This window comes from Streptomyces sp. NPDC102274 (assembly GCF_044766385.1).
Taxonomy (GTDB): Bacteria; Actinomycetota; Actinomycetes; order Streptomycetales; family Streptomycetaceae; genus Streptomyces.
This window is the reverse complement of sequence record NZ_JBIWLW010000050.1, coordinates 1-40,873: the sequence shown is the minus strand read 5'-3', so window position 1 is coordinate 40,873 and position 40,873 is coordinate 1. Positions and strand designations below refer to the sequence as shown.

The following is a 40,873-nucleotide window of genomic DNA, read 5'->3' as shown; positions in this document are numbered from 1 at the left end:
TGAGTGAACCCCGTGTCATTCAGCAGCCCGGCGTCCTCACCCCACATCACCTCACCCAGCGAACGCCCCAACTCGACATCCAGCACAGCGAGTACGGAATCCAGCGCCTCCACGAACACCGGGAACCGCCCGTACAACTCACGGCCCATCCCCAACCGCTGCGAACCCTGACCCGAGAACAGGAAGGCACGCTTGCCGGCCGTCACCGCGCCCGACACAGTCGCCGTGTCCGGTTCGCCGGCCGCCAGCGCCGTCAGCGCGCGCGCCGTGTCGGCGGGGTCGTCCGCCAGCACCACCGCGCGGTGGTCGAACACCGAACGGCCCGTGGCCAGCGAGAAGCCGACGTCCACCGGACGCGCTCCCGGGCCCGACTCGACGAGGGACAGCAGCCGCCGCGCCTGGTCCGCCAGCGCCCGGGGCGTCCTGCCCGAGAGCACCCACGGCACCACGCCCGGCTCCACGGCCGGGACGTCGGCCCCGGTGAGCACCGTTCCCTCGATGACGGTGGGCGGCTGCTCCAGGATGACGTGCGCGTTCGTCCCGCTGATACCGAATGACGAGACACCCGCCCGTCGGGCGCGACCGGCCTCCGGCCACTCCACCGGCTCCGTCAGCAGCTCCACCGCGCCCGCCGACCAGTCGACATGCGTGGAGGGCTCCGTCACATGGAGCGTCCGCGGCAGCACGCCGTGCCGCATCGCCATCACCATCTTGATCACACCCGCCACACCGGCGGCGGCCTGGGTGTGACCGATGTTGGACTTCACGGAACCGAGCAGCAGCGGGCGCTCGGGGTCGCGGTCGCGGCCGTACGTGGCGAGCAGCGCCTGCGCCTCGATCGGGTCGCCCAACGTCGTCCCCGTACCGTGCGCCTCCACCACATCGACATCGTCGGCCGACAGTCCGCCGCCGGCGAGCGCCTGACGGATCACGCGCTGCTGCGACGGGCCGTTCGGCGCCGTCAGACCATTCGACGCACCGTCCTGGTTGATCGCGCTGCCACGCAGCAGGGCGAGGACCTGGTGGCCATTGCGGCGGGCGTCGGAGAGCCGCTCGAGCACCAGCATGCCGACGCCCTCCGACCAGGCGACGCCGTCGGCCGACTCGGAGAACGCCTTGGACCGGCCGTCGGGGGCCAGACCGCGCGCCCGGGAGAATTCGACGAAGGTGCTCGGGGTGGACATGACGGTCACACCGCCGGCCAGCGCCAGCGAGCATTCACCGCTGCGCAGGGCCTGCGCGGCGAGATGCATGCCGACCAGGGAGGAGGAGCACGCGGTGTCCACGGTTACCGCCGGGCCTTCGAGCCCCAGCGTGTACGAGACACGGCCGGAGGCCACGCTCGGCGCGCTGCCGTTGCCGCGGAAGGCCTCGTACTCCTCGCCCGTGAGCAGCGGTCCGTAGTCGTTGTACATGACACCGGCGAAGACACCGGTCTGGCTGTCGCGCAGCGAGACGGGGTCGATACCGGCCCGTTCGACGGCTTCCCAGGAGAGTTCGAGCAGCAGGCGCTGCTGGGAGTCGGTGGCCATGGCCTCGCGCGGTGACATCCCGAAGAAGTCCGGGTCGAACTCGCCCGCCGTGTGCAGGAATCCGCCCTCGCGGACATGGGTCCTGCCGGGGTGGTCGGGGTCCGGGTCGTAGAGACCGTCGAGGTCCCAGCCGCGGTTGGTGGGGAAGCCGGAGATGGCGTCGCCGTCCTCCGTGACGAGCCGCCAGAGGTCTTCCGGCGAGGTCACCCCGCCCGGGTAGCGGCAGGCCATGCCGACGATCGCGATGGGGTCGTCGGTGACGGGCGGCAGGACGGCCACGGGCGCGGCCGGTGCTTCGGCCTCGGTGCCGAGCAGTTCGTCGCGCATGTGGTCGGCGAGGGCGCTCGGGGTGGGGTAGTCGAAGACCATGGTCGCGGGCAGCCGCAGGCCGGTCACGGTGTTGAGGCCGTTGCGCAGCTCGACCGCCGTCAGCGAGTCGAAGCCGAGGTCCTGGAACTGGCGGGTCGCCTCGACCTCCGCGGCGTCGGCGTGGCCGAGCACCTGCGCGACCTGGCCGCGTACGAGGTCGAGGAGGATCTCGTGGCGTTCGGCGCCGTTCAGTCCGCTGAGCCGCTGGGCGAGACCGCCCGCCGTCTCCGAGACCTGTGCGGCGGCGCGACGGCCGGGGGTGCGGATGAGGCCGCGCAGCAGGGGCGGGATCTCGCCCTGGGTACGGAGGACGGGCAGGTCGAGGCGTACGGGCGCGACGGCCGGCACGTCGGTGGCGAGGGCGGCGTCGAAGAGCGCCACGCCCTGGTCGACGGAGAGCGGGGGCATGCCGGAGCGCGCGATGCGCTCCACGTCGATGTCGGTGAGTGTCCTGGTCATGCCGACGCTCTGGGTCCAGGGGCCCCAGGCGAGGGCGAGGCCGGGCAGTCCGCTGCCGCGCCGGTGCGTGGCGAGCGCGTCCAGGAAGGCGTTTCCGGCCGCGTAGTTGGCCTGGCCGGGGCTGCCGAGGGTGGCGGCGACGGAGGAGAAGAGTACGAACGCGGCCAGGTCGAGTCCCCTGGTCAGTTCGTGGAGGTTCCAGGCCGCGTCGGCCTTGGGGCGCAGCACGCTGTCGAGCCGCGCCGGGGTCAGCGAGCCGATCACGCCGTCGTCGACGACTCCGGCGGTGTGGACGACGGCGGTGAGCGGGTGTGCGGCGGGGACGGTCGCCAGCAGTTCCGCGAGGGCGGTCCGGTCGGTGACGTCGCAGGGGGCGACGGTCACCTGGGCGCCCTGGGCGGTGAGTTCGGCCTTGAGCGTCTCCGCGCCGTCGGCGGCGAGGCCGCGGCGGCTGACGAGCAGCAGGTGCCGTACACCGCGCTCGGCGACCAGGTGCCGGGCGAGGACGCCGCCGAGTCCGCCCGTACCGCCGGTGATGAGGACGGTGCCCTCGCTGTCCCAGGCGGCCCGCTCCTCGCGGACGGGGACGCGGGTCAGACGGGCGGCGAGCAGTTCTCCGCCGCGTACCGCGAGGTCGGGCTCGTCGGCGGCGTACGCGAGGGCGGAGAGGAGGATGGCCGGCACGGCCTCCGGGGGGAGGGGGACCGTGCCGGTGTCCGGGGCGTGCGACGGAAGTCCCAGGTCCAGGAGGCCGAAGCGTCCCGGGTTCTCGGTCCTGGCCGTCCGTACGAGGCCGTGGACCGAGGCGGCGGCGAGGTCGTCGCCCGTCAGCGCGCCGTGGGTGACGAACACCAGGCGCGCGTCGGCGAACCGGTCCTCGTCCAGCCACTGCTGTACGTCTCCGAGGACGCGGGCGCCGAGGCCGTGGGTCGCCGCCACGACGCCGTCGCCCTCGCGGTCGCCCTCACCCGCGCCGTCGCCCTCGCCGTCGGGTGCGCCGGAGGCGGCGATCAGGACCACGCCGGGAACCTGTCCGTCCGAGGCCGCGAGCGCGGTCAGGTCGGGGTGGACCGTCACCGGGGCGCCCGCCGTACGCAGCGCGCCGGCCATCCCGAGCGGGTCGGCGCCGATCACCGCCGCCGCGTCGGGTCCGGCCGGGGCCGGGGCCTTCACCGCGGTCCACTCCACGCGGAACAGCGAGTCCCGGTGCACCGCACCGGTGTTGTCGAGGTTCTCGGTGGGGACCGTGCGGGAGACGAGGGAGTCCACGGAGAGGACCGGGCCGCCCGCCGCGTCGTAGACCGCGATGGAGACGGTGTCGTCGCCCGCCGGGGACAGCCGGGCGCGTACCGCCGTGGCGCCGGAGGCGATGAGTGACACGCCCTCCCAGGCGAACGGCAGGCCGCCCCGGCTGATGGCGCCGAGGTCGGTGAAGGCCGCCGCGTGCTGGGCGGCGTCGAGCAGCGCCGGGTGGAGGCCGAAGGCGCTCGCGTCGGTGCCCGCGCCCTCCGGGAGGGTGACATCGGCGTACACCTCGTCGCCGAGCCGCCAGGCGGCGCGCAGGCCCTGGAAGACGGGGCCGTAGTCGAAGCCGAGTCCGGCGAGCCGTTCGTAGCAGCCGTCGAGGTCGACGGGTTCGGCGCCGACGGGCGGCCATACGGTGGCGTCGAAGCCGGGGTCGGGGGCGCCCGTGCCGGGGGCGACGACACCGGTGGCGTGCCGCGACCAGGGGAGGTCGAAGCCGTCCTCGACGCGCGAGTAGATGCCCAGCGGGCGGCGTCCCGCGGCGTCGGCCGCTCCGACGCGCACCTGGAGCTGTACGGCGCCATGCTCGGGCAGTGCGAGCGGCGCGGCGAGGGCCAGTTCCTCGACCCGGCCGCAGTCGACCTCGTCACCGGCGCGGATGGCCAGTTCGACGAAGGCCGTTCCGGGCAGCAGGGCGCGGCCGCGCACGCCGTGGTCGGCGAGCCAGGGGTGGGACCGCGTGGACAGCCGGCTGGTGAACAGCGCGCCCTCGCCGTCGGCCAGTTCGACGGCCGCGCCGAGCAGCGGGTGTTCGGCGGAGTCGAGTCCGGCGGCACGCATGTCGCCGCCCTTGCCGAGGGTGACGGCGGGCCAGAAGCGGCGGCGCTGGAACGGGTAGGTGGGCAGGTCGACGCGGCGGGCGCCGGAACCTTCGTAGAGGCCGGCCCAGCGCACGGTGGCGCCCCGGACGTGCACCCGCGCGAGGGCGGTGACCGCGGCCAGTTCCTCCGGGCGGTCCTTGCGCAGCAGCGGCACCACCGCCGCCCGCTCCGTCAGGGAGTCCTGCGCCATGGCGGAGAGCACGCCGTCGGGGCCCAGTTCGAGCAGGGTGGTGACGCCGCGTCCGGTGAGGGTGCGGACGCCGTCGGCGAACCGTACGGCTTCGCGTACGTGCCGTACCCAGTAGGCGGCGGAGCACAGCTCCGCGACCTCGGCGATCCGGCCGGTCACGTTCGACACGACGGGGATCGTGGGTTCCTCGTACGTCAGGCTCTCCGCGACGGTACGGAATTCCGTCAGCATCGGTTCCATGAGCGGCGAGTGGAAGGCGTGCGAGACGCGCAGGCGGCTGGTCTTGCGGCCTTGCGCCTCGAAGTGGGCGGCGACGGCCTGTACAGCGCTCTCGTCCCCGGCGACGACCACGGACGTGGGGCCGTTGACGGCGGCGATCGACACCCGCTCGGTGAGTCCGGTGAGCAGCGGGGCGACCTCGTCCTCGGTGGCCCGTACGGCGACCATGACGCCGCCGGCGGGCAGGGCCGCCATCAGCGAGGCGCGGGCGGCGACGAGACGGCAGGCGTCCTCCAGCGAGAACACGCCCGCCACATGGGCGGCCGCTATTTCACCGATGGAGTGGCCGCCGACGAAGTCGGGGGTGACGCCGAGCGAGGCGACGAGGCGGTAGAGCGCGACCTCGACGGCGAAGAGCGCGGGCTGTGTCCAGCGGGTCTCGTTGAGCGGGTCGGGGTCGGTTCCCCAGACGATGTCGCGCAGCGGACGGTCGAGATGGGCGTCGAGTGCGTCGGCGGCGTCGTCGAAGGCTTCGGCGAACACCGGGAATCCGGCGTGGAGTTCGCGTCCCATGCCGAGGCGCTGGGAGCCCTGGCCGGAGAAGAGTACGGCGAGCAGGCCCTCGTCGGCGACGCCCTCGGCGAGCACGGCGGGGGGTTCGGCGGTGCCGGTGGGGTCGGCGAGCAGCACGGACCGGTACTCGAAGACCGAGCGCCCCGTGGCGAGGGAGTGGCCGATGTCGGCGGGCCGGGTCCCGGGGTTGCGCTCGATGAAGGAGAGCAGCCGGGCGCGCTGTTCGGCCAGGGCGGCGGCGGACCGGCCCGAGAGGGCCCAGGGGATGATGCCGGGCAGCGCGGAGTCCTCGGCGGGGGCGCTCTCGGTGGCCGGTGGGGCCTGTTCGAGGATCACATGCGCGTTGGTGCCGCTGACGCCGAAGGAGGAAACGGCGGCGCGCCGGGCGCGGCCCGTCTCGGGCCAGGCGACGGGCCGGTCGAGCAGTTCGATGGAGCCGGTCGTCCAGTCCACGTCCTGGGAGGGCTCGCCCACGTGCAGGCTGCGCGGCATCAGTCCGTGCCGCATCGCCATGATCATCTTGATGACACCGGCGGCGCCGGAGGCCGCCTGGGTGTGCCCGATGTTCGACTTGACCGATCCCAGCCGCAGCGGTTGTTCGCGGTCCTGGCCGTAGGTGGCCAGCAGGGCCTGCGCCTCGATCGGGTCGCCGAGTGTCGTCCCCGTACCGTGCGCCTCGACGATGTCCACCTCGGCGGGTGCCAGCCGGGCGTTCTCCAGGGCGGCGCGGATAACGCGCCGCTGCGAGGGGCCGTGGGGCGCGGACAGGCCGTTGGACGCGCCGTCCTGGTTGATCGCGCTGCCGCGCAGGACGGCCAGGACCGGGTGCCCGGCCCGCTGGGCGTCCGAGAGACGCTCCAGTACGAGGACGGCGGCGCCCTCGCCCCAGCCGGTGCCGTCGGCGTCCTGGGAGAACGACTTGCAGCGGCCGTCGGCGGCCATGCCGCTCTGGGCGGTGAAGGAGACGAAGGGGCCGGGCGTCGCCATGACGGAGGCACCGCCCGCCAGGGCCATGGAGCACTCGCCGTTGCGCAGGGACTGCGCGGCCCAGTGCAGCGCCACCAGTGAGGAGGAGCAGGCGGTGTCGACGGTGACGGCGGGGCCCTCGGCGCCGAGTGTGTAGGAGAGCCGGCCGGAGATGACGCTCGCGGCGTGCCCGGTGGTCGAGTACAGCTCCGCGTCCTCGTCGGACGCCTTGATGACCGTGGCGTAGTCCTGCCCGGCCGTGCCGACGAACACGCCCGCCCGGCTGCCGCGCAGCGTGACCGGGTCGATCCCGGCGCGCTCCAGGGCCTCCCAGGCGACTTCCAGCAGCAGCCGCTGCTGGGGGTCCATGGCGACGGCCTCACGCGGGGAGATCCCGAAGAACCCGGGGTCGAAATCCGCCATGTCGTAGAGGAAACCGCCCTCTTGGGCGAGGCTGCGGCCGGGGCCGTCCCCGGCGAGGCGCTCCAGGTCCCAGCCCCGGTCGGCGGGGAAGCCGGCCATGACGTCACGGCCTTCCGTGACCAGCTCCCACAGGTCCTCGGGGGAGGTGACCCCGCCGGGGTAGCGGCAGCCGATCCCGACGACGGCGATGGGCTCCTCGGCAGCCGCCACCAGGCGCTGGTTCTGCTGACGGAGCCGCTCGATCTCCTTCAGGGAGGACCGCAGCGCCTCGACATACTTGTTGGTGGACGTGCTCATCGGACTCTCCAGATCTCTTTCAGTTCGCAGGTGCCGCGCGACCGGCGACGTCCGCCCGGCGCGATGGGGCGGACGTCGCCGCGAGGGGGCTACATCTCGGTGGCGAGCCGCAGCAGGCTCTCGGCGTCCATGTCGTCGAGCGAGTCCTCGCCGTCGGCGCCCGGGGCGGTCGCCTCGACGGCGTCGGCGGTGGCGAGTTCGAGCACCATGTCCAGAAGCCCCGCTTTACGGAGCCGGCTGATGGGAACGGAGGCGAGGGCGTCGCGGATCTCCGCGTCGGGATCGTCGGCGCGGTTCCCGTCGGCCCGCCCGGGGGCGGTTCCGAAGAGCAGCGAGCCGATGTGCTGCGCGAGGGCGGCCGGGGTCGGGTGGTCGAAGACCAGGGCCGCGGGCAGCGGCAGGCCCAGGGCCGTCCGCAGCCGGTTGCGCAGTTCGACCGCGGTCACGGAGTCGAAGCCGACGTCGCGGAAGGCGCGGGTGGCGGGGATGGCGTCGGCCGCGTCATGGCCGAGGGTCGTGGACGCCTCCGCGCGTACCGCTTCGAGCAGCGCGCGGCCGCGTTCGGCCGTGGGCAGGGAGTCGAGCCGCCGCCTGAGCGGCGGGACGGCCGGTCCGCTGTCGCCGGCGGGCGGTTCGTCGCAGGCCAGCGCCCTGCCGGCCGCCGGGATCCCGGAGAGCAGTGGGCTGGGCCGGGTCGCGGTGAAGCTGGGCGTGAACCGCTCCCAGTCCATCAGCGTCACGGTGAGCGCCGTGTCGTCGTCCTCCAGCATCCGTTGGAGCGCGGCGATGGCCAGCGTCGGTTCCATGGGCATGACGCCCTGGCGGCGCAGCCGCTCGTGGACCTCGTCGACCGTGGCCATGCCGACCTCGGCCCAGGTGCCCCAGGCGACGGACGCGGCGGTCAGGCCCTCGGCCCTGCGGTGCTCGGCGAGGGCGTCGAGGAACGCGTTGGCCGCCGCGTAGCCGGGCTGGCCGCCGCTGCCCCAGGTCGCCGCCCCGGACGAGAACAGGACGAAGGCGTCCAGGTCGAGGCCGCGGGTGAGTTCGTGCAGATGCAGGGCGGCGGTCAGCTTGGACCGCATCAGCGCGTCCAGCTGTTCCAGCGTCAGCGACTCCACGCTGGCGTCGCCGTCCGCCACGCCCGCCGCGTGGAACACGGAGGCGAGGGGGAACTCGTCGGGGATCGCGGCCAGTACGCCGGCCAGCGCGTCGCGGTCGGCGGCGTCGCAGGCGGCGATGGTGACGCGGGCGCCCAGGTCCTCCAGTTCGGCGCGGAGCGCTGCCGCGCCGGGCGCGTCCTCGCCGCGACGGCTGGTCAGCACCACATGCCCGGCGCCGCGTTCGATCATCCAGCGGGCGACCCGGCCACCGATGCCGCCGGTGCCGCCGGTGATCAGTGCCGTACCCCGGCCCCGCCAGCGGCGCTCGGGGTTGTCGGCGGTGGGCGCCGCGTGCGTCATGCGGCGGCCGTAGACCCCCGACGGGCGGATCGCGATCTGGTCCTCTCCGTCCGGGCCGGCCAGGACGGCCGTCAGCCGGGCCGCGGCCCGCGCGTCCGGCGTCTCGGCGAGGTCGACGAGACCTCCCCAGCGGTCCGGGTGCTCCAGCGCGACCACCCGGCCGAGGCCCCACAGGGCGCCCTGCACGGGCCGGGTGAGCCGGTCGTCCCGGCCCACCGATACGGCGCCCCGGGTGGCGCACCACAGCGGTGCGCCGAGTCCCGCGTCGCCCAGTGCCTGGACGAGGGTGAGCGTCAGAGCCAGCCCGGCGGGTACGGAGACATGGTCCTGAAGGCGCTCCTCGACGGGCGCGAGCAGGGACAGTACGCCGGTGAACTCCGCGCCGTCGGCGGTCAGTTCCGCGATCCGCTTGGCCCAGACCGCGCGGTCCGCGCCGTCGGTGCCGCTGCCGGCCCCGCCCTCCGCCTCGAACCGGACCGTGTCCGGGCCGAGCGCGGCCAGCGTGGCGGAGATCCAGGCGTCGTCGGCGTGGCCGGCCGGGACCACCGCGAGCCAGCGGCCGGTGGGGGCGGTGGCACCCGGCTCGTTCAGCCGGGTCCAGTCGACGCGGTAGCGCCAGGCGTCGACGGCGGAGCGCTCACGTGACTTGGCCCGCCACGCCGACAGCGTGGGCAGTACGGCGCCGAGCGAGGAGCGGGCGCCGTTGGCGCCGACGCCGAGTTCGTCGGCGAGCGACTCCAGGTCCTCGCTCTCGACGAGATCCCAGAACGCCGCGGCCGCGTCCGTGCCCCCGCCACCGGTGCCCCCGATGCCGGTCCCGGCCACGGGCCGGGGCTCCGGCCAGTACCGGCGGCGCTGGAAGGCGTACGTGGGCAGGTCGACCGGGACGGCGCCGCCGCCTGCGGGGAACGCCGCGCGCCAGTCCACCGCCGTGCCGTGCGTGTGCGCCTCGGCCAGGGAGGCCAGGAAGCGCCTGAGGTCGCCCTCGTCCCGGCGCAGGGTGCCGAGCACCACCGCGGAGTCGGCGACGGCCTCCGCCACTGTCTCCTGGGTCTCCTGGATGGGGGCGGCCAGCACCGGGTGCGGGCTCATCTCGATGAAGACGCGGTGCCCGTCGGCCAGCAGCGCCCGGGTCGCCTCCTCCATCCGTACGGTCCTGCGCAGGTTCGTGTACCAGTACGCGCCGTCGAACGCGGCTTCCGTCAGCCGGGCGCCGGTCACCGTCGAGTAGAACGGCACACGCGGGGCCTCGGAACGGACCGGTGCGAGCACCCGGGAGAGTTCGTCGCGTACGGCCTCGACGTGCGCGCCGTGCGACGCGTAGTCCACCGACACCTTGCGGGCGCGCACGCCCCCCTGTTCGCAGGCGGCGAGCAGTTCGTCCAGCGCCCCGGCGTCGCCGGAGACGATGACCGAGGAGGGGCCGTTGACGGCCGCGACCGAGAGCTGTTCGCCCCACGGTTCCAGCAGCGCGGTCACCCGCTCGACGGGCGCGGCCACCGACATCATGCCGCCGAGGCCGGAGAGCCGGGGCAGCGCCCGGCTGCGCAGGGCCACGACGGCGGCGGCGTCCTCCAGGGTCAGCGCGCCCGCCACATGGGCGGCGGCGATCTCACCCTGCGAGTGGCCGACGACCGCCGAGGGCTCCACTCCGTACGAACGCCACAGCGCGGTGAGCGCCACCATCATCGAGAACAGCGCCGGCTGGACGACATCCACGCGTTCGAGCAGCGCGGGGTCTCCCTCGCCGGCCAGGACGTCGTGCAGTGACCAGTCGGTGTACGGGGCGAGCGCGTCGGCGCAGGCGTCCACGGTCTCCCGGAACACCTCGGAGTGCGCGAGCAGTTCACGGCCCATGCCCCACCACTGGGAGCCCTGGCCGGGGAAGACGAACACGGGCCCGGTCGAGCCTTCGCCGACGGTGCCGTGGACGACGCCCGCCGCGCTCCGCCCGGTGGCCACGGCTTCGAGGGAGCGCAGGAAGTCGCTCCGGGTCCTGCCGAGCAGCACCGCGCGGTGGCTGAACGCGGAGCGGGTGGTCGCCAGCGACCAGCCCACCCGGGTGGGCGAGAGGCCGGGGTCGGCGTCGGCGAGGGTGAGCAGCCGGGCCGCCTGGTCTCGCAGCGCCGCCTCGGACTTGGCCGAGACCAGCCATGGCACGACACGCTCGTCCTCGGCTTCGCCGGACGCGGAAGCCTCGCCGGACGCGGAAGCCTCGCTGAACGCGGCCTCGTCAGCCGCCGCGGCTTCGGCCTCTGACGCCTGTTCCAGGATCAGATGGGCGTTGGTGCCGCTGATTCCGAAGGACGACACGCCCGCGCGCCGCGGCCGGTCGGCGTCCGGCCATACGGTCTGCCCGGTCAGCAGCTCCACCGCCCCGGAGGACCAGTCGACGTGCGACGACGGGATCTCGGCGTGCAGCGTCCCGGGGAGGACGCCCCCGCGCATCGCCATCACCATCTTGATGACGCCCGCGACTCCGGCGGCGGCCTGCGTGTGACCGATGTTCGACTTGAGCGAGCCGAGCCACAGCGGACGCTCCGGGTCACGGTCCCGGCCGTACGTGGCCAGCAGCGCCTGCGCCTCGATCGGGTCACCGAGCCTCGTCCCCGTACCGTGCGCCTCCACCACGTCGACGTCGGCGCCGGTCAGTCCGGCGTTGGCGAGGGCCTGGCGGATGACCCGCTGCTGGGAAGGGCCGTTGGGGGCGGTGAGCCCGTTGGACGCGCCGTCCTGGTTGATCGCCGAGCCGCGTACGACCGCGAGGACACGGTGGCCGTTGCGCCGGGCGTCCGACAGCCGCTCCAGCAGGACGACACCGACACCCTCCGCCAGGGTCATCCCGTCGGCGGCCTCGGAGAACGGCTTGCAGCGGCCGTCGAGCGCGAGCGCCCGCTGCCTGCTGAAGCCCACGAAGGCGTGCGGGGTGGCCATGACGGCCGCGCCGCCGGCCAGCGCGAGGGAGCTCTCGCCGCTGCGCAGCGACTGGCAGGCCAGATGCATCGCGACCAGCGAGGACGAGCAGGCGGTGTCGACGGTGACGGCCGGGCCCTCGAACCCGTACAGATAGGACACCCGGCCCGACAGCACACTGGCCGCCGTGCCGGTGACCATGTGTACCTCGGAGCCCTCGGTGCCGTTCTGCACGCTGGTCGAGTAGTCCTGGTAGCTGGCGCCGATGAAGGTGCCTGCGGCGCTGCCCCGCAGTGAGTCCAGGTCGATCCCGGCGCGCTCGAAGGCTTCCCAGGAGGTCTCCAGCAGCAGGCGCTGCTGCGGGTCCATCGACACGGCCTCACGCGGCGAGATACCGAAGAAGCCGGGGTCGAACTCAGCGGCCTCGTGCAGGAACCCGCCCTGGGTGGAGTAGGTCCTGCCCTGCCGGTCGGGGTCGGGGTCGTAGAGTCCCCGGGCGTCCCAGCCTCGGTCGGCGGGGAACTCGGAGATCACGTCCGCGCCGTCCAGGGCGAGCCGGATCAGTTCCTCGGGCGAGCCCGCCCCGCCGGGGTAGCGGCAGCTCATGCCGATGATGGCGATCGGGTCGGAGTCCTCGTCGGGGGCGGCTCCGGCCCCGGCGGGCGCGGTGCGTGCCGCCACGGCCGTTTCCCGGCCGCCGCCCAGGGCGGTGGACTTCAGGAAGCCCGCCAGCGCGACGGCGTTCGGGTAGTCGAAGACCATGGTCGACGGCAGGGTCAGCCCGGTGGCCGCGACGATGCGGTTGCGCAGATCCACGGCGGTGACCGAGTCGAAGCCGATGTCGCGGAAGGCGCGCCGCTCGGGGAACGACTCGGCGGAGGCGTGGCCGAGGACGGCGGCGGCTTCCGTACGGACCAGGGTGAGCAGCAGCCGCTCCTGTTCGGGGCCCGACAGATCGTGCAGCCGCGCCGCGAGATCGCTCGTCTCCGGCCGTCCGCCGGTCTGTTCGGCGGTGCGGGTGAGCTGACGGGCGACCTCGGGCACCTCGTCGAAGAGGCGGGTGGGACGGCCCGCGGTGAAGACCGGGTAGTACGTGTCCCAGTCGATGTCCGTGAGCCCGATGACGGTCTCGTCGTCGTCCAGGACCGTGCCCAGCCCGCTCAGCGCCGGCCGCGGGTCGAGGTATTCGAGACCGCTGCGGCGGATGTGGTGCGGGTCGGCCAGCTCGCGCTCGATGTCGTCGGGCCACTTGCCCCAGTGCACCGAGGTGGTCCGCAGGCCACGGGCGCGGCGGCTGACGGCGAGAGCGGAGAGATAGGCGTTACCCGCGACATAGGCCGCGTGGTGGCCGCTCCCCCACATACCGGCGGTGGACGAGTAGAGGATGAAGTCGTCGAGTTCCTCGTCGTCGAGCAGTTCGTCCAGGTGCTGGGCACCGGTGACCTTGGCGTGCACGACGTCGGAGAAGGACTCCATCGTGGTCTCGGCCAGGGTGTACAGCTCGATGACGGCGGCGGTGTGGATAACCGTGCGTACGGTACGGCCCGCGGCCTTGAGGTCCGCGAGAAGCGCGGCGACGGCGTCGCGGTCGGTCACATCGCAGGCGACGGCGTCGGCTTCGGTGCCCGACGCGGCCAGTTCCGCGACCAGTTCGGCCGCGCCCGGGGCGTCGACGCCCCGGCGGCTGGCGAGCACCACATGGTCCGCGCCCCGGTCCGCGAGCCAGCGGGCCAGGTCGGGGGCGAGGGTGCCCGAGCCGCCGGTGACCAGGGTCGTACCGCGCGGTGTCCAGGTTCGGGACGTGCCCTGTCCGCCCGCTCCGGCGCGGACGATACGGCGGGTGAAGACCCCGGAGGGGCGGACGGCGAGCTGGTCCTCGTCGCCCAGCGCGCCCGCGAGGGCGCAGACCACGCGGGCGGCCGTGCGCTGGTCCAGCGTCGGCGGCAGATCGATCACGCCGCCCCATCGACGGGGGTGTTCCAGCGCGGCGGTCCAGCCGACGCCGGCGACCTGGGCCTGTACCGGGTGGGTGAGCGCGTCGGAGCGGCCGGTGGAGACCGCGCCGCGGGTGAGGAACCAGAGGGGGGCGTTCACCCCGGCGTCGCCGAGGGCCTGGACGAGCGAGACGGTCAGCGCGAGGCCGAGGGTGAGTCCCGGGTAGCGCTCGCCGCGCTCCTCCGCGGCGGCGAGCGTCGAGACGATCCCGGTGAACTCACCGATTCCGGCCAGCCGTTCGGCGAGGACCGCACGGTCCACGTACGACTCGTCCAGGACCAGCCTGGTCACCTCGGCGCCCGCGCCCTCCAGCAGGCCGGCGGTCTCGCTGTCGTCGGTGCCCGCGGCGGAGACGACGAGCCAGCCGCCGGTCAGCGACCGCTGCGGGACGGTGGTCACCGGCGACCAGGTCACCCGGTAGCGCCAGGAGTCGACGGTGGAGCGGTCGTTGCGGGACCTGCGCCAGGAGGAGAGCGCCGGCAGTACGGCGGCCACGGAATTCTCGTCCGTACGCAGCGCCGTGGTCAGCGCGGAGAGGTCTTCCCGCTCCACGGCCGCCCAGAACTCCGCGTCCAGTGGATCGATGGCGTCGACCCGGTCGAGCACGGCGGGGATGTTCCAGAAGCGCTCGTGCTGGAAGGCGTAGGTGGGCAGATCGATCCGGCGGACGTCCGTACCGGCGAAGAGTCCGGCCCAGTCGACCTCGACTCCGCGTACGAAGACCTCGGCGGCGGAGAGCAGGAAACGCGAGAGGTCGCCCCGGTCGCGCCGCAGCGTGCCGGTGGCGACGGCCGGTTCGCCGTACGCCTCGGTCATGTCCTGTACCGACATGGTCAGTACGGGGTGCGAGCTGACCTCGATGAACACACGGTGTTCGTCGGCCAGCAGAGCGCCGACCGCTTCCGCGAAGCGCACTCTCTGCCGCAGATTGCGGAACCAGTACCCCGCGTCCATCTGCTCGGTGTCCAGCCAGTCACCGGTCATCGTCGAGAAGAACGGGACGTCGGAGGCGCGCGGGCGGAGCGGCGCCAGGACGTCGAGGAGTTCGTCACGCAGGTCCTCGACCTGCGCGGAGTGCGAGGCGTAGTCCACCGCGACCCGCCGGACCCGTACGTCCTCGGCCGTCAGCGCGGCCGACAGCTCGTCCAGCGCGCCGGGCTCACCCGAGACGACGACCGAGCGCGGCCCGTTGACGGCGGCCACCGAAACGCGCCCCGACCAGGCCTCCAGCCGGCTCTCCACCTCGTCGGCGGGCAGCGGGACGGACATCATCCCGCCGTGGCCGGCCAGCGTGCGGCCGATCGCCTGGCTGCGCAGCGCGACCACCCGCGCGCCGTCCTCCAGCGAGAGCGCTCCGGCGACGACGGCCGCCGCGATCTCGCCCTGCGAGTGGCCCACGACCGCCGAGGGCTCCACGCCGTGGGAGCGCCAGAGGGCGGCGAGGGAGACCATCACGGCGAAGGACGCGGGCTGCACCACATCGACCCGCTCCAGCGACGGGGCGTCCGGCGCCCCGCGCAGCACACCCTCCAGCGACCAGTCCACGAACTCGCCCAGCGCGAGCGCGCATTCGCCGATACGCTGAGCGAAGACCGGTGACTCAGCGAGCAGTTGGGCGCCCATCCCGGCCCACTGCGAGCCTTGTCCGGGGAAGACGAACACCGTCTTGCCCTCGACATCGGCCACGCCCGAGACGAGATCCGTCCAGGACTGGCCGGTGCCGAGCGCCCCTGCCCCGCCGAGGAGTTCGTCACGGTTCGCGCCGATCACGACCGCGCGGTTCTCGAAGACCGAGCGTGACGTGAGGAGGGAGTGGCCCACGTCGGCGGGGAGCGCCGACGTGTCGGTCTCCAGCCGGGCCACGAGCGCGCTCGCCTGGTCACGTACCGCCGCCTCACCGCGGCCGGACACGACCCAGGGCACGGCGGGGCCCGCGAAGGGCGCCGGAACGTCCTCTCCGTCTTCCGCCCCGGCCGGGACCGGGGCCTGCTCCAGCAGGGCGTGGGCGTTGGTGCCGCTGATACCGAACGACGACACCGCGCACCGGCGCGGCCGTCCCGTCTCCGGCCACTCCACGGCGTCCGTCAGCAGCCGTACCGCGCCGGAGGACCAGTCGACATGCGACGAGGGGGTCCCGGCGTGCAGTGTTCTGGGCAGCACGCCCTCGCGCAGTGCCATCACCATCTTGATGACGCCCGCGACTCCGGCGGCGGCCTGCGTGTGACCGATGTTCGACTTGAGCGAGCCGAGCCACAGCGGACGCTCCGGGTCACGGTCCCGGCCGTACGTGGCCAGCAGCGCCTGCGCCTCGATCGGGTCACCGAGCCTCGTCCCCGTACCGTGCGCCTCCACCGCGTCCACGTCGGACGGGGACAGCCCGGCCGTCGCCAGGACCTGACGGACCACCCGTTCCTGGGAAGGGCCGTTGGGGGCGGTGAGCCCGTTGGACGCGCCGTCCTGGTTGACCGCGGAGCCGCGCAGCACGGCGAGGACCTGGTGCCCGTTGCGCCGCGCGTCGGAGAGGCGTTCCGCGATCAGCACGCCGACGCCCTCGCCCCAGCCCGTACCGTCCGCGTCGTCGGAGAATGCCTTGCAGCGTCCGTCGGGGGCCAGCCCGCCCTGCTTGCTGAACTCCACGAAGACGGAGGGCTCGGTGAGTACGGTGACGCCGCCGATGACGGCGAGCGAGGACTCGCCGTTGCGCAGCGACTGCGCCGCCACATGCAGGGCGACGAGCGAGGACGAGCAGGCGGTGTCGACCGTGATGGCGGGGCCTTCGAGCCCCAGGGTGTAGGCGAGCCGTCCGGACAGCACGCTGGCCGCGGTGCCGGTCAGCGCGTGTCCCTGGAGCTCACCGGCCGCGGCGGCCGAGGGCGCTCCCCAGTGGTAGGCGCCCACGAACACCCCGGCCCGGCTGCCGCGCAGCGCGGTCGGGGCGATGCCGGCCCGCTCCAGGGCCTCCCAGGTGACCTCAAGAAGCAGCCGCTGCTGGGGATCCATGGCGATCGCCTCGCGCGGGGAAATACCGAAGAAGCCCGCGTCGAATTCGGCCGCCTCGTAGAGAAAGCCGCCCTCGTGGGTGGCGCTGTTTCCTTCGCCCGTCCCGGTGAGCCGGTCGAGATCCCAGCCGCGGTCCACGGGAAATCCCGATATGGCGTCGCCGCCGGACTCGACGAGTTCCCACAGGGCTTCCGGTGAACGTACGCCTCCGGGCAGCCGGCAGCCCATTCCGACCAGGGCGATGGGCTCATTGTTCTTGAGCTCCAGTTCGCCGATGCGCTGGCGCGCGCGGCGGAGGTCGGAAGTGACCCTCCTCAAGTAGTCGACGACTTTGTCCTGCTGATCTTCTGGCACCGGTCCGTCCTCATCATCGGGTCGCGAACGAAAGCAACAATTCTCTATGTGGTTTCGAACTCTTCATCGATGATGTCGAGCAGTCTGTCGACCGACACCGTCTCGATGTCCTCGCCGGAAGTGCGCAGTGCGGAGGGCGTGGATTGCCGAAGGGTGGAGATGATTTTCTCCAGGCGGTCAGCGATCACCTGGCGTTCAAAACCGTCCGACGACACCGAGCGGATGACGGCCTCGAACCTGGAGAGTTCGTCGTCCGCCGATCCCGTCGCCGGGGCGGCGGGATCGGTGAGGAGCGCCGCGAGATGATCGGCGATCCGTACGGGCGTCGGGAAGTTGAAGACGAGCGTGCTGGGCAGCGCCCGGCCGGTGAGTACGCCGAGCCGGTCGCGGAGTTCGACACCCGCGAGCGAATCGAAGCCCATTTCCTTGAAGGCGTGCTGGGCGCCGATGGCGTCCGCGCTGCCGTGGCCGAGCACCGCGGCGGCCTCGGTCCGTACAAGATCGAGCAGATACCGTGCCCGCTTGGCCTCGGGCATCTCTTCCAACTGCTTGACCAGGGTGGGGACGTCTCCGTCCCGTACGCCCGGCTTGGCCGCCGGCGGCCGGGTGGTGCGGGTGCCGGCGGGCGCCGTACGGGTTCCGTTCCGGGGCGTCGCGGGGGCGGGCAGCAACTCCTGTGCGGACAGCGGCCGTACGCGCAGCGTCTCGACCGTGAGCACCGGCGTCCCGGAGAAGTCGGCGGCCGTCAGCTCCATCACGCGGCCTTCGCCGCTCTCACCGCCGTCGCCGCCGTCCCGGTCGTTGCCGTCGTTGCCGCGCGGGGCGAGCCGTACGCGCAGCGCGGAGGCCCCGAAGGCGTGCAGGGAGACACCTCGCCAGCGGTCGGGAAGACCGCCCTCGTCCGTCATGGCGGCGTGCCGCGCCGCGTCCAGCAGGGCGGGGTGGAGTCCGTACGCCTCCGCGTCGGCCACCTCGGCGGGCAGGGCGATCTCGGCGAAGGTCTCGGCGCCGCGCCGCCACAGCGCCCGCAGGCCCTGGAAGACCGGGCCGTAGTCGAAGCCGTGGTCGGCGAGGCGTTCGTAGTGGTCCGCCAGATCCACCGGCTCGGCGCCCTTCGGCGGCCAGACGCCGGTGCCGAAGCCGAGGTCCGCGACAGTGCGCGGCTCGCCCGGGACCGGGGTCAGGACACCGGTCGCGTGCCGCGTCCACGGTTCGTGGACGGCGCCCTCGGGCCTGGAGTGGACGGTGACGGTGCGCCAGCCGATGCCGTCCGGCGCGCTGAGGCGTACTTGCAGCCGTACGGAGCCGTGCTCGGGCAGGACGAGCGGTTCGGTGAGGATCAGTTCCTCTATCCGGTCGCCGCCCGTCTCGTCGCCGGCCCGGATCGCCAGCTCCAGCAGGGCTGTTCCCGGCAGCGTGATCCGTCCGGCGATCGCGTGCTGGGCCAGCCAGGGGTGGGTGCGGGTGGAGAGCCGCCCGGTGAACACCAGGCCCTCGCCGCCCGCGAGTTCCAGGGTGCCGCCGAGCAGCGGGTGTCCGGTGGCGCCCGCGCCCTGGTTGCCCGCACCGGCCGACGGCGGGGCCGGCCAGAAGCGCTCGTGCTGGAAGGCGTAGGTGGGCAGATCGACCCGCCGGGCGGTCGTGTCCGCGAAGAAGGCACGCCAGTCGACCGGGACCCCGGTGGTGTGCAGCCGGCCCAGCGTGGCGACAAGGGCTGCTTCCTCCGTGCGGTCCTTGCGCAGCGCGGGTACGACGGTCATGCGCCGGGCGGCCTCGCCGAGGCTCTCCTTGGCCATCGCGGAGAGCACGCTTCCGGGTCCCAGTTCCAGCAGGACGTCCACCTGCTCGTCGCGCAGGGCCAGGACGCCGTCGGCGAAGCGCACGGCCCGGCGTACATGCCGTACCCAGTAGTCGGGGGTGCACAGCCGCGCGTCGGCGAGTTCGCCGGTGAGGTTGGAGACGACCGGTACGGCCGGCTCGTGGAAGGTGAGCGTTTCCACGACGCGCCGGAAGTCGGTGAGCATCGGCTCCATCAGCGGCGAGTGGAAGGCGTGCGACACCGAGAGCCGGTTCGTCTTGCGGCCCTGGCCGGTGAAGTGCGCGGCGATCTCCAGGACGGCGCTCTCGTCGCCCGCGACGACAACGGACGCGGGTCCGTTGACGGCGGCGATGGAGACCCCGTCCGCGCGGCCCGCGAGGAGCGGAAGGATCTCGTCCTCGGCGGCCTGTACGGCGATCATCGCGCCGCCCGTGGGCAGTGCCTGCATCAGGGCGGCGCGCGCGGCGACCAGCCGGCAGGCGTCGGCGAGCGAGAAGACGCCCGCGACATGGGCAGCCGTGATCTCGCCGATCGAGTGGCCGCCGACCACTGCGGGGCGCACGCCCAGGGATTCCATTAGCCGGAACAGCGCCGTCTCGATGGCGAACAGCGCGGGCTGGGTCCAGCCGGTGAGGTTCAGCGTCTCCGAGTCGTCGCCCCACATGACGGTACGCAGCGGCCGGTCGAGATGTCCGTCCAGCTCGGTCAGTACCTCGTCGAGGGCGCGGGCGAAGACCGGGAAGCGCGCGTACAGTTCGCGCCCCATGCCCAGGCGCTGGCTGCCCTGGCCGGGGAAGAGGATCGCGGTGGTGCCGTCGCCCGCCTCGCCCCGGGCGGCTTCGGTGACGCCCTGGCCGTCCGCGAGCAGTACGGCCCGGTGCCGCAGCGCGGCCCGGCCGGTAGCGAGGGAGTACCCGATGTCGGCCGGTGCGAGACCGGGGGCGCCCGCCACGAAGTCCGTGAGCCGGGCCAGCTGGTCGTTCAGCGCCGCTTCGGTCCTGGCCGAGACGAGCCACGGCAGCACGGCGGGCGTGGTGTCCGGTACGGGAGCGGGCGGGGCCGGTTCGTCCGCGTCCGGGGCCTGTTCGACGATCAGATGCGCGTTGGTGCCGCTGATCCCGAAGGACGACACACCCGCGCGCCGGGGCCGGCCGTCCGCGTTCCACGGCACCGGCTCGGTCAGCAGCTCGACGGCGCCGCCCGACCAGTCCACATGGGAGGTCCGCTTGTTCACATGCAGGGTGCGCGGCATCAGTCCGTGCCGCATGGCCATCACCGTCTTGATGAAGCCCGCGACCCCGGCCGCCGCCTGGGCGTGCCCGATGTTCGACTTGAGGGAGCCGAGCCGCAGCGGGCGCCCGGGGAGACGGTCGCGGCCGTAGGTGGCGAGCAGCGCCCGCGCCTCGATCGGGTCGCCCAGCTTCGTACCGGTGCCGTGTGCCTCGACCAGATCGATGTCGGCTCCGGAGAGGCCCGCGTCGGCGAGCGCCTGGCGGATGACGTTCTCCTGCGCCCGGCCGCTCGGGGAGGTCAGGCCGTTGGAGGCGCCGTCCTGGTTGGTGGCGCTGCCGCGGATGACGGCGAGTACGGGGTGCCCGTGGGCACGGGCGTCGGAGAGGCGTTCCAGTACGACGATGCCGACGCCCTCGGCCCAGGCGGTGCCGTCCGCGTCGTCGGAGAACGCCTTGCAGCGGCCGTCGCGGGCCAGCCCGCCCTGCCGGGAGTAGCCGACGAACCCCACGGGGGTGGACATCACGGTGACGCCGCCGGCCAGCGCCAGCGAGCACTCCCCCGCGCGCAGGGAGCGCGCCGCCCAGTGCAGGGCGACCAGCGAGGAGGAGGAAGCGGTGTCGACGGTGACCGCCGGTCCTTCGAGACCGAGGGTGTAGGCGAGCCGTCCGGACGCGACGCTGGGGGAGAGTCCGGTCATGGCGTGGCCCGCCAGGTCTTCCCCGGACCGCTGGGTGACGGTGGCGTAGTCCTGGCCGTTGGTGCCGACGAACACGCCGGTGCGGCTGCCGTTCAGCGCGTGCGGGTCGATCCCGGCCCGTTCGACGGCCTCCCAGGAGGTTTCGAGCACCAGCCGCTGCTGCGGGTCCGTGGACACCGCCTCGCGGGGTGACATGCCGAAGAATGCGGCGTCGAAGTCGGCTGCGTCGTGCAGGAATCCGCCGTGGCGGGTCACACTGCGGCCCGGTCCTTCGCCGGCCAGCGCGTCCAGGTCCCAGCCGCGGTCCGCGGGGAAGCCGGAGATCGCGTCTCGGCCGGTCCGGACCAGCTCCCACAGCTCCTCGGGGGAGCGCACTCCTCCCGGACAGCGGCATGCCATCCCGACGACCACTACCGGGTCTTCGTCGGCTCCGATCGTCATGACGTTGCACACCCCTAGGAAAGTCGGGCCTCGGACACCTCTCCGTGCCGGATCGTATGGGCGCCGAGGCTGTACTTTTCCCTAAGGAATTCGGCCGCCCGCGACGGAAGACTAGGGATTCTCCGGAGCGTGGTGTGAGACCAAGTAACTGTTCCGCTTCATCGCGCGGCGCGGCCACCCGGCGACCGGCCGTGTGGGTTCCTGTGGCACCGAACGCTCCGGCTGCCACTTCCGAAGGGTGTTGTCCATGGGCTCGATTCGGCGGCCGATCCTGTTCGTCAGCTATGCCGAAAGCGGTCTTCTCAACCCGCTGCTCGTACTGGCCGAGGAATTGTCCCGCCGCGGGGTGGAGGATCTGTGGTTCGCGACCGACGAAAAGGGGCGCTCCGATATCGCGGCGGCCAAAGCGGGAACGCCCGTGGAGTTCGCGTCACTGGGTGATGTGGTGTCGCAGATGTCGGCCGTCACCTGGGACGACGAGACCTATCGGGAGGTGACCCAGCGTTCACGGTTCAAGGCGCATCGCGCGGTCATCAAGCATTCCTTCGCCCCGGAGTCACGGGTGGAGAAGTACAAGCGTCTCGAAGCCATTGTCGACGAGGTGAAGCCGGCGCTGATGGTCATCGAGTCGATGTGTCAGTTCGGGTACGAGCTGGCCATCACGAAGAAGATCCCCTTCGTGCTGGGCGTGCCGTTCGTGCCGAGCAATGTGCTCACCTCGCATGTGCCGTTCGCCACGTCGTACACCCCGGGCGGCTTCCCGGTGCCGCACTCGGGGCTGCCGCTGGACATGACGTTCGCGCAGCGGGTGGAGAACCAGCTGTTCCGGCTGCGGACTCTGGGGATGTTCATGACGTCCTCGGTGCGCAAGGTGGTCGAGGAGGACAACCGGATCCGCGCGGAGCTGGGGATCGCGGCCGAGGCGCGCCAGATGATGGCCAGGATCGACCATGCCGAGATGGTGCTCTGCTACTCGGTGCCCGAGCTGGACTATCCGTTCCCGATGCCGGAGAAGATGCGGCTGGTCGGCGCGATGGTGCCGCCGCTGCCGCAGGCTCCGGACGACGACGGGCTCTCCGAGTGGCTGGACGCCCAGGAGTCCGTGGTCTACATGGGGTTCGGCACGATCACCCGGCTCACCGGGGAACAGGTCGGCGCGCTGGTGGACGTGACGCGGCGGCTGGCGGGCAAGCACGCGGTCCTGTGGAAACTCCCCAAGGAACAGCAGGAGTTGCTGCCCTCCCGGGACGAACTGCCGGACAATCTGCGGATCGAGAACTGGGTTCCGTCCCAGCTCGATGTGCTGGCCCATCCGAACGTCAAGGTCTTCTTCACCCACGCCGGCGGCAACGGCTACCACGAGGGGCTGTACTTCGGTAAGCCGCTGGTGGTGCGTCCGCTCTGGGTCGACTGCGACGACCAGGCCATCCGCGGCCAGGACTTCGGGGTCAGTCTGACCCTCGACCGTCCGGAGACCGTCGATCCGGACGATGTGTTCGACAAGCTCACCCGGGTGCTCGACGACAGCGCGTTCCGTGAGCGCGCCGAGCACTTCGCGGAGCTGCTGCGCGCCGCGGGCGGACGTGCCGCCGCCGCGGATCTGCTCCTGGGCCTTCCGGCCCTCTCCGACCCGGCTCCCGCCACCGACTGATCGAGGCCTTCCATGTCCTACACCCATCCTGTGTCCAAGCCCTGGCTCGGCGGGCGTGAGCTCGAATATGTGACGGACGCCGTCAGCGACGGCTGGATCTCCTCGCAGGGGCCGTACGTCCGCAAGTTCGAGAGCGAGTTCGCCGACTACAACGGGATCGCGCACGGTGTCGCCTGCTCGTCCGGTACGACGGCGCTCACGCTGGCCCTGCGCGCCCTCGGTGTCGGCCCCGGCGACGAGGTGATCGTCCCCGAGTTCACGATGATCGCGACGGCGTGGGCGGTGACCTACACCGGTGCCACGCCCGTCTTCGTGGACTGCGGGGACGATCTCAACATCGATGTCTCGCTCATCGAGGAGAAGATCACCCCCCGCACCAAGGTGATCATGCCGGTGCACATCTACGGCCGCCGCTGCGACATGGCCACGATCATGGATCTGGCCCATGAGTACAACCTGCGGGTGGTGGAGGACTCCGCCGAGGCGCACGGCGTGCGGCCGGTCGCCGACATCGCCTGCTTCTCGCTCTTCGCCAACAAGATCATCACCGCCGGTGAGGGCGGCATCTGTCTCACCGACGACCAGCACCTCGCCGATCAGATGGCGCATCTGCGGGCGATGGCCTTCACCAAGGACCACAGCTTCCTGCACAAGAAGCTGGCCTACAACTTCCGTATGACCAGCATGCAGGCGGCCGTCGCGCTGGCGCAGACCGAGCAGCTCGACACGATCCTGGAGACCCGCCGGGAGATCGAGCGCCGGTACGACGAGGGCCTGAGCGGGATCGACGGGATCACGCTGATGCCGCCGCGCGATGTGCTGTGGATGTACGACCTGCGTGCCGAACGCCGGGAGGAGCTGCGGGACTTCCTGGCCGACGAGGGCATCGAGACACGGCTCTTCTTCAAGCCGATGAGCCGGCAGCCCGGCTACCTCCACCCCGACTGGCCCTCGCTGAACGCCAGCCGTTTCAGCGAGGACGGCTTCTACCTCCCGACCCACACCGGGCTGACCGGGGAGGACCAGGAGTTCATCACGGGAAAGATCCGCAAGTTCTATGGAGCCTGAGGGCTGTCGGCGATACGCAGGGGAATTGAGAAGATGACAACTACCGACAGGTGCCCGGTCGCCTTTCCGCTGCGGCGGCCCGGCCAGTCCTTTCCGCCACCGGAGTACCGGGACTTCCGTGAGCAGGACGGGCTGGTGCTCACGACCCTGCCCTCCGGGGTCCCCGTGTGGCTGGTGACGCGGCACGACGACGTACGTACGGTCCTCACCGATCCGCGGATCAGCTCCAACCCCTCGCACCCCGGCTTCCCTCGCGCGGCGAAGACCGGCGGTGTCCCGTCCCAGGACGAGGTGCCCGGCTGGTTCGTGGCGCTGGACCCGCCGGAGCACGGACGGTTCCGCAAGACGCTGATTCCCGAGTTCACCGTCCGCAAGGTCAGGGAGATGCGGCCGGCCATCCAGCAGATCGTCGACGAGCGCGTGGACGCGATGCTCGCGGCGGGGAACACCGCCGATCTGATCGCGGACTTCGCGCTGTCCGTGCCGTCCCTGGTGATCTCCAGTCTGCTCGGGGTGCCCAACGCCGACCGGGACTTCTTCGAGACCAAGACCCGGGTGCTGGTGACGCTCACCTCCACGGACGAGCAGCGGCAGGCGGCGTCCATGGCGCTGCTGCGCTATCTCAACCGGCTGATCACCATCAAGCAGAAGCGGCCCGGCGACGATCTGATCAGTCAGCTGCTGGCCGAGGGGACGCTGAGCAAGCAGGAACTGTCCGGCGTCTCGATGCTGCTGCTGATCGCCGGGCACGAGACGACGGCGAACAATATCGGGCTCGGGGTCGTCACACTGCTGTCCAATCCGCAGTGGATCGGCGACGAGCGGGCGGTGGAGGAGCTGCTGCGCTACTACTCGGTCGCCGACCTGGTCGCCTTCCGGGTGGCCGTCGAGGACGTGGAGATCGGCGGACAGCTCATCAGGGCGGGCGAGGGCATCATCCCGCTGGTCGCCGCGGCCAACCACGACGGGACCGTCTTCGACCGCCCCGACGAGTTCGACCCGAGCAGGTCCGCGCGCTCGCATGTGGCGTTCGGGTACGGAGTGCACCAGTGCCTCGGCCAGAACCTGGTCCGGGTCGAGATGGACATCGCCTACCGGACGCTGTTCGAACGGATCCCGACGCTGGAACTGGCCGTACCGGTCGAGGAGTTGCCGCTCAAGTACGACGGAGTGCTGTACGGGCTGCACGCCCTGCCCGTTCGCTGGTAGACCGGGCAGGGCAGGCGGAGTAAGAGGCCGCCCCACCTATGCGCGCGGCCTCCAAGACGCACGACCGCAGGTAACCGACGGAGGAATGATGGTTCACATCAGCGTGGACACCGAACGCTGTGTGGGAGCGGGGCAGTGCGTGCTGTCGGCTCCCGATGTCTTCGACCAGGACGACTCCGGGATCGTGATGGTCCTGGCGGAGCCGGAGGACGACCCGGGACAGGAGGCCGCGCGGCAGGCGGGGCTGATCTGCCCGTCCCAGGCGATCACCGTGAAGGAGAACTGAGCGGGCCGCTTCACGCTCACAACGGGCTCCGCCCCCAACGGCCGTGGGGGCGGAGCCCGTTGTGATGTCCCCGCCGGGACCGGATCCCCGCTACCAGGTGACCGGCAGTTCCGTGAGGCCGGCCGAGAGCTGGCCGCCCAGCACCTGAAGCTCCTCGACCGGGAGGGCCAGACGCAGTCCGGGCAGGCGCGTGAACAGCAGGGTGTACGCCGTCTTCAGCTGCATCCGGGCGAGTGGGGCGCCGATGCAGTGCCACATCCCGTGACCGAATGTCAGATGGGGGTTGGGCGAGCGGGTGATGTCGAACAGCTCGGGGTCGTCGAAGACCTGGGTGTCGAAGTTGGAGAGGGTGAAGTCGAGCAGGACCAGAGCACCGAACCGGATGGTGACCCCGCCGATCTCGACATCCTCGGTGGCGTACCGCGGCAGCACCGACCCGCCCGCTTTCGCCGAGCGCAGGATCTCCTCCACGGCTCCCGACATCAGCTTCGGGTCCCCCAGCGCCGCGTCGCGCTGCTCGGGGTAGAGGGAGAACAGCACGACACCGAGGTCGATATGGCTGGCGACGGCCTCCAGACCGGCGAAGAGCACTCCCGCCGCTATCGGCCCGATGCGCTCGTCCGAGGGCTCGTTCACGCACAGCCGGGAGATCACGTCGTCGCCCGGCTCGGCCCTCTTGCGGCCCGCCAGCTCCACCAGATAACCGAAGAGGTCCTGCTGTCCGCCCTGGACGGTGTTCGGGTCGTCCAGACCGCCCATCCGGGACAGCAGGGTGACGAGCAGGCCACGGTCCTCGGCGGGCACACCGATGAGTTCACCGAGCACGGTCAGCGAGAACGGCAGCGAGAACCCGCCGTGCAGATCGGCGGGCGGCCCCTGGGCGACGAAGCTCTCCAGCAGGCCCTCCGCGATGGCCTCGACCTTCGGCATCAGATTGAGCACACGCCGGGCCGAGAAGTTCGGGGTGAGCATCGCGCGGGTCTCGGAGTGCAGCTTCCGCGCCAGCTCCGCGTCGTCGCTGACGAGCATGTCCAGGAACGGGTTCTGGACATAGCGCGGGGCGTTCGCCGGGTCGGGGTGCGCGCGGGCCAGCCGCTCGTCGCGGAGCAGTTCCTTGAGTTCGGCGTGGCGGGTCACCAGCCATCCCTCGTCGCCGGCGGGGGTGCGCACCTTGCAGACGGGGCTCCTGGTCTGGAGTTCACGCAGCAACGGGCTCAGTCGCAGCACGGTGGGCGGCACGCCCCTGAGCGACGGCAGCTCGTGGGATGTGGTCATGGGGGGGCTCTCCTCTGGACGGTGGGACGGTGGTGCGCGGGTGCCGGTGTTCGCCGGGGCCCGCCGCCTGTGGGGCGGGGCCGGGCGGGGCGGCCCCGTACGACCACCGCTCCGCCCGGCCCCGCCCGGGGGTCATGCCTCGCCGGCGGGCAGGCCGCCGAGCCACTCCTCGATCGTCCGCGCCGTCAGCGCGGAGTGCTCCTTGGCGAGGGACAGATGGTTGGCCTGGATCTCACGGATGTCGTCGGCGGGGACGCCCCCGGTGTCGAACAGGAAGCCGTCCAGCGACTCCACACACCGCACGAGCATCGTCGGCGCGGTGGTGGGCACCGTCTCGATGTCGGTCATCGCCATGAACCAGTGCGCCATCGCGGAGAGCCTGGCGCTGTTCAGCGTCACCGACGGCGAGTCGATGTCGGCCAGGTAGTACCGGGTGGTCCTGTCGAGATCCTTGCCCTCACCCGGCTGGTACCGGATGCTCGCGGTGTCCAGCAGGATCACCGCTTCGGGGCGGATGCCCCAGGTCTCCTCCAGTACGCCCGCGGCCAGATAGGCGAGCGAGCCGCCCGTCGAGTGGCCCACCAGGACGAAGGGTTCGCCGTCGCTGGCGTGCAGGGCGCTCTCCGCCACGATACGGGCGGCTGCCTCGCTCGTGGCCGGCAGCAGCTCACCGGGGGCGAACCCCATGAGCGGGAGCGCGGAGACATGCCGCCTGCCGCGGAAGTGCGCCGCGATACGCGCGTACTGGTGGACGCCGCCGGTGGCACCCGGGGCGCTGACGAAGACCAGCCGGGGGCTGCTCGGACCGTCCGCCAGGACGACGGGCGCCGACAACTCCTCCAGGTCGGCGGGGGTCTCGAAGGTCGGCCGGGTATTGGCGACCGCCTTCAGCATGCGCATGCCCTCGACCATCTTTCCGGCCCGCACCGCCGCGTAGAACAGGCCCTCCAGCGTCTCGTCCGGGTTCTGGTCGCCGCGCGCGCCGGTGGGAGCGGTGGTGGTGGTGGTGCCCGGAGTGCCGGAGGAGAGCTGCCCGGCCAGTTCCCCATGGAGCCACCGGGCGAGCTTCACGGGTGTCGCGTTGTCGAAGACCACCGAGCTCGGCAGCCGCAGCCCGAGCGCCTCCGCGAGCTGGTTGCGCAGCCCGACGGAGACCAGCGAGTCGAACCCCAGCTCCAGGAAGCCGCGTTCGGGGTCGACACCGCTCGGGTCGGGGTGGCCGAGGAGCGCGGCGGAGTAGCCCACCACCAGCTCGGTGAGCAGGCTCTCCCGCTCGGCCGCGCCCAGGTGCCGCAGCCGCTCGCGCAGGGTGACCGGCGAGCGGTCGGCCGCGGCGGCGGAGCGGCGGGTACGGGGTACCAGCTCCCGCCACAGCGCGGGCAGGGCCTGCTGCTCCTGGAGTCCGGCGACATTGATCCGGGTCGGGACCACCGTGGCCCGGTCCCGTACGAGCGCGGCGTCAAAAAGCGCGAGACCCTGGTCGATGGCCAGCGGCGGCATGCCGCCCCGGGCCATCCGCTCCAGGTCGGCGGCGCTGACATGGCTGGTCATACCGCCGCCCCGGCCCCAGGGACCCCAGGCGAGGGAGACCGCGGGCAGATCCTGGCCCCTGCGGTGCTGGGCGAGGGCGTCCAGGAAGGCGTTGGCGGCGGCGTAGTTGCCCTGGCCGGGACCGCCCAGCACCCCGGAGACCGAGGAGTAGAGCACGAAGGCGGCCAGATCGAGACCGCGGGTCGCCTCGTGCAGATACCAGGCGGCGTCCGCCTTCGGCCGCAGTACGCGCTCCAGCAGCTCCGGCGTCAGCGAGCCGGTCAGCGCGTCGCCCAGCACACCGGCGGTGTGGACGACGGCGGTGAGCGGACGGTCCTCGGGCACACCGGCGATCAGCGAGGTCACCGACTCCCGGTCGGCCAGGTCGCAGGAGACCACGCAGACCACGGCGCCCCGCTCGGCCAGGGCGGCGAGCAGTTCCGGCACGCCCGGGGCGTCCTGGCCGCTCCTGCTGGCCAGCAGGAGATGCCGTACGCCGTGCTCGGCGACCAGATGGCGCGCCAGCTCCTTGCCGAGACCGCCGGTTCCGCCGGTGATCAGTACGGTGCCCTCGGGGTCCCAGGGGCGCGCCGCGCCGCCGGCCGTGGGGGTCTCGTCGTTCTCGGGCAGCCGGGTGAGACGGCCGGCCCTGACCGTGTGGGAGCGGACGACCAACTGCTGTTCGTCGAGGCCGAGCAGACCGGGCAGGACCCCCGCCGACAGGAACGCGTCGTCCATGTCGACCAGCAGGAAGCTGCCGGGGTTCTCGGTCTGCGCGGACCGTACGAGGCCCCAGACCGCGGCGGCGGCGATGTCCCGGATGTCCTCGCCGTCGACGGCGACGGCGCCGCGGGTGACGAAGACCAGCCGCGAGCGCGCCAGCGCCGGTTCGTTGAGCCACTCCTGGAGGAGGCCCAGGACGAAGGTGGTGAGGGCGCGCACCGACTCGGGTCCGGCCGCCGCCGGGTCTCCGACCACGGGCACCAGGAAGACATCGGGGGCGACACCGCTGTCGCCGACCGCGCCGGTCAGGGACTCCGCGTACGCGCTGACGGTCTCGTCGGCGCGGTGCATCGCGTAGCCCAGGTCGAGTTCGTCGACGCCGACGACCGCCCAGCGGGTGCCGGTGGCGGCCACCGGCTCGGGGACGGGCACCCAGTCGAGCGCGAGGAACGAGCCGCGCTCGGTGCCGCCGGTCGTGGGCGTGGCCTGCCGGGGCTCGCCGGAGGGCGGACCCAGGACGAGCGAATCGACCGAGAGCACCGGGGCGCCGGTCGTGTCGACCGCGCTCAGCGCCACCTCGTGCGGGCCGGTCGCGGTGAGCCGTACGCGCAGGGCGGAGGCCGCCGCGGCGTGCAGGGTCAGTCCTCTCCAGGCCACCGGGACGAGGGCGGGTGCGCCGTCGGGGTCGAGGAAGCCCGCCGCGCGGGCGGCGGCGTCCAGCAGCGCCGGGTGGATCCCGAACGCGCCGGCGTCCTCGGCCGCCGGGGGCAGCGCCACCTCCGCGTAGACCTCGCCCTCGCGCCGCCAGACGCCCGACAGCCCCTGGAACACGGGCCCGTGTTCCAGTCCGGCGACGGTGAGCCGTTCGGTCAGTCCGTCCGGGGCGACCGGCTTGGCGTCGCGCGGCGGCCAGACGGCGGTGTCGAACCCGCCGGTCTCCTCGGCCTGCCCGGCCGCCGCCAGCACACCTCGGGCGTGCGGTGTCCAGCCGTCCGTGTCGCGACCGGCGGGGCGGGAGTGCACCGTCAGCGCCCGGTTGCCGGAGTCGTCCGACGCGCCCACCCGTACCTGTACGGTGACCGCGTCGCGACCGGTCAGTACGAGCGGGGCGGACAGCGTCAGGTCCGTGACGCGGTCCCGGCCCGCCTGGTCGCCCGCCCGGATCGCCAGCTCCGCGAAGGCCGCGCCGGGCAGCACGATCCGGCCGGAGATCCGGTGGTCGGCGAGCCACGGATGCGACTGCGCCGACAGGCTGCCGGTCAGCACGATCTCGTCCGACTCGGCGATCGTGACCGCGGCGCCGAGCAGCGGATGCCCGGCGGCCACCAGACCGAGCCCCGCGGCGTCACCGCGGACCGCGCGGGCCGTGGGCCAGTACCGCTCGCTCTGGAAGGCGTACGTCGGCAGCTCCACCCGGCGCGCGCCCGTGCCGGCGAACAGTCCGGCCCAGTCCACCGCGACACCGCGCGTGTACAGCGTGGCGAGGGCGGTGACGGCCGCGCTCTCCTCGGGCCGGCCCTCGCGCAGGACCGGCAGCGCCGTCACGGCCGGGTCCTGGACGGATTCCGGTACGAGGGCGGAGAGCACCGCGTCCGGGCCCAGCTCCAGGAAGGTCCGTACGCCGCGCCCGGCGAGCGTGCGCACACCGTCGCCGAACCGCACGGGCTCGCGGACATGGCGGACCCAGTAGCCGGGGTCGGCGAGTTCGCCCGTGGTGGCCACCTCGCCGGTCAGGTTCGAGACGACCGGTACGGCCGGCTCCTGGAAGGCCAGGCCCGCCACCACGGCGCGGAACGCGTCGAGCATGGGCTCCATCAGCGGCGAGTGGAACGCGTGACTGACCGCGAGCCGGGTGGTTTTGCGGCCGTCGGCCGCCAGCCGGTCCGCGAGGCCGAGCACCGCGGCCTCGTCGCCGGAGACGACCACCGCGTCGGGCCCGTTGACCGCGGCGACCGACACCCGGTCGGTCAGCAGCGGCGTGATCTCGTCCTCGGTGGCCCGTACGGCGACCATCGCGCCCCCGGCGGGCAGCGCCCGCATCAGCCGGGCCCGCGCGGCGACCAGCCGGCAGGCGTCCGCCAGCGACAACACCCCGGCCACATGCGCGGCCGTGATCTCACCGATGGAGTGCCCGGCCAGGAAGTCCGGCTCGACGCCCCAGGAGCGGACCAGCCGGTACAGCGCGACCTCGACGGCGAACAGGGCGGGCTGGGTGAAGCCCGTGTCGTTCAGCGCGTCCGCGTCGTCGCCCCACATGACCTCGCGCAGCGGACGGTCCAACTCCCCGTCCAGCTGGGCCAGTACGGCGTCCAGGGCCTCCGCGAAGACGGGGAAGCGCGCGTACAGCTCCCGGCCCATGCCGGTGCGCTGCGAGCCCTGACCGGAGAAGAGCACGGCGAGCGGGCCCTTGCCGGACGTCCCGCGCGCCACCTCGACGGGCGCCCCGTCCCCGGTGCCGGTGGTGGCCAGCAGCACCGCGCGGTGCTCGAAGGCGGTGCGGGTCGTGGCGAGCGAGAAGCCGATGTCGAGCGGGTCGGTGCCGCGCGTGTCCGCGAAGGCGCGGACCCGGTCCAGCTGCGCGTCGAGCGCGGCCCCGCCGCGGCCCGACACCGGCCAGGGCACGGCGTTCGGCGTGACGGCCGGCTCGGGCTCGGGCTCGGCCGCCGCCTCGGCGGGCGGCGCCTGTTCGATGACCACATGCGCGTTGGTGCCGCTGATGCCGAACGACGACACACCGGCGCGGCGCACCCGGTCGCCCTCCGGCCACGGGACCGGCTCGGTCAGCAGCCGTACGTCACCGGCCGTCCAGTCCACATGCGAGGAGGCCCCGTCCACATGCAGCGTCCTGGGCAGCACGCCGTTGCGGAGCGCGAGCACGATCTTCATCACACCCGCGACGCCCGCCGCCGCCTGGGTGTGTCCGATGTTCGACTTGACCGCGCCGAGCCACAGCGGGCGCTCCGGCTCGCGGTCCTGGCCGTAGGTGGCGAGCAGGGCGCCCGCCTCGATCGGATCGCCCAGGGTGGTGCCCGTACCGTGCGCCTCGACCGCGTCGACATCGGACGGGGAGAGTCCGGCGCCGGCCAGCGCCTGGCGGATCACCCGCTGCTGGGAGGGGCCGTTGGGCGCGCTCAGACCGTTGGACGCGCCGTCCTGATTGACCGCGCTGCCGCGCAGCACCGCGAGGACGGGGTGTCCGTTGCGCTGGGCGTCGGACAGCCGCTCGACGACCAGCAGACCGGCGCCCTCGGACCAGGCCGTGCCGTCCGCCGCGTCCGAGAAGGCCTTGCAGCGCCCGTCGGCGGCCAGCCCGCCCTGGACGCTGAACCCGGCGAAACTGGAGGAGGTCGCCATCACGGTCACCCCGCCGGCCAGCGCCAGCGAGCATTCGCCGTTGCGTACGGCCTGCGCGGCGAGGTGCAGGGTCACCAGCGAGGACGAGCACGCGGTGTCCAGCGTGACCGCGGGGCCTTCGAGTCCAAGGACGAAGGAGAGCCGGCCCGACAGGACGCTCGCCGCGAGGCCGTTGCCCGCGTAGCCGCCCATGTCGTCGCGCGAGGCGAGCACCAGGTGCGCGTAGTCCTGGGAGTTGGTGCCGACGAACACACCGGTCCTGCTGCCGCGCAGGGTGGCCGGGTCGATGCCGGAGCGCTCGACGGCCTCCCAGGCCACCTCCAGGAGCAGCCGCTGCTGCGGGTCCATGGCGAGGGCCTCGCGCGGTGAGATGTCGAAGAAGCCCGGGTCGAACCGCGGCGCGTCGTGGACGAAGCCGCCTTCCTGGGTGGCGCTGCGTCCTTCTCCGTCACCGGCGAGTACGTCCAGGTCCCAGCCTCGGTCGTCGGGGAATCCGGAGATGGCGCCGCGGCCGTCGGCGAGCAGCGCCCACAGGTCCTCGGGGGACCGGACCCCGCCCGGGAACCTGCATCCCATCCCGACGATCGCGACCGGCTCGTGACGGCCTGATTGGGCCTCTTCGAGTCGTTGGCGGGTCTGGTGCAGATCCGTCGTGACCCACTTCAGGTATTCGACGAGTTTCTTTTCGTCCGGCATCGTCCGTGAACCTTCCTCAGATGTATCGCGTGCGTAGGGAGTGGGCCCCTGTCAGGAATCCGTCGACCTGCCGAGCTCGTTGTCGATGAAGGCGAGGATCTCGTCGGCGCTCGCGGCCTCGATCCGTTCGGTGACCACGGCTCCGCCGGTCTCCGGGTCGGCTCCGTCCCACCGCGCGAGGAGCCTGCGCAGCCGTCCGGCGACTCCGGTCCTGGTGACCTCGTCGAGTTCGCCGTCGGTGAGCGCCGCCTCCAGCTGGTCGAGCGCCGCCAGCGGCGAGCCGTCCGTGCCGGAGGTCTCCGCGCCGAACAGCGCCGGCGTCAGATGCCCGGCGACGGCGAGCGGTGTGGGGTGGTCGAAGACGAGGGTGGCGGAGAGCCGTATCCCCGTGGCCGCCGTCAGCCTGGTGCGCAGCTCCACCGCCATCAGCGAGTCGAAGCCGAGCCGGCTGAAGTCCCGGTCGGCCGGGACGGCGTCCGGGGTGGCGTGTCCCAGTACGGCGGCGGTCTCGGTCCGTACCAGCTCCACCAGGGCCGCTTCCCGCTCCTGCGCGTTCAGCCCTTCCAGGCGCCGCGTCAGACCGGTGGCGGGGCTCCGGGTGGCGGCCGTACGGCGCTTGGCGCGTGTCAGGCCGCGCAGGAGCGCGGGGATCTCGGCCGCCGTGGGCGCCGTCTCCGGGCCCGCGCCGGTGGCGATCCGTACCGGCACGACCAGGGCCTCGTCGCGGGTGCTCGCCGCGTCGAACAGCGCGAGGCCCTGTTCCACCGGGAGCGGGGCGAGGTCCGAGCGGGACATCCGGCGCAGATCGGTGTCGCTCAGGGCGCCCGTCATACCGGTCTCCGAGGTCCAGGGGCCCCAGGCGAGCGACAGAGCGGGCAGACCGAGGGCGGCGCGGTGCCCGGCCAGGGCGTCCAGGAACGTGTTGGCGGCGGCGTAGTTTCCCTGTCCCGGTCCCCCGGTGATGCCCGCGACCGAGGAGTACAGGACGAACCCGGCGAGATGAGGAGCGAGTTCGCGGGTCGCCTCGTGCAACTCCCAGGCGGCGTCCGCCTTCGGACGCAGTATCCGGTCGACCAGCGTGGGGGTGAGCGAGCCGATGGTGGCGTCGCCGAGCACACCGGCGGTGTGCACCACGGCGGTCAGCGGGTGTTCGGCCGGTACGGCGGACAGCAGCGCGTCGAGCGCCGTACGGTCGGCGACATCGCAGGCGGCGACGGTGATGTCGGCGCCGAGGGCGGTCAGTTCGGCCCGCAGTTCCGCGGCGCCGGGCGCGTCGGGGCCGCGCCGGCCGGCCAGCAGCAGATGCTTCATGCCGTGCGCGGTCACCAGATGCCTGGCGAGTGCGCTGCCGAGACCGCCGGTGCCGCCGGTGATCAGGACCGTTCCGTCACGGTTCCAGGACCGGACCTGGTCGGGCGGCGGGGTGACACCGCTCTCGGACAGCCGGGCGAGGCGGGCGACCCGTACGGCGCCGTCGCGCAGCGCCCCCTGGGTCTCACCGGCCTCCAGCAGCCCCGGCAGGGCGGTAAGAGCCCTGCCCAGGACGTCGGTGCCGCCGCGGTCGTCGATGTCGAGCAGCAGGAAGGAGCCGGGCTCCTCCGACTGCGCGGAGCGGACCAGGCCCCATACCGGGGCGGCGGCCAGGTCCTGTACGTCCTCCGCGCCGACGGCGACCGCGCGCCGGGTGACGAACACCAGCCGCGATCCCGTGGCCCGCCGATCGGCGGACCAGGCGCGCAGCAGGTCGAGGGCGGCTGACGTCGTGGTCCGCACGGCCGCGGGGACATGCCCGGCGCCGGACCGGTCCCCGATGACCGGGGCCAGCACGACGTCCGGCAACGGCCCTTCGGCGTCGAGGAGTTCACCAAGGGTTGGGGCGCGTACGGCGGGCACCGCGCCCGCCGCGTCCAGCGCGGTCGCCAGGCCCGCCGGGTCCGCGCCGACGACCGCCCAGCGGAGCCCGGCGGGGGCCACCGGGGCGGGGGCCGCCTCCCAGACCACGCCGAACAGTGAGGCCCGCCCGCCGCCGGCTCCCGCCGCGACGGGAGCCGCGTCGGTGGCCGGGCGGAGGGTGAGCGAGCGTACGGAGATCACCGGCGCGCCGTCCACATCGACGGCCGCCAGCGACACGGTGTCCCGGCCGGTGGCGGTGAGCCGTACCCGCAGCGCCGTGGCGGCGCCCGCGTGCAGGGTCAGTCCCTGCCACGCGAACGCTTCGACGTCGCCGGCCATGCCGTCGCCGTCCAGCAGTCCCGCCGCACGGACGGCACCCTCCAGCAGTGTCGGATGGATCGTGAACGCGCCGTCCCCGCCCGGCTCTTCGTCCAGCGTGACCTCCGCGAACACCGCGACGTCCCGCCGCCAGGCGGTGCGCGGGCCGGTGTCGTCCCGCCCGGACTCGACAGCCTGTGCCCCGGTCGGGGGCCAGACCGTGGTGTCGAACTCCTCGTCCGGTGTCCCGGCCGCGTCACCGGCGGCCAGCACTCCGGTGGCGTGCCGGGTCCAGGGGAGGTCCGGTCCGCCCTCCGGGCGGGCGTGCACGTCCAGGGCGCGGCGGCCCGCCTCGTCGGCGGCGCTCACCCGCACCTGGATCCGTACCGCGCCCTCCTCGGGCACGAACAGCCCGGCCTCCACGGTCAGTTCCTCGATCAGCGGGCGGCCCACCTCGTCACCGGCGCGTACGGCCAGCTCGGCGAAGGCCGCCGCGGGCAGCGGCACGGGCCCGTCGGAGATCCGGTGGGCGGCCAGCCAGGGGTGCGTCGGGAGCGACACCCGGCCCGTCAGCACCACGTCGTCGGAGCCGGCCACCGTCATCGCCGCGCCCAGCAGCGGATGTCCGGCGGCCACCAGACCGAAGCCGGAGGCGTCGCCCGGCGCGGCCGGCGACACCGAGGGCCAGTAGCGCTCGCGCTGGAAGGCGTAGGTCGGCAGCTCCACCCGACGCGCGCCCGTGCCGGCGAAGATCCCGGCCCAGTCGGTGGGGACACCGTGCGCGTGCAGCTGGGCGAGCGCGGTGACGGCCGTCAGTTCCTCGGACCTGTCCTTGCGCAGGACGGGCACGACGACCGCGTCGTCGGGTACGGACGCGCGGACCAGGGCGGAGAGCACGCCGTCCGGGCCCAGCTCCAGGAACGTGCCGACTCCCCGGCCGGCGAGGGTCCGTACCCCGTCGGCGAAGCGGACCGCCTCGCGGACGTGCCGTACCCAGTAGTCGGCGTCGGAGAGTTCGCCGGCCGTGGCCGGCTCGCCGGTCAGGTTCGAGACGACCGGAATGCGGGGCTCCGCGAAGGTGAGCTTCTCGGCGACCGCCCGGAATTCGTCCAGCATCGGGTCCATCAGGGGCGAGTGGAACGCGTGGCTCACCGGGAGCCGGGTCGTCCTGCGTCCCCCGGCCGCCAGGCGCTCCGCGGTCTTCAGGACCTGGTCCCCGGCGCCGGAGACGACCACCGCCGTGGGTCCGTTGACGGCGGCGATCGCCACCTCGGCGCGGAGCAGCCGCCGTACCTCGTCCTCGGTGGCCTCCACGGCGACCATGGCTCCGCCCTCGGGCAGCGCCTCCATCAGCCGGGCGCGGGCCGCGACCAGCCGGGCCGCGTCCGCCAGCGAGAACACGCCGGCCACATGCGCGGCGGCGATCTCACCGATCGAGTGACCCGCCACGAAGTCCGGGGCCACCCCCCACGACTCCACCAGCCGGAACAGCGCCACCTCGACGGCGAACAGCGCGGGCTGGGTGTACGCGGTGCGGTTCAGCGTGCCGGCGTCGTCCCCCCAGATCACCTCGCGCAGCGGACGGGTCAGCTCCCCGTCCAGATGGGCGAGTACGGAGTCGAGCGCGTCGGCGAAGACCGGGAAGCGCTCGTAGAGCTCACGGCCCATTCCCAGCCGCTGGCTGCCCTGGCCGGAGAAGAGGACCGCCGTCGGCCGTTCCCCGGCCACTCCCCTGGCGACCTGCGGCGCGGACGCGTCCGCTCGGTCGCCCGGGGCGATGAGCACGGCCCGGTGTTCGAAGGCCGACCGGCTCCCGGCCAGCGAGAGACCGAGGTCGAGCGGGGAGAGCCCGGGGCGGTCCGCCACGAAGGAGCGCAGCCGGTCCAGCTGTGCGTCCAGCGCGGCTTCGCTCTTGGCCGAGACGGGCCACGGCACGGCGGCCGGCGTCACCTCGGGGGCCTGGGCCGGGGCCAACGGCTCGGCAGGCGGTGCCTGTTCGAGCACCACATGCGCGTTGGTGCCACTGATCCCGAAGGACGACACACCGGCCCGGCGGGCATGCCCGGTCTCCGGCCACTCCCGCTGTTCGGTGAGCAACTCCACCGCTCCCGACGACCAGTTGACCCGGGTCGAGGGCTCGCTGACATGCAGTGTCCGGGGCAGCTCGGCGTGCCGGAGCGCCAGCACCATCTTCAGCACACCGGCGACGCCCGCGGCGGCCTGGGTGTGTCCGAGGTTCGACTTCACGGATCCGAGCAGCAGGGGCCGCTCGGGATCGCGGTCACGCCCGTACGTCGCGAGGAGGGCCCCCGCCTCGATGGGGTCGCCCAGGGTGGTGCCGGTGCCGTGGGCCTCGACGGCGTCCACGTCCGAGGGCGTGAGACCGCCGGCGGCGAGGGCCTGGCGGATCACGCGCTGCTGGGAGGGGCCGTTGGGTGCGGTCAGTCCGTTCGACGCGCCGTCCTGGTTGACGGCGGAACCACGCAGCACGGCCAGGATCTCGTGACCGGCGCGCCGGGCGTCGGACAGCCGCTCGACGACCACCACGCCGACGCCTTCCGACCAGCCGGTGCCATCCGCCGAGTCGGAGAACGCCTTGCAGCGCCCGTCCGGGGCCAGACCGCCCTGGCGGGTGAATCCGGCGAAGCTGGTCGAGGTCGACATGACGGTGACACCGCCGACCAGCGCCATGGAGCACTCGCCGGCGCGCAGCGCCTGGGCGGCCCAGTGCAGCGCGACCAGGGAGGAGGAGCAGGCGGTGTCCACGGTGACGGCGGGGCCCTCGAAGCCGAAGGCGTAGGAGAGCCTGCCGGAGATGACGCTCGCGGCCAGACCCGTGCCCGCGTGCCCCTCGACGTCCTCGTTGGCCCGGAGGATCAGGTTGGCGTAGTCCTGACCGTTGGTGCCGACGAACACCCCGGTCCGGCTGCCGCGCAGCGAGGCCGGGTCGGTCCCGGTGCGCTCGAACGCCTCCCACGCGGTCTCCAGCAGCAGCCGCTGCTGCGGATCCATGGCGAGGGCCTCACGCGGTGAGATGCCGAAGAAGCCCGGGTCGAAGTCGGCGGCCTCGTAGAGGAAGCCGCCCTCGCGCGTGGCGCTGCGGCCCTGGCCGTCGCCCGCGAGGACATCGAGGTTCCAGCCACGGTCCGTGGGGAACTCCCCGATGCCGTCCCGGCCTTCGGTGAGCAGCCGCCACAGATCCTCGGGCGAGCGCACCCCGCCGGGGAAGCGGCAGGCCATGCCGACGATGACGACCGGGTCGTCGGTGACCTCGGCGGACCCGGGTGAAACGGTGCCCGGGGCATCGGGTCCGGTCCGCTCCCCGGCCTCCTCGCCGAGCAGTTCGGTGAGGAGATGGCGGGCGAGCGCGTGCGGGTTCGGATAGTCGAAGACCAGGCTCGCGGGGAGGGCCAGACCGGTCATCTCCGTGAGCCGGTTGCTCAGTTCGACGGCGGTCAGCGAGTCGAAGCCGAGATCGCGGAAGGCCTTGTCGCCCCTGATCGCGTCGGCGCCGGTGTGTCCCAGTACGGCCGCGGCCTGGGTACGGACCACGGTGAGCAGTACGGCGCTCCGGTCGGCCCCGGTCGCCGCGCGCAGCCGCTCGCGCAGCCCGCCGGAGGCCGATTCGCTCTCCCGCCGCGCTTCCCGTACCGCTGTCAGCGCCTTGCGTGCCTCGGGCAGATCGGCGAGCAACGGGCTGGGGCGCAGAGTCAGCAGCGCGCTCAGCAGCCGCGGCTGCTGGAGGTCGGCGAGGACCACGGTCGGCTCGGGCTCCACCACGACACGGAGCAGCGCGGAGACCGCGAGGACGGGGTCGAGCGCGCTCGGTCCCGTCTGGTGGGCGGACGGGCCGGGGTGGGCGGGCCGGCCGGCCATACCGCCGCCGTCCCACGCGCCCCAGGCGATCGAGGTCGCCGGCAGACCGAGCGACCGGCGCCGCTCGGCCAGGGCGTCGAGAACGGTGTTGGCGGCGGCGTAGTTGGCCTGGCCGGGGTTGCCCACGGCGCCCGCCACCGAGGAGAACAGCGCGAACACCGTCAGATCGAGATCCCGGGTCAGTTCGTCGAGCAACAGCGCGGAGGCGACCTTCGCGCGGAACACCGTCTCGAACCGTTCGGCCGTCAGCCCTGTCAGCACACCGTCGTCCAGGACACCCGCCGTATGCACCACACCCGTCAGCGGGCTGTCCTCGGGGACAGCGCCGAGGACCCGTGTCAACTGGTCCCTGTCGGCGGCGTCGCAGGCGGTGAGGGTGACCCGCGCGCCGAGAGCGGTCAGTTCCGCCCGCAGCTCCTCGGCGCCGGGCGCCTCCGGGCCGCGGCGGCTCAGCAGTACGAGATGCCGGACGCCCTCGCTCGCCAGCCGGCGCGCGACATGGGCGCCGAGCGCGCCCGTACCGCCGGTGATGAGCACGGTGCCGGACGGCTGCCAGCGCTCCTCGGCGGTCCCGGCCCTCTCGATGCCGGGCGCGGGCGCCATCCTGCGGCCGAACACGCCCGAGGCGCGGACGGCCACCTGGTCCTCGCCGTCCCGGCCCGCCAGGACGGCGATGAAGCGCCGCACGGCCCGCTCGTCCAGTTCCTCGGGCAGATCGGCCAGCCCGCCCCACTGGCGGGGGTTTTCGAGTGCCGCGACCCGGCCGAGGCCCCAGACGGCGGCCTGCGCCGGACTGGTGGGCGGCTCGGAGCGGACGGGTGAGACGGCGCCGCGCGTGACGGCCCAGAGGGGGGCCGCGATGCCCGCCTCGCCGAGCGCGCGGACGAGCGCGGCGGTGGCGAGCAGCCCCGCGGGCACACCGGCGGTACCGGCCGACTCGTCCAGGGCGAGCAGCGACACCACACCCGTGATCTCCGCCGGGGCGCCCGAGGCGGCCTCGGACAGCCGGGTGACCAGGCCGGTGGCGTCGAGTGCGCCGGTGCCGGATGCTCCGAGGTCGGATGCGCCGAGGTCGCCCCTTACGGCGGCGGGGCCGAGCCCGTCGATCAGCGAGGTCACCCACGCGTCGGCGATCCCGGGCGCGGGCGCCAGTACCAGCCAGGTCCCGGACAGCGTGGCCGCGGAGCCGCTGACGGTCAGCGGCTTCCAGCTCTGCCGGTAGCGCCACGCGTCCACGGCGGAACGGGCCTTGCGCCGGGTGCGCCACGACGACAGCGCGGGCAGTACGGCCCCGAGCGAGTCGCCGTCCACGTCCAGTCCGGCCGCGAGGGACTCCAGGTCCTCCCGCTCCACGGCGGCCCAGAACTCCGCGTCGACCGGGTCCGTACCGTCGGCGGGCGCGGCCTCGACCACCTCGGGCCAGAACCGTTCGCGCTGGAAGGCGTAGGTGGGCAGATCGACCTGCCGGGCACCGGTGCCCGCGAAGACCCCGGTCCAGTCGACGGCGACACCCGCGACATGCAGCCGGGCCACCGCGGTGACCAGCGCGGCTTCCTCGTCACGGTCCTTGCTCAGCGCCGGAACCACCACGGCGGTGGCGGGCACGGACTCGCGTGCCATCGCGGAGAGCACCCCGTCGGGGCCCAGCTCCAGGAACGTACCGACGCCCCGGTCGGCGAGCGCGCGCACCCCGTCGGCGAAGCGCACGGCCTCGCGGACATGCCGTACCCAGTACGCGGCCGAGCACAGCTCGCCTGCCGCCGCCGGAGCGCCCGTCAGGTTGGACACGACGGGAAGGGCCGGTTCGGCGTACGTCAGGCCTTCCGCGACGGTGCGGAACTCGTCCAGCATCGGGTCCATCAGCGGCGAGTGGAACGCGTGCGAGACCCGGAGCCTGCTCGTCCTGCGGCCCTGCTCCCCCAGCCGCG

10 protein-coding genes are annotated in these 40,873 nt (G+C 73.2%); 4 read left to right on the top strand and 6 right to left on the bottom strand.

The genetic code is table 11. The features are described from left to right. From ACIRQP_RS38115 to ACIRQP_RS38105, 3 genes are all read right to left on the bottom strand, one after another. Positions 1–7,154, bottom strand: a 7,154-nt coding sequence (locus ACIRQP_RS38115; protein ID WP_403899210.1) for a type I polyketide synthase, incomplete at its 3' end; no start/stop codon positions are given. A gap of 89 nt (positions 7,155–7,243) precedes the next feature. Continuing rightward, the gene (locus ACIRQP_RS38110) at positions 7,244–16,924 is read right to left on the bottom strand and encodes a type I polyketide synthase (protein ID WP_403899216.1); all 9,681 of its coding nucleotides are present in this window, start codon (positions 16,922–16,924) and stop codon (positions 7,244–7,246) included. After that, positions 16,921–21,036, bottom strand: a complete 4,116-nt coding sequence (locus ACIRQP_RS38105; RefSeq protein WP_403899213.1) for a type I polyketide synthase — start codon at positions 21,034–21,036, stop codon at positions 16,921–16,923. The genes ACIRQP_RS38110 and ACIRQP_RS38105 overlap by 4 nt, the downstream gene beginning before the upstream one ends. 277 nt (positions 21,037–21,313) lie before the next feature. Between ACIRQP_RS38105 and ACIRQP_RS38100 the strand changes: the two genes are divergently transcribed. The 4 genes from ACIRQP_RS38100 to ACIRQP_RS38085 all read left to right on the top strand — a co-directional run bounded on the left by ACIRQP_RS38100 (position 21,314) and on the right by ACIRQP_RS38085 (position 25,280). Next, entirely contained in the window at positions 21,314–22,717 is a 1,404-nt protein-coding gene (locus ACIRQP_RS38100) for a glycosyltransferase (protein WP_403899207.1), read from the top strand. A 12-nt stretch (positions 22,718–22,729) separates the two neighbouring features. Continuing rightward, a complete protein-coding gene (locus ACIRQP_RS38095) occupies positions 22,730–23,785 on the top strand; it encodes a DegT/DnrJ/EryC1/StrS family aminotransferase (RefSeq protein ID WP_403899204.1) in 1,056 nt (351 codons plus the stop codon). 33 nt (positions 23,786–23,818) lie between these two features. Further along, entirely contained in the window at positions 23,819–24,994 is a 1,176-nt protein-coding gene (locus tag ACIRQP_RS38090; RefSeq protein ID WP_403899201.1) for a cytochrome P450, read from the top strand. Between the two features lie 85 nt (positions 24,995–25,079). After that, positions 25,080–25,280 (top strand): ferredoxin, encoded by a 201-nt coding sequence (locus ACIRQP_RS38085; RefSeq protein ID WP_403899198.1) that lies wholly within the window; start codon positions 25,080–25,082, stop codon positions 25,278–25,280. Between the two features lie 90 nt (positions 25,281–25,370). Here the strand turns inward: ACIRQP_RS38085 and ACIRQP_RS38080 are convergent, their stop codons facing one another. The 3 genes from ACIRQP_RS38080 to ACIRQP_RS38070 form a co-directional block, all read right to left on the bottom strand. Continuing rightward, positions 25,371–26,555 carry a cytochrome P450 gene (locus ACIRQP_RS38080; protein ID WP_403899195.1) on the bottom strand — a complete coding sequence of 395 codons (1,185 nt, stop codon included), beginning with the start codon at positions 26,553–26,555 and terminating at the stop codon, positions 25,371–25,373. Positions 26,556–26,687: 132 nt separating this feature from the next. Beyond that, positions 26,688–32,858, bottom strand: coding sequence for a type I polyketide synthase (locus ACIRQP_RS38075; protein ID WP_403899193.1), 6,171 nt, complete (start codon positions 32,856–32,858; stop codon positions 26,688–26,690). A 51-nt stretch (positions 32,859–32,909) separates the two neighbouring features. Next, a partial coding sequence (locus tag ACIRQP_RS38070) for an SDR family NAD(P)-dependent oxidoreductase (RefSeq protein WP_403899191.1) occupies positions 32,910–40,873 on the bottom strand: 7,964 nt, incomplete at its 5' end.

Bases quoted from the DNA above. Each gene is read 5' to 3' on its own strand.
- ACIRQP_RS38100 (WP_403899207.1), top strand. From the start codon at position 21,314: ATGGGCTCGATTCGGCGGCCGATCCTGTTCGTCAGCTATGCCGAAAGC.
- ACIRQP_RS38095 (WP_403899204.1), top strand. From the start codon at position 22,730: ATGTCCTACACCCATCCTGTGTCCAAGCCCTGGCTCGGCGGGCGTGAG.
- ACIRQP_RS38090 (WP_403899201.1), top strand. From the start codon at position 23,819: ATGACAACTACCGACAGGTGCCCGGTCGCCTTTCCGCTGCGGCGGCCC.
- ACIRQP_RS38085 (WP_403899198.1), top strand. From the start codon at position 25,080: ATGATGGTTCACATCAGCGTGGACACCGAACGCTGTGTGGGAGCGGGG.
- ACIRQP_RS38080 (WP_403899195.1), bottom strand. From the start codon at position 26,555: ATGACCACATCCCACGAGCTGCCGTCGCTCAGGGGCGTGCCGCCCACC.
- ACIRQP_RS38075 (WP_403899193.1), bottom strand. From the start codon at position 32,858: ATGCCGGACGAAAAGAAACTCGTCGAATACCTGAAGTGGGTCACGACG.